We start from the raw sequence: 57,671 nt of genomic DNA, 5'->3' as shown, positions 1-57,671 counted from the left end.
CGGCCGGCCGCAGCGGCCGGTCCGGATCGGCGACGGCCTGGAACCCGACCATCAGCGACCGCGGGAACGGCCAGGCCTGGCTGCCGAGGTAGGCGACCTTCGAGACCTCGACGCCCACCTCCTCGTGGATCTCGCGCATGACGCACGCCTCCAGCGACTCCCCGGCCTCGACGAAGCCGGCGAGCACCGAGTACCGCCCCGGCGGCCAGACCGGCTGGCGGGCGAGCAGGACGCGGTCGGCGCCGTCGTGCACCAGGCAGATGACCGCCGGGTCGGTGCGCGGGTACTCCTCGTGCTGGTGGGCCTCGCAGCGCCGGGCCCAGCCGGCGTTGTGCGGGTGGGTCGGCGAGCCGTCCCGGGCGCAGAAGCGCGCGGTGTCGTGCCAGTTCAGGGCCGCGACGGCACCGGTGAACAGGCCCGCGCCGAGGGCGTCGAGCTCCGCGCCGACGGCCCGCAGGTCCGCCCAGTCCGCCGGGTCGTCCCCCGCCGCGAGGTCCGGCCGGCCGCGGGCCGCCCAGTAGGCGACCCCCTGGGCCTCGCCGAGCAGCACGGCGTCCCCCGGCGGGGCCGGCGCGATGTCCTCGGCGGGCCGGGTGCGCAGGACGGCACCCGAGCCGGCGGCCGCGTCCCAGCCCGCGGCGTCGCCCTCACGGAAGCGGGACTGCGGCGCGGCGTCCCAGGAGACCGGCGTGCGGCCCTTCTCGTCGACGACGACTACGCGCGCGGTCGGCCACGTGGCCTTCTGCCGGTCCGCGTCGAGCCGCAGCGGTTCGTCGCGCACCACCGTGCCCCGGGAGAGGACGGGCGGGGTGACCAGCTCGAACGTCATTCCACGCCTCCCAGCGCGCGCAGCCGCGGGCCGATCACCTCGGCGTCGCCCACGACGACGCCGGTGAACCGCTCCGGCGCGAAGTACTCGAGGGCCGCCTCGGCCACCTGCTCGGGCGTGACCGCCTCCAGCCGCACCGGCCGCTCGCGCAGCCAGTCGATCGACAGGCCGGCGGCGTCGAGCGCGGCGAGGGTGGACGCGAGCCCGCCCTGGCTGTCCAGCGAGATGAGCAGGGAGCCGACGGCGTACCGCCGGGCCGCCTCGATCTCGTCCGCGGTGGGCGGCACCGCGACCATGCGCCCCAGCTCGTAGCGGGTCTCGAGCAGCGCGGCCGCGGTGACGTCGCTCGCGACGTCCGTCTCCACGCCGAGCACCGCCCCGCCGGGCACGAACTCGGTGCCGGAGTGGGCGCCGTAGGTGTAGCCCTTGTCCTCGCGGACGTTCTCCATCCAGCGGGAGGAGAAGTAGCCGCCGAACACGAGGTTGGCGAGCTGGTAGGCCGCGTAGCCCTCCTCGTCCCGGCGCAGCGCCGGCGCGGTGAGCCGCAGCTGCGACTGCACGGAGCCCGGGCGGTGCACCAGCTCCAGCGGGCCGGCCGCGGTGACCGGCGGCGGCCCCAGCTCGCGGGCCTGCGCCGCGCCCGTCCAGCCGCCCAGGACCTTCCCGACGGCGGCGATCGCCTCGGCGGGGTCGAGCTCGCCGACCAGCACGAGCGTGGAGCCGCGCGGCATCACGCCCTCCGCGTGCAGCGCCCGCACCTCGCCGGGGTCGACCGCCGCGACCGCCTCGCCCGAGGGCATCTCCAGCGCGATCGGGTGGTCGCCGAACCGCTTGCGCTGCAACGCCTCACGGGCCACCGTGCGGGGCTGCGCGCGGGCCACGGAGATGCGCTCGACGAGCCGCTCCCGCTCGCGCAGCAGTTCGGGCTCGGGGTAGGTCGCGCCGGTGAGCACGTCGGCGAGGACGTCGAGCACCGTCGGCAGGCCCTCCGCCAGCCCCGAGCCGTGCACCAGCAGCCGCTCCGGGTCGACGGCCACGCCGAGCTCGGCGCCGACGCCGGCCAGCTCGTCGTCGATCCCCACCCGGTCGTGGGTGGCGGTGCCGGTGAGCATGGCCGACGACAGGAGCTCGGCGCGCGCGGTGAACGCCGGGTCCGCGACGGAGCCGGGCGCGGCGAACGGCACGCGCAGCCGCATCTCGACCATCGGCACGCCCGGCCGGTGCACGGCCAGCACGCGCAGCCCGGACGGGAGCGTCTCGGTGACCACCTCGGGCAGCGGGACCTCGCGTGTGGCACCCAGCGGGGGCAGCGGGCGCGGGCCCGCCAGGGTGCGGCCGATCTCCTCGGCGCTGCGGTGCGTGGTGGGCGCGCTCATGCGCCGGCCTCCTCGGGGTTCGCCAGTTCGGCGGGGTCCTCGCTGCCCGGCACGGCGCCCGCGGTCGGCTCGACCAGCAGCACGGCACGACCGGCCGAGCGCAGGGACTCGGCGGCGGCCCGGACCTGCTCCGGCGTGACGGCGGCGATGCGCGCGGGCAGCTCCTGCGCGATCTCGGCGCGCCCGTAGAGCAGCTCGCGGGCGCCGAGGCCGAGCATCCGGTACATCACCCGGTCGTCCTCGTGGTGCAGGGAGGCGGCCCAGCGCGCGGACTGGCGGGCCAGCTCCTCGGCGCTCGGGCCCTCGGCCGCCAGCTTGTCCAGCTCCTCGTCGATCGCGCCGAGCACCCGCTCCGGGTCGACGGCGCCCGGGTGCACGGCGGTGATCGTGAACGTGTCCGGGTCCCGCGCGTCGAGCGGGCCGCCCATCAGCCCGTTGCTGGCGCCGACGTCCGTGACCAGGCCGTCCGCGTGCACGAGGCGGCGCTGCAGCCGGGCGGCCTCGCCGTCGCCGAGGACGGAGGCGAGCAGGGCGTGACCCAGGTACGCGTCGAGCTCCGTCGACGGGTCCGGCACCCGGTAGCCGACGGCCAGCGCGGGCATCGGGGCGTGCGCGTCGGCCACCGTGCCGCGGCGCTCGGAGCCCGGGACCGGCTCGCCGAACGACGGCCGCTCGGGCGCCGGCCGGGCGGGGATGTCGCCGAAGTGCTTCTCGACCAGCGCCAGCACCTCGTCCACCCCGCCGGCGGCCGCGAAGTCGCCGTGCACGGTGACCTGCGCGTTGCCCGGGGCGTAGTAGGTGTCGAAGAAGGACGCCGCGTCGTCCAGCGTGGCCTGCTCGAGCTCGGTGAAGTCGCCGTAGCCGTTGTGCGCGTTGGGGAAGGTGTCGTAGAGGACGGGCGGCAGCAGGATCCAGGGGAACCCGCCGTAGGGCCGGTTCAGGACGTTGAGCCGGATCTCCTCCTTGACCACGTCCACCTGGTTGCGGAGGTTCTCCTCCGTGAGCTTCGGGGCCCGCAGCCGGTCCGCCTCGAGGAACAGCGCGCGTTCGAGCGCGGCGCCGGGCAGGACCTCGAAGTAGTCGGTGTAGTCCTGGTGGGTCGAGCCGTTGAACACCCCGCCCGCGCCCTGGACCTGCCGGAAGTGCTCCAGCTTCGCCAGGCTCTCGCTGCCCTGGAACATCAGGTGCTCGAAGAGGTGGGCGAAGCCGGTGCGCCCCTCGGGCTCGGACCGGAAGCCGACGTCGACGTGCACCGCGACGCCGACGACCGGGGTGGCCGGGTCGGGCGCGAGGAGCACGCGCAGGCCGTTGGGGAGCGTGGCCCGGTGGAGTTCGGGAGCTGACACGTCCCGACCCTATCCCCGCACCCCGACAATCCGCCGGACGATCGGCTCCCCGCGCCGTCCGCCCGCGTGGGGTTGTCCCCCGGCGGGAAGTGGGGTGGTGATCATCGCGAGCGGGGGCGCACACGATCGTTCCGCGGGCCGCTGACCGGCAGAGTTCCCGGCATCGGAGGAACCGCCCCGGATCCCCCGCCCGACGCCCCCCGAGGAGCTCCCGATGTCCGGCTGGAACAGCAAGTACGACGAGAAGCACCACAACGACCACGACGGCAAGTGGGACCACGACGGTCACGAGGACCGGGACCACGACAAGGACCGGGACCACGACCACGACAAGGGCCACGGCCACGACGACCACGGCGGCTGCCACGAGTGGGACATGGACCGGGACCACCACGGCCACGGCGGCGACGACTGGGACCACGACCAGGACCACGACAAGGACCACGGCAGCGACTGGGACGACCACTCGTCCCACGGCCACGAGCACGCCTGGGCGCACTGACCGCGCACTGACAGCGCACCGACCCGCCCCGCAACCCGTCTCGCGCGGCACTCCCTCAGGGGGTGTCGCGCGATCGACGTTCCCCGTGAGCGGCAACTGCCCCTCTAGCGGCAGTTGCCACTCACGACCCCTGCCGACCTGGGCGGATGTACGAACCCGCGACTTGCCGGGTGATCGGGAGATCAAGTCCGGCTACGCCGGGGGGAGCACCACGAACTGGCGGAGGGCCAGGTCGGGGTAGGTGACCGGGCCGCGGGGGCCGGGGGTGTGGTCGACGTTGATACCGGTCTCGGGGACGCCGAGCAGCTTGTAGCCGTCGAGCAGCCGGGTCGGGCTGTTCCAGAACACCCCGGTGCCGGTGTAGGCGTCGATGAAGCGGTGGGCGACGGCCTCGTCGGCAGCGCACACGCAGGCGGCCAGCCCGGACGTCTCGCGCGCGGCGGTCAGCGCGGCGTCGACCGCGCCGTCGACGGGCGCGACCGTCACGTGCGCCTCGTTGCCGGAGTCGAGCGCCCACTCGTGGCCGAGGGCGTGCGTGTGCGGCGGCAGGCTCAGCGCGATCCCGCGGTCCCGGAGCACCTTCTCCGCGACGGGCAGCAGCTTCTCGTAGGCCGGCCGATCGATGAGCAGCAGGTTCAGCCGGTTGCAGACCCCGAGGCGGTCGGTCGAGTCGTGCACCAGTCGCTCGACGACGGTCTCCTCGGCCGAAGAGTCCAGGTACAGCACGCCACCGCCGTCGGCGTGCGCGAGCACGCGGGTGCCCGCGGCCGCGCCCAGCATCGACAGCTTGCGCGTGACCTCGCCGCTCCCCCGCACCACGACGAGCGGCACCAGGTCCGGCAGCCCGACCAGCGCCTCGGCGCCGGCGTGCCCCGGCAGCGGGACGAGCTGCACCGCGTCGGCCGGGATGCCGTGCGCGGTGAGGGCGGGCGCCACGACCTTCTCGAGCAGGGCGGTCGCGCTGCCCAGCGCGGCGGAGCCGGTGCGCAGGACGGCGGCGCTGCGGGCCTTGAGGACCTGGGAGGCGACGTCGATCGTCACGTTCGGGCGGGCCTCGAACACCGCGCCGATCACGCCGACCGGGATGCTGCGCTCGAACACGCGCTCGCCTGAGGGCAGGTTCCGCACGAACCGCTCCACCGGCGGCTCCGGGGTCCCGGCCAGCACCTCGAGCTGCGTCGCCATGTCGGCGAGCCGCTCCGGGGTGAGCCGGAGCCGGTCGAGCAGCCCGCCGGCCATGCCGTTCGCGGTGGCCGCGTCGACGTCCTTGGCGTTCGCCGCCAGCAGCGCGGCGGACTCCTCGCGGAGCAGCCCGGCCGCGGTGCGCAGCGCGGCGTCGACCGCGGCACCACCCGCCGCCCGCACTCCCGGGGCGGCCGCGGCCGCGCGCTGGGCGGCGGTCCGGACGGCGGCGAACTCGGGTGCTTCGGCGGCTGCGCTCACGCGACAACCGTACGACACGGCCACCCGGGATATTCCCGGCTCCACCGGCGGGAACGGATTGCCGCCCGCGGCGTCGTCACCACACCGCTCGTGCCCGGGGGTTCGGCGGTCAGACGGGTTCGGCGTACACGACGATGTTGTCCTCGTACGACCTCGTGGCCGGGTCGAAGCGGCCGCCGCAGGTCACGAGCACCAGGCGCGGCGGACCGGTGCGGGCGAAGGTGTCGGCGGGCAGGGCGGCCTTCCCGAACTCCCGCCGCGCGGCGACCCGGTAGCGGACCGCGCGCCCGTCGTCGCCGGTCAGGACCACCGGTTCGCCGACGGCCAGTTCGGGGAGGACGGCGAGGATCCCGATCCCGGCGACCCGCGAGTCCACGTGCCCCGCGATCACGACGGTGCCGGTCCCGGAGCCGGCGAGCGCGCCGGGCTCCCACCACCCGACGGTCTGCGGCGGGTCGGGGACGACGAGGGCCCCGCCGGGCCCGGTGCCGACCGGCACGACCGGCGCAGTGGCCGTGCGGGCCGGCAGGTCGAGACGGACCGGGACGGTGCCGCCCGTGCGGAGCTTCGGCGGGGCGCCCGGCCGCAGATCGCGGGACTTCGCCGGCCCGAACGGCGCGGTACGGGCGGGCACGACGCCGACGGGCTGCGCGGTCACGGCGGGCTCCCGCTCGAGGACGAGCACCGTCGCCGCGACGAGCAGCGCCGCACCCGCCACCGCGAGCAGGACGGGCGCCCACCGCCGGCGCGGACCCGGTGCGACCCCCGAGAGTGCCCGGCCATCGGGATCCGCCGGCGCGGCGTCTTCCCCGGCAGCGGCGTCCGGGGGCGACGACACACCCCCGGCCGGTGCCCCGCTGGTCAGCGGGTCACCGGCCGTGGGGTCGGGTGCGCGCAGGCGCACGGTCAGGCGCGCGATCGCCGCGCGCGGACGCCGGCGGCACCGGCGGCGCCGAGCAGCACCAGGCCGGACCCGGCGAGGACGACCGGCAGGACGTCGTCGGAGCCGGCGGCCTGCCCGCCGCTGCCGGCGTTCACCGACCCCGGCGTGGAGGCGCCGGCGGACGACGAGGCGGCCGAGATCTTCGCGGCCAGCGCGTCGAGCTGGGCGAGCGCCTGCTGGGCCGCGGCCTTGGCGTCGGCCGACGCGTTGGGGTCGTTGAGCACTGCGTCGGCCGCGTCGCGGGCCTGCTGCAGGGCGGACTGCGCCGCCTGCAGCCACGCGGCGTCGAAGGGCTGCCCGTTCCGCGCCTGGAGGTCGGCGATCAGGGCCTGCTGCTGGGCGTCGAGCTGGTCGCCGAGGGCCACCCCCTGCGCCGACGCGGCCTGCTTGACCTGGTCGAGCAGGGCCTGGCCCTGCGACGTCAGGTCCGGCGCGAGGCCCGTGACCTGGTCGCCGACGCCCTTGTCCGTGCCGAGCCCGCCGAGCGCGACGAGGCCGAGCGCGCCCTGGTTGGCCTGACCGAAGGCCTCCCGGGTCGCATCGGACGCCTGCCCGCCCGGTGCGGGCGTCGCACCGCCCGGGGCCGGAGCAGCGCTCCCGGTAGGTGCGGGCGGTGCCTGGTCGGACCCCGACCCGCAGGCGGCGGCGCCCGTCAACGCGAGTGCCGCGAGCACGGTGCCGGCCGCCGCGCGGGTGAGCCGGGTGGTCATCACGTTTCCCCGAGATGTGCTGGTCACGCGGCCGAGTATCGGGGCGTGGCGGCCGGCCGCAACCGCGCACAGCCCGTTCGAGTGGTTCACCCGGCCGTCGTCGACTCCGCCGATTGAGGGAATCCGCCGAGGGGTACTCACCGCGGCGCCGGGGCCAGGTGGACGACGGTCGTCGTCGTCATCTCGTCGAGCAGCTCCGGCCCGTACCCGAAGCCCTGCCCGCTGGCGCCGCGCGGCTCGGCCGCCCCGCCGGGGGCTCCGCCGAACACCGCGTTCACCTTCACCGTGCCCACCGGGAGCTCCCGCCAGGCCCGCTGGGCGTGCTCCATGTCCGGGGTGAGCACGGTCGCGGCGAGGCCGTAGCGGTCCGCGGCCGCCTCACGCAGCGCGGTGTCGAGGTCCGGCACCTCGCGCACGGGCGCGACCGGCCCGAACGTCTCCTCGGCCAGCACGGCCATCCCCGGCGTGCACCCGCTCAGCACGGTCGGCGGGTAGAACGAGCCGGGCCCGGCCGGCAGCTCGCCGCCCGCGCGCAGGCGCGCGCCGTCGTCGACCGCCTCGCGGACGTGCGCGTGCACCTGCTCGCGCTGGCGCTCGTCGACCAGCGGACCGATCCGGTCGGCCCACTTCCCGGCCTCGGCGACCAGCGCCTCGAGGAAGGGCTCCGCGACCTCGGTGAGCACGTAGATCCGCTCCACCGACACGCAGATCTGCCCGGCGTTGGCGAACGAGCCCAGCGCCGCCTGCTCGGCGGCCCACAGGGGGTCGACGCCGGCGTCGACGATCAGCGGGTCGTTGCCGCCGTTCTCCAGCAGCGCCTTCGCGCCGGTGCGCGCACACGCCGCGGCGATGGCGCGCCCGGTGGCCGTGCTCCCGACGTGTGCGACGACGTCGACCTCCGGCGAGCCCGCGAGCGCCTCCCCGACCGGCCCGTCGCCGTCGAGGATCTGCAGGACGCCGTCGGGCAGGTGCGCCGCGAGCAGCTCGGCGAACCGCCGCCCGGTGCGCGGGCAGCGCTCGCTCGGCTTGTGCACCACGGTGTTCCCGGTCACGAGCGCGGCGCCGAGCAGGCCGGCGGCCACCGCCACCGGGTCGTTCCACGGGGTCAGGACGGCGACGACGCCGCGCGGCGCGTGCACCATCAGGTCCGTCGCGCCCCACCCGCCCTGCAGGCTGCGGCCGCGGTGCAGCGGCCCGAGCTGCGCGTACTGCTCCAGGGTGCCGATGCCGGCCTCGACGCCGCCGCGGGAGTCGTCCGGGGTCTTGCCGGTCTCCCGGGTGTTCAGCTCGGCGAGCTCGTCCGCGGCCGCGCGGACGGCGTCGGCGGCGGCCCGGACGGCCGCGGCCCGTTCGGCGGGGGCGGTGCGCGCCCAGCCCGGCGCGGCCGCGCGGGCGGCGGCCAGCGCGGCCCGGACCTCCTGCTCGCCGGCGACGGGCACCGGCTCGTGGGCCTCGCCGGTGCGCGGGTCGGTGAGGGTGAGCGTGCGGGTCGGTTCCAGGACAGCCGTCATGCGGGGCGGCTACCCGCGACGGGGAGAAGTACGCCGCCGTCCCGTCCTCAGTGCACGATGCGCGCTCCGCTCGGCGCGCTCCGCTCAGGGCCGATGTCCCCTCCGCACGCGCCGCTCAGCGCCGACGTCCGCTCCGCACGCGCCGCTCACGGCCGACGTCCGCTCCGCACGCGCCGCTCAGCGCCGACGTCCGCTGCGCGAGCTCCGCTCAGTGCCGACGTTCGCTCCGCGAGCTCCGCTTAGTGCCGACGTTCGCTCCGCGAGCTCCGCTCAGCGCCGACGTTCGCTCCGCGAGCTCCGCTCAGCGCCGACGTTCGCTCCGCGAGCTCCGCTCAGTGATGCTTGAGCTTCGCGGGCGTCGACGGCGGCGGCACGACCGGCCCGATGTCCCCGTCCGGCGCCTCGTCGAGGTCGACCATCACGGGGGCGTGGTCGCTGGGGCCGGAACCCTTCCGCGCCTTGCGGTCGATCCAGGCCGCCTTCGTCCGGCCCGCCGGGTCGGCGCCGCACAGCACCAGGTCGATCCGCATCCCCATGTCCTTGTGGAAGCGGCCGGCGCGGTAGTCCCAGTAGGAGAACACGCGCTCGCCGGGCCACCGGTCCCGCACGACGTCGGCCAGCCCGGCCGCCTGCAGCGCGCCGAGCGCCTCCCGCTCCGGGGGGGTCACGTGGGTGGAGCCGACGAACAGGTCGGGGTCCCAGACGTCGGCGTCCGTGGGGGCGATGTTCATGTCGCCGGCCACCACGGTGTGCGTGGTGTCGCCCGCCGCCACCATGTGCCGCAGGGCCTCCAGCCAGCGCAGCTTGTAGCCGTAGTGCGGGTCGTCCGGGGTGCGGCCGTTGGGCACGTAGACCGAGGTCACCCGCAGGCCGCCGCAGGTGGCGCTGACCGCCCGGGCGTCGGGGGCGTCCGAGTCGAAGGTCGGTTCCTCGGGCAGCCCGCGCACCACGTCCGCGAGCCCGACGCGGGACAGCAGCGCCACCCCGTTCCACCGGCCCTGTCCGTGGTGGGCGACCTCGTAGCCCCGCTCGGCCAGCGGGCCGTCGAACTCGGCGGCCCAGTCGGCGTCGGAGAGCTTGGTCTCCTGCAGGCAGACGACGTCCGGGGCCCGCTCGTCCAGCCACGGCAGCAGCCGCGGCAGCCGCGACTTCGCCGAGTTCACGTTCCAGGTCGCGAGGCGCACGGTCCGCGACCCTACGGCAGGCTCAGCCCTCGTCGGCGAGGGTGGCCTTGCGGACGTAGAGGAGCCGGTCGCCGCGCTCGAGGGCGTCGACGGCGGAGGCGTCGACCCGGTACAGCTCCTCGTTGCGCACCACGCCCAGCACGATGTCGGCGAGGTGCCGCGGCGAGCCGCCCACCTCGTCCTGCTCGACCTCGCGCTCGCTGATCGCGAACCCCGCCTCCGGCGTCAACAGGTCCTCGACGACCTCGACGACGCTGGGCGTCCGGGTCGCGACGCCCAGCAGCCGGCCCGCCGTCTCGGCGGAGACGATCACCGAGTCGGCGCCGGACTGCCGGAGCAGGTGGACGTTCTCCGACTCCCGGACCGCGACCACGATGCGCGTCTTCGGTGCCATCTCGCGTGCGGTCAGGGTGACGAGGACGGCGGTGTCGTCCCGGTTCGTGGCCACCACGATGGCCGACGCCTGGTGGGCGCCCGCGATGCGCAGCACCGCCGACCGGGTGGCGTTTCCCGTCACGGTGACGAGACCGAGGGCCGAGGCGGCGTCGAGCTGCGTGCGGTCGGTGTCGACCACCACGATGTGCTCCGGTTCGACGCCGTCGCCGAGCAGCGTCTCGACGGCGGCTCGGCCCTTCGTCCCGTACCCGATGACGACGGTGTGGTCGCGCACGCGTGACCTCCAGCGCTGGATCCGGAACGACTGCCGGGAGCGTTCGGTGAGCAGCTCGACGGTCGTTCCGACGAGGACGATCAGGAACAGCAACCGCAGCGGCGTGATCACCACGGTGGTGAGCAGCCGCGCGGTCGCGGTGTAGGGGACGATGTCGCCGTAGCCCGTCGTGGAGAGCGAGACCGTGGCGTAGTAGAGGGCGTCGTTGAACGAGATGTCGCCCTCGCCGTTGTTGTCGACGTACCCGGCGCGGCCGAAGTAGACGATCAAGGCGGCGGCGAGCAGCGCCCCGAAGGCGACGGCCACCCGCTTGAGGAGCGCGACCAGCGGACCCTCGGGGTTGTCGGGCATGCGGAGGGCGCCGATCACCTGCGGATCGACGGGCGGGCGGCGGGGCCGATCACGCATCGCGCGGAGACTAGCGCCCCCGGGCCGGGCGGTGGGCGCGGGCCACGGCTCAGCCGGCCCGCTTGCGATCATGCCGGGCATGAACCTGTCCCGGCCCTTGGCGGCGCTGCTCGGCACGGCCGCCGTGGCGCACGCCGTCGCCCCCGAGTTCTTCGACGCGATCGTCCCGCCGCAGCTGCCCGGAACCCGGCGGTTCTGGACCTACGCGTCGGGTGTGGCGGAGGGCGCGGTCGCGGCGGCGGTGGCGGTGCCACGCACCCGTCGGCTCGGCGGGTACGCCGCGGCGGCGCTGTTCGTGGCGGTGTTCCCGGCCAACGTGCAGATGGCGCTGGACCGGTCGGACGAGCCCGTGCGGCAGCGCGCGATCGCCTACGGCCGGCTCCCGCTGCAGGTGCCGCTCGTGCTCTGGGCGCTGCGGGTGGCCCGGGGCTGAGTTCGCGCAGTTCGGCGGGGGTCGTGAGTGCCGGGTGACCCTCTAGGGGCAGTAGGCGCTCACGGGGAGGTGAGACCTGCGGACGCCGCGCCTTCCCGGAGCGTGTCGAGCCCGAAGGCACCCACCGGGTCGAGTGCCCCCGTGCCGGTGACGCCGTGCGAGAGCGCGCGGGCCGCACCCCACGCGAGCAGGTCGGCGGTGAGGGCATAGGGGTCGGGCGCGGTGAGGCAGGTGCGGGCGAGGAGGGTGCCGTAGTCGTCGAACACCTCGGCGACGACGTGCGAGCGGCAGCCCGCCAGCGCCTCCGCCGAGGGGTCGCGGGGGAGCCGCCCGGCGAGCACCCCGAGGACGCCCAGCAGCGGTGCCGGCGGGGCCGGCAGCCTGCTCGTGGCGTGCACCGCGCTGCTGAGTGCACCGAACCAGCCGAGGTGGACGTCGACCGTCCGCAGGCCCGGCTGCAGCCGCGGCAGCGCGAACTGCTCGACGCCGCCGATCGACACCCCGGGCCGCGGCCGGCCGTCCACCTCGTAGGTACGCAGGCGGGCGCCGGCGTTCTCCGTCCGGACCGCGCCGTGCCGGAGCGTGTGTCCGGGCGAGCCCGCGATCCCGATCAACGACGTGACGGTGCCGCGCGAGAACCAGCGCCCGCGGCCGGACAGGAAGTAGCCGACGTCGACCCGCGCGGCCCGCTCCCCCGCCTCGCGCAGGGCGAGCGCCCCGGCCAGCACACCCGGCACGTAGTCGTGGCCGAACGCCGTGAGCAGCCGGGCGCCGGAACGCTCGGCGGCCGGCCCCTGCAGCTCGAAGACCTCGCGGACGAACGGCGGCTCGCCGGTCGAGTCCAGGTAGGTCGCCCCGGCGGACACCGCCGCGGCGAGCGCGGCCCCGCCGAGGCGGGCGAACGGGCCGACGGTCGTGACCAGCACGTCGTCCGGGCCGACGAGCCCGCCGACGGAGGCGACGTCGGTGACGTCGGCGGTCGCCGTCGGGCAGCCGAGGCGCTCGCCGAGCGCCGCCAGCCGCGCGGCGTCCCGCCCGGCCAGCACCGGCCGCACGCCCCGGCCGACCAGCGCCTCCGCGGTGCGCCCGCCCGTGTAGCCGGTGGCGCCGAACAGCACGATGCGTCCGCTCACGCCGGCACACGCTAGCGGGCGGTGATCACGGAGGTCCCGCACCCGCGACGGCCGTGCCCTGCGCAGGGCCGCACCCTAGGCTGTGCGCGTGGTGACCGAGGACGCCCCCGTCGCGCGCCGACGACGGCTGTTCCGCCGGTCCGGGGGCGGGACCACGGACGCCACGGAGGTCCTCGCGGCCGGCTCGGCCATCGCCGCGGACCTGCGCGGCGGCCTCGCCGCGCGGCCCGGCGACCTCGGTCCCGATCCGGTCGCCCGGGCGGCCCGCCGGCTGCGTGCGCTGCTCCGCGCCGACGCCGTCGGGCTGGCGGACCTGCACGGGGAGCCGGCCTGGGCCGGGCGGCCCGACCCGCAGGCCGACGAGCTGGTCGAGCAGGCGCGCCGGGACGGGCACCGGGCCGCCCGCGGGACCACCGTGGTGCTGCCGCTGCAGGTCCGCGGCGAGCCCGCCGGCGTGCTGGCGGTGTGCGGCGACGTCCCGCGCCCGGCCGCGCGGCGGGCCGCGGACTGGGTCGCGGAGGCGCTCGAACGGGGCCGGCTCGAGGCCTCGGCGACCGCCGCCGAGGAGGCCGAGCTGCGGGCGTTGCGCGCGGAGATCTCCCCGCACTTCGTCTACAACGCGCTGACCACGATCGGCTCGTTCGTCGACAGCGACCCGGACCGGGCCCGCGACCTGATCCTCGACTTCGCCGAGTACATCCGGCACTCGGTGGCCCGCCGCGGCGACTACACCACGCTCGCCGGTGAGTTCCGGGCCGTCGAGGCCTACCTGGCGCTGGCCCGCGCGGTGCTCGGTGACCGGCTGCGGGTGCAGGTGCGGATCGCACCGGAGGTGCTGCCCGTCGCGCTGCCCTTCCTCGCCCTGCAGCCGCTGGTGGAGAACGCGGTGCAGCACGGCGTCGAGCGCCGCAACGAGGGCGGGTCCGTGCAGGTCAGCGGCGAGGCCCAGGGATCGGAGTGCGTGATCGCGATCGAGGACGACGGGCCCGGCATGGACCCCGAGGTGGCCCGCGCGGTGCTCGCCGGGGCGGGCCCGGGCGACGGGCTGGCGCTGACCAACGTGGACCGCCGGCTGCGCGCGGTGTACGGGCCGCAGTACGGGCTGGTCATCGAGACCGCGCTCGGCGCGGGCACCCGGGTGGTCATGCGGGTGCCGCGCTTCCAGCCGGGTGTGGTCGCGTCATGAACGGCGGAGTGAACACCAGGGCGAACGGGGCACGTCTGCGGGTCCTGGCGGTCGACGACGTCGCCCCGGCCCTGGCCGAGCTGACCCGGCTCCTCGCGGCGTCCCGGTGCGTCGAGGAGGTCGTGCCGGCCGGCGACGCGCTCACGGCGCTGAAGCTGCTGCAGGCCCGCCGGTTCGACGCCGCCTTCCTCGACATCTCCATGCCGGGGATGGACGGGCTGGAGCTCGCCTCGCTGCTGTCCCGGATGACCGACCCGCCGGAGATCGTGTTCGTCACGGCGTTCGAGGAGCACGCCGTCTCGGCCTACGGCGTCGGCGCCCTCGACTACCTGCTCAAACCGGTCGCGGCCGAGCGGCTCGACGCCACCCTCGCCCGGGTGCTGCGGGTCGCACGGGCGACGGACCCCGCCCCGCCCGTCCCGGCCGTCGACGAGCTGGCCGCGGTGTCGGTCGAGCTCGGCGGGCGGACCCGGTACGTCCGGCGGGACGACGTCCGGTTCGCCGAGGCCCAGGGCGACTACGTCCGGCTGCACACGCGCGGCGGCTCGCACCTCGTGCGGATGCCGATCTCGCGGCTGGAGGAGCACTGGTCCGGCGTCGGGTACGTGCGGGTGCACCGCAGCTTCCTGCTCGCGGTCCACGCGGTGCAGGAGCTGCGCAGCGACGCCGGCGGCGGGCTGCTTGCCCATACGGACGCCGGCGACGTCCCGGTGAGCCGCCGGCACGCCCGTGAGCTGCGGGAACGGCTGCTCGAAGCCGCCACGCGCGGCGACTTCTCGCCGGGCCGGCCGCGGTGAGCGGGGCTGCGAGGACCCGGGCCGCAACGCTCGAGGTGTCGGGGCTGCCGTGGCTCGGGGCGGCGGGGCCGGGGGTGCGGCGGTGAGCCGGCAGCGGCGGGTCGCCGTGACCAGCCCGCAGACCCGGGTGGCGCTCGCCGCGCGCCGGGGCGTCTCGGCGGTGCCGCGCTCGCTGACCGGCGAGGAGCTGCGCGCGGCCGCCCGGATCCGGCGCCGACAGCTGCGGATCGCCGCGAGCACGCTCGCCGCCGCCGCGCTGCTGCTGGTCGGTCTGCCCGTGCTGCTCGGCGTGGTGCCGGTGGAGTTGCGGCTCGGGCCCGTCCCGGTCGTCTGGATCGCCGTCGCGCTGCTGCCCTACCCGGTGCTCGCGGGACTGGCGCACTGGCAGCTGCGCCGGGCGGAGCGCACCGAGGACGGGACCGAGCGGGGCGACGCGGGGTCGCGGGCCCGGTGACCGCGTTCGCCGTCGTCCCGGTCGTGCTGGCGACACTGCTGATCGGGGCGCGCGGCGTCGCGGCCCTGCGCTCCACCTCGGACTTCCTCGTCGCGTCCCGGCGGGTCTCCCCCACGCTGAACGCCGCCGCCGTCTCCGGGGAGTACCTGTCGGCGGCGTCGTTCCTGGGCACCGCCGGGCTCGTCGTCAAGAACGGGGTGGGGGCGCTCTGGTACCCGGTCGGGTTCACCGCCGGCTACCTGCTGATGCTGGTCCTGGTCGCGGCGCCGATGCGCCGCACCGGGGCGCTGACCGTGCCGGACTTCGCCGAGGCGCGACTCGGCTCGCCGGGCCTGCGCCGGTTCAGCGCCCTGGTGGTGCTGGTGATCGCCGGGCTCTACCTGGTGCCGCAGTTCACCGCCGCCGGCCAGGTCCTCACGCTGGTCAGCGGCGTGCCGCACTGGGTCGGGATCGTGGTCGCGGGCGCGGCGGTCAGCATCACGCTCGCCCTCGGCGGGATGCGCGCCGCGACCTACGTGCAGGCCTTCCAGTTCGTGCTCAAGCTGCTGCTGTTCATCGTCCCGGCGATCTGGCTGGTCGTGGCGGTCGGCGCCGGGACCCGCGCGGAGGCGCTGCGGCCCGCCGAGTACGCCGCCTTCCCGCGGCCCACCGAGGTGACCTTCCGGCTGGACACCCGGCTGCAGGTCCGCGAACCGGTCACGGTCCTCGCCGACGGCGTCCCGGCGCGGCTGGAGCCGGGCGAGCACGTCGCTCCGGGGGACGCGACCTGGGTGTTCCCCGAGGGCGCGGCGGTGCCGGAGATCGCGGGCGCGGCGCTGCCCGGCAGCGACACCTGGCAGCACCCCCTGCTCGACGGCGGCAACGGCCACCCGCTGCTCGCCACCTGGTCGATCCTGGTCGCCACGGCCCTGGGCACGATGGGGCTCCCGCACGTCATCGTGCGGTTCCACACCAGCCCGGACGGCCGCGCCGCCCGCCGGACCGCCGCGATCACCGTCGGGCTGCTCGGCTCCTTCTACGTCTTCACCGTGGTCTACGGGCTGCTCGGCGGGGTGCTGCTGCCGGAGCTGTACCTGTCCGGGGCGACCGACACCGCCGTCGTCGCGCTGCCCTCGCGCGTGGACGGCGGCACCACCGGCGCGGTGTTCACGGCGCTGCTCACCGCGGGCGCCTTCGCCGCGTTCCTCGCCACCTCGCTCGGCCTGCTGCTCGCGCTGGCCGGGGCGCTCGCGCACGACCTGCTGCCGGGCTCGTTGCGGCGGCTGCGGCTGACCGCGCTGCTCGCCGCGGGGGTGATCGTGCTGCTGGCCCTGCCCGCCGTGCGGATCGACGTCGGCGCCGTCGTGACCTCGGCGTTCGCGGTGGCCGCGTCGACCTTCTGCCCGATGCTGGTGCTCGGCATCTGGTGGCGGGGCCTGACGGCGCGGGGCGCGTTCGTGGGGATGGCGGTGGGGCTGGCGTCGTCGGCCGGGGTGATGGCGCTGGGGCTGCTCGCGCGGCCGGACCCCGGACTCGTGGCGCTCCTGCTCGGGCAGCCGGCGCTCTTCTCCGTGCCCCTCGCGTTCCTCACGATGGTCGCGGTGTCCCGCCGCGACCGTCCGCTGCCGGGTGCCGAGACCGCGATGCTGCGGCTGCACCTGGACGAACGAACCTGAACACCGGACCGTTCGTCGCGGATTCCGACCGTTCGTCGGCCGTTGGTCGTCCGGGCCCGCGGTGTGTCGTGCGTTACTTCCGCCCCCGTTGGGTACTCGGTTGTGCTGTGCCCGGTACGACCCGGTCCGTCCGGGTCCGACGCAGCACGACACCCCACAGTGCGAGGAGGCACCGTGAGCACCACCGAGTCCGGGCCCCCGGCCGGCGAGAGCCCGGCGGGAGGCACCACGGCCCACCCCGACTGGACAACGGTCCAGCAGAGCACCGAGTTCCAGGCCCTGCGCCACCGGCTGCGCAGCTTCGTCTTCCCGCTCACCGCGGCCTTCCTCGCCTGGTACCTGCTGTACGTGGTGCTGGCCAGCTACGCGGCCGGGTTCATGGCGATCAAGCTCGTCGGGAACATCAACGTCGGCCTGGTCTTCGGCCTGCTGCAGTTCGTCTCCACCTTCGCGATCACGACCTGGTACGTGAAGTGGGCGGACAAGAAGTTCGACCCGCACTCGCAGGCGATCCGCGAGGAGATCGAGGGGGCCGGCCGATGAGGTTCCTCGCGCAGGGCGGCGTGGAGGGCTCCAGCCCGCTGCTCAACATCAGCATCTTCGCAATCTTCGTGATCATCACGCTCGCGATCGTCATCCGCGTGAGCAAGAAGGCGTCGAGCGGGGCCAGCGACTTCTACACCGCGGGCGGCGGCTTCTCCGGCCCGCAGAACGGCATCGCGATCTCCGGCGACTACCTGTCGGCCGCGTCGTTCCTCGGCATCGCGGGCGCCATCGCCCTCTACGGCTACGACGGCTTCCTCTACTCGATCGGCTTCCTCGTCGCGTGGCTGGTGGCCCTGCTGCTCGTCGCGGAGCTGCTGCGCAACACCGGCCGGTACACGATGGGCGACGTCCTGGCCTTCCGGATGCGCCAGCGCCCGGTCCGCGCCGCGGCCGCGACCTCCACGCTCGCCGTCTCGTTCTTCTACCTGCTGGCCCAGATGGCCGGCGCCGGCGGTCTCGTCGCGCTGCTGCTGGACGTCAAGTCGAAGACCGGGCAGTCGATCGTCATCGCGATCGTCGGCGCCCTGATGATCGCCTACGTGTTGATCGGCGGCATGCGCGGCACGACCTGGGTGCAGATCATCAAGGCGGTGCTGCTGATCGTCGGCGCCGGCGTGATGACGCTGTGGGTGCTCGCGCTCTCCGGCTTCAACCTGTCCGCGCTGATGGGCGACGCCGTCGCGCACGTGGGCTCGGCAGGCGAGAAGCTGCTCGCCCCGGGCGCCCAGTACGGCAAGAGCGGCACCACGCGGCTCGACTTCATCTCGCTCGGCCTGGCGCTCGTGCTCGGCACCGCGGGCCTGCCGCACATCCTGATGCGCTTCTACACCGTGCCCACGGCCAAGGAGGCCCGCCGCTCGGTGACCTGGGCGATCTGGCTCATCGGCATCTTCTACCTGTTCACCCTGGTCCTCGGGTACGGCGCCGGCGCCATCGTCGGGCCGGACGCGATCAAGAAGGCGCCCGGTGCGGCCAACTCCGCGGCCCCGCTGCTGGCCTACGAGCTCGGCGGCACGGTTCTGCTGGGCCTGATCGCGGCCGTCGCCTTCGCGACGATCCTCGCGGTGGTCGCCGGACTCACGATCACGGCGTCGGCGTCGTTCGCGCACGACATCTACATCAACGTGATCAAGCACGGCCAGGTGCAGGACGAGCAGCACACCGAGGTCAAGATCGCCCGCCGGACGGCGGTCGTGATCGGCATCGTCGCGATCCTCGGCGGCATCCTGGCCAACGGCCAGAACATCGCCTTCCTCGTGGCACTCGCCTTCGCCGTCGCGGCCTCGGCGAACCTGCCGACGATCCTCTACTCGCTGTTCTGGAAGAGGTTCAACACCAACGGCGCGCTGTGGAGCATCTACGGCGGGCTCACCATCACCCTGGTGTTGATCATCTTCTCGCCGGTCGTGTCCGGGAAGCCGGTCGACCCGGCGACCGGGCGCAGCAACTCGATGCTGCAGGGCGTGGACTTCCACTGGTTCCCGCTCGACAACCCGGGCTTGATCTCGATCCCGGCGTCCTTCCTGCTCGGCTACCTCGGCACGGTGCTGTCGAAGGACAAGGCGAACAAGGAGAAGTACGCGGAGATGGAGGTCCGCTCGCTCACCGGTGTGGGTGTGGAGAAGGCCGTCCAGCACTAGGCACGCACTATGGAACCATAATGCGATTCCGGGGGCACCTGGATCGCATTATGGTTCCATACTGCTTTGTGGAGCCGCGTTTTCGGGCGTCATGGTTCCCTGATGCTCAGGGGCTCTCCGGAATGCCGCGGATCATGGCGTGCAGCTCCTCGGCGGTCTCGAGGTCGGCGGGGCGGAGGGTGACGCCCTCGCGCACGTAGTGGAACGCCGCCCGCACCTTCTCCGGCGGCACCTCCGCCAGCGCCGCCCAGGCCAACCGGTACACCGCGAGCTGCACCCCGACCGCGTGCCGGCGCGACTCGTCCGGCACCGCCCCCGTCTTCCAGTCGACGACCGTGAACCCGCCGTCCGGGTCGGCGAACACGGCGTCCATCCGGCCGCGGACCGCGACCCCGGCCAGCACCGTCTCGAACGACACCTCGGCCTCCACCGGCACCCGGTCCGCCCACTCCGAGGCGAGGAACGCCTCCTGGAGCTCGGTCAGCTCGGCGTCGGACGACTCGCTCGCCCCCTCGTCCGCGGCACCGGGCAGCTCGTCGATGTCGAGCAGGCGTTCCGCTCCGAACCGCTGCTCCAGCCAGGCGTGGAACGCGGTGCCGCGGCGGGCGTGCGGGTTCGGCGGCAACGGCAGCGGGCGGCGCAGCCCCGCGGCGAACGCGTCCGCATCGGCCGCGAGCTCGACGAGCTGGCTGACCGACACGTGCCCGGGGAGCGCGACCGACGGGCGGGCGATCCCGGCGGCGCGCTCGGCCAGCAGTACGTCGACGTCCGCCGCCCAGCCCTCCGGGTCCGGTTCCTCCACCGGCTCGGGCTCGATGTCGAAGCTCAGCTGGTCGGTCTCGCGGGCCCGGCGCCGCTCGGCCCGGCGCGCCCGCTCCTGCGTGCGGATCGCCTCGCGGACCAGGTCGGCGCCCTCGTGCACCGCGCCGGCCCGCGGGCCGAGCGGGTTCGCGGGCCACTCGGCGGTGACCTGCTCGGCGAGCACCGGGTTCTCGGCGCCCTCCTCCGGCGGCTCCGCCCACACCTCGGGCTCGGCGATCGCACGCAGTTCCTGCAGGAACGGCGACGGTCCGCGCGGCTTCGAGCCCGTGGCACCCCAGTGGTGGCCGGAGCAGAGCAGGACGTGCTCGGAACGGGTGAGCGCCACGTAGAACAGCCGCCGCTCCTCGGTCTTCCGGCGCTCCTCGAGGGCGGCGTCGTGCTCGTCGAGCGCCAGCTCCACCTGCTTGCGGTCCGGACCCGGCGGCAGGTACAGCCCGGGCAGGTCGTCCGCGTCCCCCCGGAGCGGGACGGGCAGCTCGGCCACGCCGGTGAGCCAGGTGCCGGACATGCGCCGCCCGGGGAACACCTGGGCGACCACGTGCGGTACCGCCACGACCTCCCACTCGAGGCCCTTCGCGGCGTGCACGGTGAGGATCTGCACGCGGTCCTCGGCCACCTCGACCTCGCCCGGGGACAGCCCGTCCTCGGCTTTTTCGGCGGTCTCGAGGTAGTCGAGCAGGGCGGGCAGGCTCGCCACCTCGGCACCGGTCGCGAAGTCGGCGACGACGTCCGCGAACGCGTCGAGGTGCGCGCGGCCGGCGGGACCGGGCCGGGCGGCGGTCTCGACATCGAGCAGCAGGACCCGCTCGACGTCGGCCACCAGGTCGGTGAGCGGCGCCGACGCCCGCGACCGCAGCCAGGACAGCTCGCGGGCGAGCCGGGTGATCCGCGCGTACCCGGCCGGGGAGTAGCGCTCGGGCTCGCCCGGGTCGTCCAGCGCGTCGACCAGGCCCGCCTGCTCGGCCTGCTCCCCCGGCAGCGCGCCCAGCGCGAGCTCGGCCGGCGGCAGCGGCCCGGGGCGCGACGGCAGCGGCGGCACCAGCTCCCGGGCCCGCGCCCACAGCGCGGCCAGGTCGCTCACGCCGAGCCGCCAACGGGCGCCGGTCAGCAGCCGGACCGCCGCGGGCCCGGCCAACGGGTCCGCGACGATCCGCAGCGCGCTGACCAGGTCGCGGACCTCCGGGGTGTCGAGCAGCCCGCCCAGCCCGACGACCTCCACCGGCAGCCCGCGGGCGCGCAGCGCGGCGGCCAGGGCGTCCATGTCGCCGCGGCGGCGGACCAGCACCGCCGAGGTCGGCGGGCCCTCCCCGGCCGCGTCGCGGGCCCGCCAGTGGGCGGCGATGCCGTCGGCCACCCAGTCGACCTCGGTGACGACGTCGGGGTGCAGGGCCACCCGCACCTCGCCGGGCACGGCCTTGGGGCCGGGCCGCAGCGCGCCGACGGCCACCGAGTCCGGTGCGGTGCGCAGCGGCTCGGACACGGCGTTGGCCAGGTCCAGCACCTCGGCGGGGTTGCGGAAGCTCGTGAGCAGCCCGTACTCGCGGGCGGGCTCGCCACCTGGCCGCGGGAAGTCGGTGCGGAACCGGGTGAGGTTCCCCGCGCTCGCCCCGCGCCAGCCGTAGATGGACTGGCAGGGGTCGCCGACCGCGGTGACCGCCAGCGGCTCCTCGCGCGCGGGCTCGCCCGGGATCCGGCCGAAGAGCGCGCGGAGCAGGACGCGCTGGGCGTGCCCGGTGTCCTGGTACTCGTCGAGCAGCACGGCCCGGTACTGCGCCCGCTCGATCGCACCGACCTCGGGCCGGGCCTCCGCGACCCGCGCGGCGATCGCGAGCTGGTCGGAGAAGTCCATGGCGCGCTCGGCGGACTTGCGCCGCGCGTACTCCTCGACCAGCGGGAGCAGCTCGGCGCGCAGCCGCTGCGCCCCCATCCGGTCCCGGTACTTCTGCGACGGCTCGGCCCGCTGACGCTTGCCCGGCGGCGCGTTCTCCATCACCGCGAGCAGGCCGGAGGTGAAGGAGCGCAACCGCTCCGGCTCGACGAGGTGCTCCCCCAGCTCCCCGGCCAGCGCCAGCAGGTAGCCCGTGACCGTGGCCGGCACCCGGTCGACCTCGAGGTCCGCCGCCCACGACGAGACGACGCGGTGCGCGAGCTGCCACGCCGCCGTCTCGCCCAGCAGCCGCGACGCCGGCTCCGCGGGCAGCCGCAGCGCGTGCTCGGCGACGAGCCGGCCGGCGTAGGCGTGATAGGTCGCGACGGTCGGCTCGCCCGCCAGCAGGGCCGCGCGCCGGCCGCCGCCCGGGTCCAGCTCGTCGAGCAGCGGGGAGCCGGCGAGGCGGCGCAGCCGCGAGCGGACGCGCGTGCCGAGCTGCTGGGCGGCCTTGCGGGTGAACGTAAGCCCGAGGACCTGCTCGGGCAGCACCTGCCCGGTGGCCACCAGCCAGACGACACGGGCCGCCATCGTCTCCGTCTTGCCCGCGCCGGCCCCGGCCACGACCAGCGCGGACTCGGGCGGCGCGGCGATCACCGCGGCCTGCTCCTCGGTGGGCGGCGGCAGCCCGAGGGCGCGCGCCAGCACCGCGGGCGCGAGGCCCGTGTCGGGGGCGGCGATCGTCACGGCACCTGTCTACCCGACGGCACCGACAGGACCGGTCAGGCGGCCTGCCCGGGCAGCGACGAGACCCGCATGTAGTCCACCTGCAGCCGGGTCTCGGCCGGGGTCGTCTCGTCCGGCGCCGCGAGCCAGTCCTTGGCCGGGCCCTGGTCGAGCTGGATGGTGGCGTGCATCGGCGTGGTCGGGATCATCGCCTTGTCGGTGGTCTCGAACGTCTTCCTGCCGTCGATGTAGGCGGTCAGCCGGTCCGGGAGCCACTCGAACGCGAACGTGTGCCACTGCGAGAAGTCGCCCTTGGTGGCGTCGCCGAACGTCTTGTTGGCCGACCCTCCGTAGTGGATGATCGTGTGCGCCAGGTCCCGGTTCTCGCCGGGGACCTCCATCATGTCCAGCTCGCCGTCGTCCGGCCACTTCTCCGAGTCCGGCCAGAGCAGGATCGCCGAGCCCCAGCCGCGCCCCTTGTCCGTCCGCGCGCGGAACTCCCAGCGCCCGTACAGCTGCCCCTTCGAGTGGCCGACGCCGCCGGAGACCCCGCCGTCGCCGGGGCGGGCGGTGATCGTGAGCGCACCGTCCACCACGGACACCGCGTCGGGGCTGCGCGTGCCGTTGCCGAACGCACCCTTGGAGGCGTAGGCGCCCCAGGTGCCCTTGTCGAGGGAACCGCCGTTGAACTCGTCGCCGCCCGCGGGCACCCAGGCGACGCCGGACGAGGCGGCCGCGGCCTGGCGGGCGGCGTTCGGGGTCGTCTTCTTCGTGGTCGGCTTCGGCGTCGCCGTGCTGGTCGGAGCGGGAGTCGGCACGGCCGAGGAGGTCGGCGGGGGCGGCGTGGTCGTGGGCGCGAGCACCGCGCCCTGCGACGTGTCGGGGGCGGCGGTCAGCTCGGGCTCGGCCGCGGAGCCGCACGCGCTGAGCACGACGGCCAGCAGGCCGGCGATGCCGACCGCACGGACGCGTTGGCGGGACACGGAGCCTCCAGGGACGGACCGCCGGGCGACGACGCGGGGAGCAACGACGCGGCGGGAGGGAACGCAAGGGGGACGCGCCCGAACCTAGCGCGAACACCCGGCCGGGTGACCCGCGACCCTCCGAGCGGGCACGGGGGCGCGGTGCACGGTCGCCGCAGGTGGGAGCGGGTGGGCGGGCAGCCCGCCCGGCTCACTCCTCGACCACCGACCGACCGGACTCGACCGCGGGGCAACTCCCCCGAACGGGGCAACGGTCGCAGTCCGGTCCGACGAGCGCGACGTACGCCGGGCCGGAGGTCTGCCGCGCCGCCTCCCGGACGACGTCCCGCCACTGTCCGGCCGCGTCGGCGTCGAGCGGGGGCTGGACGGGCTCCTTCGGCGAGCCCGTGGCCTTCCGGTCGGCCACGAACACCAGCCGCGCCCCACCCGGTTGGGCGCCCTCGCCGACCAGGTCCGAGAAGGCGCCCAGGGTCGCGGCGAGCTGGTAGACCGCGAGCTGCGGGTGCTCGGCGGCCGACGCGGCGCTGACGGCGGTCCGCCCCGTCTTGACGTCGACGACGACCGGGCGGCCCTCCGCGTCGACCTCCAGGCGGTCGACCCGGCCACGCAGCCGCACGGTGGGACGGGGCGTGCCGACCTCGACCTCGTCCGGGTCGTCGCCCTCGATGTCGAGCTGGACGGGGTGCTCGACCGCGACCAGCCGCAGGCCCTGCTCGCGGCTCTCCCGCAGCCACTGCGCGTAGCCGGCGAGCATGCCGCGGACCCGCGCCAGCTCGCGGCGGCCGAACCAGGGCGCGCCCGCGTCGAGCCGGGCCCAGGCGGTGCGCAGCGCGGCGTCGAGCTCCGCGGGCTCGGCGCCCGCAGCCTGCGCCTGCACCAGGGCGTGGACGAGCGAGCCGGTGACGGCCGACAGCGCGCCGGTCTCGTTGCCGCCGTGCCGCTCCAGCACCCAGCGCAACGGGCAGGACAGGATCCGCTCGATGTCCGACGGCGACACGGGCACGATCTCGCCCTCGGGGCGCAGCGGCGCCGCGGCCGACGGCTCGGGCAGGCCGTACCAGTCGTCCGGGTGGGCGCCGGGCACCTTCTCCGCGGCGAGCCGGGCCAGCTGGGCCGCCGCGCGCCGGCGCCGGGCCGCGCGGGCGGGGTCGCCGTGGTCCGGCTCGGTGACGGCGCGGCGCAGCTCGCCGACCAGCTCGGCCAGGACGAGCGCGCGGCCGGGCCGGAAGGTGGGCCGGCCCTCGGTGGCGTCGGCCGGGAGCGGGTCGAGCTCGTCGAGGAACCGGGAGGGCTGCTCGTCCTCCGCGTGCACCGCGCTGACCAGCAACGTGCGCCGGGCGCGGGTGCAGGCGACGTAGAACAGTCGCCGCTCCTCGGCGAGCAGCGGGGCGACCCGGGACACGACCGCCTCGGCGCCGGTCGGTTCGGCGACCCCCGCGACGACGTCGACCAACCGCTCGTTGCCCAGCAGACTGCCGCGCAGCCGCAGGTCCGGCCAGCTTCCCTCCTGCACACCCGGGACCGCGACGACCTCCCACTCGCGGCCGCGGGCGGCGTGCGCGGTGAGCAGCGCGACGGCGTCCTCCCGCGGGGCCCCGGTGGTCTGGGTGTCGCCGGGGAGGTGCTGGTCGCCGAGGTACTCCGCGAAGCCGGCGACGTCCGCACCCGGAAGCCGGTCGGTGTAGCGCGCCGCGGCGTCGAACAGCGCGAGGACGGCGTCGAGGTCCCGGTCCGCGGCCGCGCCCACGGGACCACCGCGGGCGCTGGCGGCGGCCCAGCGGCGCGCGAGCCCGCTGCGCTGCCAGACCCGCCAGAGGACCTCCTCGACCGCGCGGCCCTCGCCGGCAGCCTCGGCGGCTGCGGCGAGCAGGGTCGACACCGCGCGCAGCGGCGCGCTGTCGCCGGGTGGGAGCGCGGTCAGGGGGTCGGGACGGCCGGCCGCGGCGGTGCGCAGGGCCTCGACCAGCAGCGGGTCACTGCCGACGCGCTCGACGTCCTCCGCGGAGAGGTCGTGGGGGTCGGGGGACGGCGCGGGCTGGGAGCCCGGGACAAGGGTGGGGCCGACGAACGACCCGAGGTCGGCGGACGGGGCGGAACCGGCGCGCAGGGCGGGATCGGCGAGCGGAGCGGGATCGGCATACGGGGCGGGACCGGCGGGCAGGGCGGGATCGGCAGGGGCGGCGGGGTCGGCGGCACGGCGGCGCCGACCCTCCTCCCCCGCGGCGTGCAGGCGCAGGAGGCCGCGGCGCAGCCGGCGCATCCGCATGGGGTCGCCGGAGCCGAGCGCCGAGGTGAGCAGCGCGGTGGCGGCGTCGGCGTCGATCTCCTCGGGCCGGGTGGCGGCCCGCAGGATCAGCAGGAACGGCAGCACCGCGGGCTGCCGCGCGAGCGGCAGCTCCTCGGGCGGCGCCGCGATCGGGACCCCCGCCGCGACGAGCGCGCGCCGCAGGGCCGGGAGGGTCCGCCGCGCCGACCGCGACAGCACCGCCATCTCCGACCACGGCACGCCCTCGACGAGGTGGGCGCGCCGCAACCGGTCGGCGATCCAGGCCGCCTCCGTGGCCGCCGACGAGAACGTGCGGACCAGCACGGAACCGGGATCCGGGACCTCGTGCGACATCGATGCGGGGGCGACCCGCAGCCGGCCCTCCCCCGAGCCGGACAGCCGCGACGCCAGTCGGGCGCCCGCGGCGCGCACCGCGTCCCGCTGCCGGTGGTCGACGGTGAGCACCGCGGTGGGTGCGTCGACCGCGCGCAGCCCGTCCGGGTCGGCGCCGCGGAACCCGAGGACGGCCTGGTCCGGGTCGCCGGCGATCAACGTGCTGGTCGCGGTGCGGGCCAGCACCCGGACCAGCTCGAGCTGCTGGGGGTCGAGGTCCTGCGCGTCGTCGACCAGGAGGTGCCGGACGCGTTCGCGTTCGGTGTGGAGCAGCTCGGGGTCGAAGGCCAGCGCGTCGAGCGCCGCGGCGACCAGCTCCGCGGAGTCGAGGGCGGGTGCGGTGGCCTGCGGCGCCGCCCCGCCCGCGGCGCCGCGCAGCAGGATGACCTGCTCGTACGTGCGGAAGAAGCGGCCGGCGGCCTCCCACTCCGGCACCCCGTGGCGCTCCCCGAGCCCCAGGAGCTCCTCGGGCCCGAGCCCGCGCTCCTCCGCACGCAGCAGGAGCTCGCGCAGCTCGGCGGCGAACGCGGGGATGCCGAGCGCGGGCCGCAGCCGCTCGGGCCAGCCCGAACCGGGAACGCTGCCGTTCCAGTTCGCGATCTCGCCGGCCAGGAGGTCGCGGACCACCGCGTCCTGCTCCGCGCCCGCGAGCAGCCGGGGCGGCGGGTCGCCGGCGCGCGCGGCGTGCAGCCGCATGATCCCGAACGCGTACGAGTGCACAGTGCGCACGAGCATCTCGCGCGAGGTGCGGGCCTGGATCGCGGTGGACGCCGGGTCGTCGGGGTGGATCCTGCGGACCAGGCGTTCGCGCAGGTCCGCGGCCGCGCGCCGGCTGCCGACGAGGAACAGGATGCGGCCCGGGTCGACGCCAGCCCGCACCCGCCGCGCCACGCTCTCCAGCAGCGCGGTGGTCTTTCCCGTGCCCGGCCCGCCGATCACCCGCAGCGGCCCCGCCCTGTGCTCGACGACACGCCGCGCCGCCGCCTCCCACTCCGGCTCCGGCGCCGCCGGCCGGGGCGGGCGCACCAGCAGCGGCCCCTCGGCCGCGCTCGCACGACCGCCACCGACGGGCAGACCGTCGACCGCGGCGCGGCGGGCGGGATCGGGCGTCACGTCCGAGATTCGACCACGCCCCACCGACAGTTTCGAGCGGGGTCGGGTCGCGGGCAGCACTCCTGAGGCGCTCGCGGCGGGAGGCGCGGATCACGGCCGATCCTGTCGGGGTGGGGTGGCACGATCACCGCATGCCCGACTCCCCCCTCCACGTCCACCTCGCCGGCGACCCCGCCGGCGCGCCGGTGCTCGCCCTGCACGGCGTCACCGGGCACGGGCTGCGCTTCCGCCCGGTGACAGAGGCGCTGCCGGCGCTGCGCTGGCTCGGCGTCGACCTGCGTGGGCACGGGCGGTCGCCGTGGGCCCCGCCGTGGAACCTGGAGCAGCACGTCGCCGATGCGCTCGGGGTGCTCGACGCCCACGGGGTCGAGCGCGCGGCCGTCGTCGGGCACTCGTTCGGTGGTGCGGTCGCCACGCACCTCGCCCGTACGCGCCCGAACGCGTCACGAAGCTGGTGCTGCTCGACCCGGCGATCGGCCTGGACCCGCAGGACATGCTCGAGACGGCGGAGGAGTCCCGGGGCGACGAGTCCTACCCCGACCGGGAGGCGGCGCGCGCGGCCAAGGCGGAGAGCTGGGCCGGGGTGCCGGCGGCGCTGGTCGACGCCGAGGTCGAAGCCCACCTCGAGGAGCGGGACGGGACCTGGCGGTGGCGCTACTCGCGCGCGGCGCTGGTCGCGGCGTGGGGCGAGATGGCGCGCGAGGCCGTGGTGCCGCCGGCGGGCCATCCGACGCTGATCATGCCCGCGACCGGGGCGGACTTCGTCTCGGAGAAGTGGCTCGAGGCCTGCCGCACCGAGCTGGGCGAGCAGCTCACGGTCATTCCGTTGGACACCGGGCACATGCTGTACCTCGAGCGGAGTGCCGAGGTCGCGGGGCATCTGCGGCGCTTCCTGGAGGGCTGATGGACGAGGAGACGCTTGAGCGGGTGCGGGCCGTCGTCACCGCGATCCCGCCGGGCGCGACCAGCACGTACGGCCAGGTCGCCGCCGACGCCGGCCTCCCCGGTCGCGCCCGGCTGGTGGGCCGGATCCTGGCGGAGGACGGGCACGACCTGCCCTGGCACCGCGTCCTGCGCGCCGACGGCACCTGCGCCCCGCACATCGCGCAGGAGCAGTCCGCGCGACTGCGGGCCGAGGGCGTGCTCCTCGTCGACGGCCGCCTCCCCCGCGACCGCCGCTGATCAGCGTTCCCGTGCAGTCAGAGACGCGGCTCCTGAACAAACTCGCTGATGATCAGCAGTCGGGTGCGCCGACGGCACCCCAGCGAGCCGACACTGCACCCAGTCCGCGATCACATGCGGCGCGCTCACTCAAGATCGAAACGCGACTGCACGAAGGGCCATCAGACCAGCCCGCGACGAGCGCTCGGCGATGGCGGCGCAGAGCCTTCTCGACGAGGCCCGACCATGATCAGCGGTGGGCTGCGGCAACGGTTCCCAAAGGCCGTGCATGCACGCTCCCGACGATCACGGGCCGGCGCGTCCTAATGATCGCTGTTCCAGTGCCTACAGGGCATTCACACCAGCCCTCGACGCACTCATCCGGCGATCATGAACAAGACACTGCTTCTCAGCGACCTCGACCATGATCAGCAGTCGGGTGCAGCGACGGCCTCTTGGCGAGCCCCGGGTGCACGCCCTCAGCGATCACAGGCGGCGCGTCCCGTGATGATCGCAGTTCGACTGCGCGGACGGTCCTTTCGCCAGCCCTCGGTGCACCCGCTTGATGATGATGGACGTGACGCGGCTTCTCGTTCGGCTGACACCGTGATCAGCAGTCGGGTGCAGTGGCGGTATCCCGGCGAGCCGTCGAAGCACGTACTCCGCGATCACTCGCGACGCGCTCCCTGATGATCGCGATTCGAGTGCGCACAGGGCATTCAGGCCAGCCCTCGACGCACGCAGCCAGCGATCATGAACGGGGTGCGGCTCCTCGACGAACCCAACCATGATCACCAGCTGCGTGCAACCACGGTCCCTCAGCAAGCCGTGGGTGCACGCACCCGGCGATCATCTGCGGCGCCCCTGACGATCCGCCCCACCCCCTTGGTCGTGAGTGGGGATAGTCGCCATAGCGACTATCGCCACTCACAGGGGCTGTCAGGCCGCGACCGTCCCGGTCCCGACGCCCGCGTGGTACCGCGCCACCACGGCGTTGACCACGTCGGGGTGCGCGCCCAGCGGGTCGCCCACCACGTCCGCACCGGAGTCCCGGATGCGGGTGTGGAAGACCCCCGGCGCGAGCAGCCAGGACACCACGGAGATCCGCTCGGACCCGGCCCGGCGCAGGCCGTCGACCAGCGCGTCGATCCGGGGGGCGGCGGTGGCGGCGAACCCGACCCGCACGCCCCGGCCCAGGGCGTCGGCGAGCATCTTGCCCGCGGCACGGACCTCGGCGATCGCCGCGGCATCGGAGGACCCGGCCGCCGCCAGGACGACCGTGTCGCCGACCCGGTGCCCGGCGTCGGCCAGCCGGGCCAGCGCGGCGCGGACGAGCAGCGGGTCGGGGCCGAGCGCGGGGGTGACCACGAAGCGGTCCGGGTCCGCGCCGGCCTCGGCGAGCTGGGCGGGGAGGTCGGTGCGCACGTGGTAGCCCGAGGCCAGGAAGGCGGGCAGGACCACGGCGCCGTCGAGCCCCCGGAGCGCGTCGGCGACGGCCGGGTGCCGGACGTCGACGTACCCGACCCGTACCTCGACGCCGGACAGCGCGGCGCGCGCGCCGGCCGCGATCTCCTGGACGACGGCGTCGGCGGCGTCGGATCGACTCCCGTGCGCGACGAGGACCAGCGGCGACCGCGCCCCGGCCCACTCCTCCGACGGCGACGACGCCTGCACCGCGACGGACAGGTCGCCCGGCGGAACGGCCCTCACCGCTCGTCCCCGGAGACGCAGTGCCCGCCGACGGGCGAGGGGCCGGCGTTGGGGTCGAGCGCGAGCCGGTACCCCCGCTTCACCACGGTCTGGATCAGCTTCGGCACCCCCAGCGCCGACCGGAGCCGGGCCATCGCCGTCTCGACCGCGTGCTCGTCGTCGCCCCCGCCGGGCAGCGCGCGCAGCAGCTCGGCGCGTGAGACCACCCGACCCGGACGCCGGGCGAGCACCCGGAGCAGGGCCATCCCGGTGGGCGGCACCGCCTTCAGCTCGCCGTCGACCAGGGCGGCGTGCCCGCGCAGCTCCAGCCGGTGCCCGGCCACGGGCAGCCGCCGGGCTCGGGCCGGGGCCTCGGCCTCTAGCGCACGGACCATCGCGCCGAGGCGCGAGCGCTGCGGCTGCAGCGTCGGGACGTCGACGGCCTCCAGCGGGGCGGCCGTGACCGGCCCGACGCACACGACCAGCACCGGACCGCGCAGCGCCGCGATCAGCTCGTCCCGCAGCCTGCGCTCGGCCGCCCGGGCCAGCAGGCTCGCGGCCGCGGGCGCGCTGGTGAACGTCAGCATGTCGACGCCCCCGGCCAGCACGAGATCGGTCAGCCGATCCATCGGGGCGAGGTCGGCGGGCGGCACCCACCGGTAGACCGGTACCTCGACGACCTCGGCGCCGGCCATCTCCAGGGCCTCGACGACGTCGGGCAGGGGTTCGCCGTGCAGCTGGACCGCGATGCGCCGGCCGTCGACCCCCTCCTCGAGCAGGTGGTCGAGCACCTCGGCGGACGACTCCGACGGCGGCGACCACACCTCCGTCAGCCCGGACGCGCGGATCTGCCCGCGCGCCTTCGGGCCGCGGGCGAGCAGCTCGCCGCGGGCCAGGGCGGCCAGCAGGTCCTCACCCATCCCCCAGCCGTCGGCGGCCTCGATCCAGCCGCGGAAGCCGATGCCGGTGGTGGCGACGGTGACGTCCGGCGGCCGCGCGATCAGGTCGCGCGTGCGGGCCTCGAGCTCGGCGTCGTCGGCCAGCGGGACGATGCGCAGCGCCGGGCCGTGCTGCACGCACGCCCCCCGGCGCTCGAGCATCGTGCCCAGCTCCTCGGCCCGGCGGGCCGCCGTGACACCGACGGTGAAGCCCGCCAGCGGAGGGACCTGCGCCTCGGTGGTGGTGGGGGCGCTCATCGGGGCATTCTCCGCTACGTCGGGGTCGATGCTGAACGCCGGAGTGGTCACCGTAACCCGATCTGCACGAGACCGTCGTGCAGCCGGACCGGGTAGACCGGCACGGAGACCCCGCGGGCGTCGAGGCACCGGCCGTCGACCAGGCTGAACGACTCCTTGTAGACGGGCGAGGCGACGGTCGGCTCGCCGCCCCGGTCGCCGACGATGCCGCGGGACAGCACCGCCGCCCCGGACCTCGGGTCGACGTTGCCCAGGGCGTACAGCTCGCCGCCGTGGGTGCGGAAGATCGCGACCTGCTCCTCGCCGAAGAGGGCGGCGACGCCGCGCTCGGGCTGCAGCCGCTCCAGCGGGCAGGCCGTCTCCCAGCGCCGGGCCGTCGGCGTGGTGTCCGTGGCCGGACGCTCGTCGGTCGTGGTCATCACTGAACCTCCTGGCGGCCGAACGCGGGCACCCCGATGAGGACGGGCTCGGGGTCACCCGCGCGCGGCGTCGGGACGGGCTGGCCCCGCTCGGTCACGAACGAGATGGTCGGGTCGGGCGTCCCCGGCTCGTTGACGAAGGAGACGTAGCGCTCCAGCTTCTTCGGGTCCTCGAGGACCCCGCGCCACTCGTCGGCGTAGTTCTCGACGTGGAGGGCCATCGCCGCGTCGAGCTCGGCGCAGATGCCCAGCTTGTCGTCGACGATCACCTCGCGCAGGTGGTCGAGGCCGCCCTCGAGCTCTTCGAGCCACGGCGCCGTGCGCTGCAGCCGGTCCGCGGTGCGGATGTAGAACATGAGGAAGCGGTCGATGGTGCGGATCAGGGTCTCCTGGTCCACGTCCTGCACGATGAGCTGCGCGTGCCGGGGGGTCGCGCCGCCGTTGCCGCCGACGTAGAGGTTCCAGCCCTTCTCCGTGGCGATCACGCCGAAGTCCTTGGACCGGGCCTCGGCGCACTCGCGCGCGCAGCCCGACACGCCGGACTTGAGCTTGTGCGGGCTGCGCAGCCCGCGGTAGCGCAGCTCCAGCAGCACGGCCATGCCGACCGAGTCCTGCACGCCGTAGCGGCACCAGCTCGACCCGACGCAGGACTTCACCGTGCGCAGCGACTTGCCGTACGCGTGCCCGGACTCGAACCCGGCGTCGACCAGGCGCCTCCAGATCGCGGGCAGCTGCTCGACGCGCGCGCCGAACATGTCGATCCGCTGGCCGCCGGTGATCTTCGTGTAGAGCCCGAAGTCCCGCGCCACCTCGCCGATCACGATCAGGCCCTCGGGCGTGATCTCGCCGCCCGCGATGCGCGGCACGACCGAGTAGGTGCCGTTGCGCTGCATGTTCGCGAGGAAGTGGTCGTTGGTGTCCTGCAGGGCGGCCTGCTCGCCCTCGTGGATGTGGCCGTTGCCGAGCGAGGCGAGGATCGAGGCGACGGCGGGCTTGCAGAGGTCGCAGCCGCGGCCGCGGCCGTGCTTCTCGACGACCTCGGTGAACGTCCGCAGCCCCGTGCTCGCGATGATCTGGAACAGCTCGGCGCGCGAGAAGCCGAAGTGCTCGCAGAGCGCCTTCGACACCTCGACACCCTCGTCGACCAGCAGCTTCTTGAGCAGCGGGACGCAGGAGCCGCAGCTCGTGCCGGCCTTGGTGCAGGCCTTGAGGTCCGGGACCGTGCACGCACCGCCCCCGATGGCCTCCTTGAGCGCCCCCTTGGTCACGGCGTTGCAGGAGCAGATCTGCGCGGAGTCCGGCAGCGCGTCCGCGCCCAGCTCGACGCCGCCGGGCGCGATCATCGCGACCGGGTCGGCCGGGAGCTTCATGCCGACCATGGGGCGGAGCGTGGAGTACTTCGACGCGTCGCCGACCAGCACCCCGCCGAGGAGGGTCTGGGCGTCGTCGGACACCACGAGCTTCGAGTAGGTCCCCGCCACCGGGTCGTTGACGACGACCTCGAGCGCGCCCTCGGTGGCCGCGTGCGCGTCGCCGAAGCTCGCCACCTCGACGCCCAGCAGCTTGAGCTTGGTGGACATGTCGAGCTCTTCGGGGGTCATCCGGGCCTGGCCGCCGAGCAGCCGGTCCGCGACGACCTCGGCCATCGCGTACCCCGGCGCGACCAGGCCGTAGGTGCGGCCCTCGAGGGCCGCGACCTCGCCGATGGCCCAGACGTTCTCGTCGTCGGTGCGGCAGGTCGCGTCCACCCAGACGCCGCCGCGCTCGCCGAGGCGCAGCCCGGACTCGCGGGCCAGCGAGTCCGCCGCCCGGATGCCCGCCGAGAAGACGACGACGTCGGCGTCGAGCTCGACCTCGTCGGACAGCGTGGCGACCAGCCGGTCCTTCTCCTCGCGGATGCCGCTCACGGCGACCCCGGTCCGCACGGCGATGTCCTGGCTGGTCACGAGGTCCTTCAGGAGGGCGCCGCCGCCGTCGTCGACCTGCACCGGCATGAGCCGCGGCGCGATCTCGACGACCTGCGGGGAGAGCCCGAGCAGGCGCATGGCCCGGGCCGCCTCCAGCCCGAGCAGGCCGCCGCCGACGACGACCGCGGAGCGCCGCCCGGGGCCGGGCCGGGCGACGGCGGCCGCGGCGGCCGCCTTGATCGCGTCGAGGTCGTCGAGCGTGCGGTAGACGAAGCAGTTCGGCAGGTCGCGGCCGGGGACCGGCGGCACGAACGGCACGGACCCGGTGGCGAGGACCAGGGCGTCGTAGGTGAGCTCGGCGCCGGAGGCGGTGCGGACGGTGCGGCGCTCCCGGTCGACCGTGACGGCCGGGTCGCCGAGCCGCAGGTCCACCAGCGGGTCGGCGAGCTCGGCGAGCCGCAGCTCCTCCTCGCTCTTCCCGTCGACGTACGACGACAGGGCGACCCGGTCGTACGCCTGCCGGGTCTCCTCGCCGAGGACGGTGATCCGCCAGTCGCCGCGCCCGTCGCGGTCGCGCAGCGCCGAGACGAGCCGGTGCCCGACCATCCCGTTGCCGACCACGACGAGATGCCGTGTGTCCGTCACGTCGTACCTCCTGTGCCGCATCGGGTGCGGCGTTCGTGCTGCTCGTCCGGGTGGATCGGGGTGCGGTCAGACGCGGGCGAGGGCGAGCTGGCCGTCGCCGGTGCGGACCGAGGACGTCTGCCGCTGGTAGACGGCCCAGGTGATGCCGGCGCAGACGACGTAGAAGGCCAGGAAGGCCCAGAACGCCGGGACACCGGACTTCGTCGCCGCGAAGGACTGCCGGAACGCGAGGTTGATCAGCAGGCCGCCGAGCGCGCCGACCGCCGAGATCAGGCCGATCGCGGCACCGGAGACGCGGCGGGCGTGCAGCATCGCCGCGGCACGGTCCGCACCCTCACCGATCCGCTCCAGCGCCTGCCGGCGGAAGATCGCCGGGATCATCTTGTAGGTCGAGCCGTTGCCGATGCCGGAGAAGACGAACAGCAGGATGAACCCGAGCGTGAACAGGGCCAGCGAGCCGGTGCCCGACGCCAGGATGCAGACCAGTGCCGACACCGCCATCAGCCCGAAGTTGACCGCGCTGACCTTGGCGCCACCCAGCTTGTCGGCCATCCAGCCGCCGATGGGCCGGATGAACGAGCCGAGCAGCGGGCCGATGAAGGTGACGGTCGCGGCCTGCAGCGGGGTGCGGCCGAACTGGGTCTGCAGGACCAGGCCGAAGGCGAAGCTGTACCCGATGAAGGACCCGAAGGTGCCGATGTAGAGCACCGACATGATCCCGGTGTCGCGCTCCTTCAGGGCCAGCGAGAAGGCGCCCTTGTCGTTGCTGACCGACGCGAGGTTGTCCATCGAGAAGGCCGCGACGACCGAGCAGACCACGATCAGCGGGATGTAGACCGCGAGCAGGATCTTCGGGTGGCCGGCGCCCGAGGTGGCGATGACCAGCAGCGCGATGAGCTGGATCACCGCGACGCCCAGGTTCCCGCCGCCCGCGTTGAGGCCCAGGGCGGTGCCCTTACGACCCTCCGGGAAGAAGGCGTTGATGTTCGTCATCGACGAGGCGAAGTTGCCGCCGCCGAAGCCGGCCAGGGCCGCCATCAGCACGAACACCGAGTACGGGGTGCCCGGCTGGAGCACGAACGCCGCGGCGATCGTCGGGATCAGCAGCATCGCGCCGCTGATCACCGTCCAGTTGCGGCCGCCGAAGCGGGCGACGGCGAAGGTGTAGGGCACCCGCAGGATCGCGCCGACGAGCGTGGCGGTCGCGCCGAGGAAGAACTTCCCGGCCGCGTCGACGCCGTACTCAGGGCCCATGAACAGGACGAAGACCGACCACAGGGTCCAGACGGAGAACCCGACGTGCTCGACGAAGATCGACGCCCAGAGGTTCCGGTTCGCGACCGCCCTGCCCGTGCGCTCCCAGAAGCCGGCGTCCTCCGGCTCCCAGTGCTGGATCCACCGCCCCCCGACGATGCCCCGGGACACGGTCCCGGTCTCGGTGTCGGTCGGTCCTTCTGCGGTGGCTGTCACGCCGGCCCTCCTGGTCGCATCCGTGGTCGTGTCTCTCGGATGCGCAGGACGGTAGGCAGCCGGGATTACCCCGGAGTGGCCGCGTGTGACACGGGCGCAAAGCCCCGCTCACGTGCGTTCAGCTGCGGTGTGAGGTCACAACGCGCTGGTCAGGGAAGTGAGGGTGGGTCAGAGGCGGGCGCTGACGAGCCCGGCGACCCGCTCCAGCCCGGCCACGCTGCGGGCCGACGCGTCGGGGTGCTGGGCGTGCAGGGCCAGCCGGTACAGCGCGGCGCGCAGCAGCGCCTGGGGCCATTCGTCGAGGTGCGCCCACCGGTCCATGAGGCCCTCGTCGGCCCCGCCCCAGGCGATCGCGTCGACGACGACGACCGCCGCCGCCCACTCCGGCGGCCGCCAGAACGGGACCAGGTCGAGGACCACGGGGACGCCGTCGCCGTCGAACAGCACGGCGCCGAACAGCTCGCCGTGCACGACCTGCGGCGGCGACTTCATCGGCCGCCGGTGGGCCGCCAGCTCGGCGAACAGCCGGCCGCCCGAGGCCTCGTCGAGGGCGAAGCGGCGCTCGCCGAACGCCGCGGCGGCGGAGCGGGCCAGCAGGTCGTCGCGGTTGTCGAGCAGCCGGGGGCGCTGGACGGTGGCGGTCGCGGCGTGCAGGCGCAGGCTGGCCGAGACGACGTCGTCGTGTCGGGGCTCGGAGGCGCCGGCGAGGAAGCGGGACGCGGCCCAGCCCGCGACGACCCAGCGGCCGTCGGACGAGCGGACGGGGCGGGCCAGCCGGACCGCCTCCACGTCCAGGGTCTCGAGGACGCCCGCGGACCACGCGGCCATCGCGTTGTCGGCGACCGGGCGGAGCAGGACCTCGCCGCAGTGCCAGGCGCGCTGCCCGGCCCAGACCACGGGCCGGGGCGTCGCGTCCTTCACGCCGAAGGCGACGCGGACGTGCTCGGGGAGCGCGCTCGCCTGCGGGACCGTCGGTGCTGCCGTCACGGGGCGCCACGCTACCTGCGCCGACCCGTGGATCAGGTGTGCCACGCGGAAAATCGTGCGCAGGGCGGGTCGTGGGCCGGGGCCGCGTCCGGGGTGCGGGGCTCGTGCCAGGGCAAGGAATCTGGTGCGAGCTAGTCGTGGTCGATGGGGTCGCGGTGGTCGTGGGAGCTCCGGTCGTGGGGGTGCGAGTGGTCCTCGTATGAGCGGGACGAGCGGTGCGACCTGCTGTCGTGGTCGTCGCCGGAGCTCCGGGATGCGCTGCCCCGGTCCGACCGGTCCGAGCGGTCCGAGCGCTCGCGGTGTGTGCGTTCGCGGTCGGAGTGGGCGTCGGGAGCCGCGTCGGTCCGGCGTGCGGCGCGGGCTCGTTCGGGGGCGCTCTCGCGGTCCGACCGGGACGTGTGGGAGGCCCAGCTGCTCCGGGCCCGAGCGGCCGGGTCGGAGGTGCGGGTCCGTGAGGAGGGCGAGGCGGAGCGCTCGGAGCCGTCGTGCCCCGCGCGCTCGGCGGCCGAACGCAGGGCCACGTCGCGAGCGCGCGAGTCGACCGAGGACGAGCGAGCAGACTCCGGCTGCCGCTCGCCCCCGCCGTGGGCCCGGGTGAACTCGCGCGCGACGGCCTCGCGAGCGGCAGCCTCCGACGAGCCGCCGGTGGACCGCGAGGCACGAGCCTGCTGCTCCTCGGCGGCCCACGTGGCACGGCGCTGCTCCGGGGTGCTGCGGTCGGCCTGCGACGCGGCCGGAGCCCGACCACCGGACGCGGCCGATCGCTCGACCGCCTCGCGCATCGCGGCGGTGGACGGGGCGGCCGTGTCGGGCGCGCCGGAGGACAAGGCCCGCCCGCTCGGCGCCGGGGCCGCCTCGGCCGCGGCGCGACGATCGACCTCGTGCAGCGCGTCCTCCACGTACGGTGCGCCGGTCCCGCCGGTCGTCGACCGGGCCGCAGGTCCTGCCGCCGCGGACGCGATGCTCGACCCCTCCGCCGACATGGCCGGCGTTGCAGGTGCCGCTCCCGCCGCGGGACGTGCCGCAGCCAGGCCGCCCGTCACCGCGGGCCCGGCCGGAGCGGAGCCGCCCTCCTCGCTCGCGGATCGGCCGACGCCGGCGACCGGCACACCACCCAGCCCCGCGAGCCCTGCGGCCGCGGGAGCCGAGCCGAAGGCCGAGCCGCCCTCGCCACCGGCAGGTTCGCCCACGCCCTCGACCGGCACGCCGGCCGCCGCGAGGCCTGCCGGGACCGAGCCGTCCGCACCGACGATCCCCATCGGTACAGCGGCGGCTGCCGCCCCGACCGCAGGACCCTCGGGCAAGGCCAGCACGTGGGCGGGCGAGCCGGCCGGCGAGACCCCTCCGGGCCCGGCCGGCGCAGCAGCAACAGCCGCATCGACCGCCGCCGCCAGCAGCCGAGCGGGCGAACCGGCCGGCGAGACATCTTCAGGCCCGGCGGGCGCAGCAACAGGGGCCGCACTGAGCGCCGCCGCGAGCACCTGAGCGGGCGAGTCCGCCAGGGAGGCTGCTCCAGGCTCGGCGGGTGCAGCAGCAGCCGCCGCTTCGACCGCTGCCGCCACCACCTGCGCAGGCGAGTCCGCCGGGGAGACCGCTCCGGCCGGGGCAGCCGCGGCGGCTGCGTCGACCGCCGCCGCGAGCACCCGAGCGGGGGCGTCGGCCACGTCGGACGTCACAGCTTCTGCGGCAGGCCTGCCCTCGGCCGGGCGAGGCGAGAGGGCGGGTCTCCCAGTGCCCTCGGCAGGCGCGGGTGACACGAGGGGTGCACCGGCCGCAGCCAGGAGGGGCGACGCAGCCGGTGCGTCGGCGGAGGTGGCGGGACGCTCGGCCGAGGCGGGTGCGTCGGCGGCCGGCGCAGAACCCGCCTTCGTCCCCGCCCCCGCGACCCCACCCAGCTCGCGGACCACGTCGCTCCCGCCGCTGCCGAGCGCGCCCACGCCCCGCCCGGCGGCCGATCCGACGGCGTCGACCCCGTCCGAGGCGCCCGGCCCCACCGACCCGACGCCCTCAGCGGCGCCCTCGGACAGCGCGCCGGCCGCTCCGCCGACCCGACCCCGTCCGGCCTGGTCGAGGGCGTTGCCGGCGCCGGTCGCCGTCGCGCCGGCACCATCGCCGACGCCCTCGGCCGTCGACCCGACCGCCTCGCCGCCGCCCTCACCGACTGCGCCGACGGCCTCCCCGGCCCCGCGCGACCCGGATTCGACCGCACGCCCGGCACCCTCACCCGCCGGTCCGGCCCCGGCGGCCCGGCCGACCGACCCGACCGCCCGGCCGGCGTCCTCCCCGGTCCGGCCCACACCCTCACCCGCGGCCCGCCCGGCCCGGCCGACCCCGTCGCCGGCGCCGCGCCCCGCGGAGCCGACAGCCCGTCCGGCCCCGCGCCCGCCGGATCCGACCGCGTCGCCCGCCTCCCGGCCGACGGAGCGCACGGCCCCACCGGACCGGGCCCCGCGCCCGCGGTCCCGCTCCGCGGTCTCGTCGACCGGGCCGCGCGGATCCGGCGGCCCGCTCGTGCCGACGACGGCGGCCGGCCGGTCCTCCTCCTCGTCCCGGGCCTGCGCGACCGGGGGCTGGGTGTGCAGCCCGGGTGTGGGGCCCGGTGCGGGCCGTCCTTCGGCGGCGTCGAGCACCTCCGCGGAGACGCGGTCGGTGCGGGCCTCCTCCACCGCGGGATCGGGCAGCGGCGTGCGGGAGGCGGTGTCGACGCCGGTGCGCAGCGCCTCGACCTGCTGCCGGAGGCCGTCGCGCTGCCGGATCCGCAGGTCGCGTTGCGCCGCGAGGGCGGTCGACCACGCCTGGTCCCCGGCCGGGTCCGCGGCCAGCAGCTTCTCGATCGCCGCGAGCTGCGCCTCGGCTCGCTCCAGCTCGTCCGCGCTGCGCTCCAGCTCCCGGTAGCTCTCGAGCTGGGCCTGCAGCGTGGCGCGCTGCCGTTCGAGGAGCTGGCGCCGCTGCTGCAGCCGGCGCACCGCGGAGGGCGGGGTGCCGGTGCGGGCCGCCTCGCTGGCGTTCCACCTCTGCTCGGTCCGCGCGAGCACGTCGAGCTGCCGGTTCACCCCGACCAGCAACAACTCCGCCCGGCTCGCCCACTGCTCGGCCGACGTCGGCCCCGCGACGACGCCCTGCGGCGCCTGCCCGGCCGACGACGCCACGGTCAGCGCGTACCCGCCGACCAGCACCGCCGTGGCCGCGAGCACCGCGACCGCACGACGGCGCCGGGCGAGCACCCGCGTCCACCGCGACCGGCCGGCCGCGGCCGGTGGCCGGGGCCGCGGGACGACGACCGCCGCCGACGGGCCCGGGAGCGCCGGCTCCGGAGCAGTAGGCTCGCGCAACCACGGCAACGTCTCCATCACACGGGGGTCCTGCGCGGCATGGGCGGCCGCCCGGCGCAGCCGCCGCATCGCCGCCCGGTGCGCCGTCGAGCAGTACTTCCGCTCCGGGCGGCCGACGACGGGTTCGATCGCCGCACCGCAGCCGGGCAGCGCGCAGACCACATCGGACGGCTCTCGACCTGCGTCACCATCCGCCCGCGGACCCACCACCCGGCACCCCCTCGCCCCGGCGGATGATCACCTGCCGCCGGGGAACGAGATGCTACGGCGCGGGATCCTACGACCGTCCTCATCGGAGCGGAGCCGCTCACGGGGGGTCAGCGACGCGGCCGCGACGCTGCTCCGTTCCGCGCGCCACCGACACCCGGTCGCCTCGAGTTGATCACGGTCCGCGACGCCCGCGGGAGCACCGAGAAGCCCCGGAAATACGGCACCGCCCGGTCCGGTGAAAACCGGGCCGGGCGGTGTGAGCCGAATGCGGCGGGTGGGATCAGTAGGTCGGCTTGTCCGGCTCGACCTGCTTCACCCAGGCCAGGACGCCGCCGCCGACGTGCACGGCGTCGGCGAAGCCGGCCTTGTGCAGCACCGCGAGGGCCTCGGCGGAACGGGCGCCGGACTTGCAGTGCAGCACGATCGGCTTGTCCTGCGGCAGCTCGGACAGCACCTCACCCGACAGGATCCTGTCCTTCGGGATCAGGGTGGCGCCGGGGATGTTGACGATGTCCCACTCGTTCTGCTCGCGGACGTCGATCAGCGCGAAGTCCTTGCCCGCGTCGATCATCTCCTTGAGCTCGAGCGCGGTGATCGTGTTGCCGGCCGCGGCCTGCTGCGCGTCGTCGGACACGGTCCCGCAGAACGCCTCGTAGTCGATCAGCTCGGTGATCTTCGGAGTGTCCGGGTCCTTGCGCACCTTGACCTGGCGGTAGGTCATCTCGAGGGCGTCGTAGATGACCAGCCGGCCGAGGATCGGCTCGCCGATGCCGGTGATCAGCTTGATGGCCTCGTTGACCATGATCGAGCCGATCGACGCGCACAGCACGCCCAGCACGCCACCCTCGGCGCACGACGGCACCATGCCGGGGGGCGGTGGCTCCGGGTAGAGGTCGCGGTAGTTGAGGCCCTGCCCGTTGGGGGCGTCCTCCCAGAACACCGACGCCTGGCCCTCGAACCGGAAGATCGAGCCCCACACGTACGGCTTGCCGGACAGCACCGCGGCGTCGTTCACCAGGTACCGGGTGGCGAAGTTGTCCGTGCCGTCCAGGATCAGGTCGTAGTCGGCGAAGATCTCCAGCACGTTGGACGAGTCCAGCCGCGTCTGGTGCAGGCGCACCTCGACGTACGGGTTGACCTCCTTGATGGAGTCCCGCGCCGACTCGGCCTTCGAGCGCCCGACGTCCGACTGGCCGTGGATGATCTGGCGCTGCAGGTTCGACGCGTCGACCTCGTCGAACTCGACGATCCCGAGCGTGCCCACACCCGCGGCCGCCAGGTACAGCAGCGCGGGCGAACCCAGCCCGCCGGCGCCCACGACCAGCACCTTCGCGTTCTTCAGTCGCTTCTGACCGGCCATCCCGACGTCCGGGATGATCAGGTGGCGGCTGTACCGCTCCACCTCGTCCTTGGTCAGTTCGGCGGCCGGCTCCACGAGCGGCGGTAGCGCCATGTCCACAACTCCCTGCGCATCTTCAGCGGTCCCTTGCCGCAACACGTCCGTCGCCGGACATGTTCCCATCCCCGAGCGAGTCCCAGAACGCCCCGACGGCGGCGGCGACCCGGTCCGGGGTCTCGATCTGTGCGATGTGCCCCACGCCGTCGAGCATCACGAGGCGTCCGTCGGGGAACGTGCGGGCCGTCCGCACCGCGAGCCGGGGCGCGACGAGCCGGTCCCGGTCGCCCCACAGCACCAGCGTGGGAACCGGGACACGCGCGGCGGCGCGCCACAGCCCTGGCCCCATCCAGCTGCGGAACATCCCGAACGCGGTCCGGTCGATCGCCCGCCCGGCCCACGGCTGGCGACCCCGGGCGCGGATCTCCTCGGCCGTCTCCTCCAGCCGTACGTCCGTGGCCCGGGTGGGGTCGCCGAAGCAGAGCCGCATCGTCGCCTCGGCACGGGCCCGCGGGGTCATCGCGGCGAGCTGGGCACGGGCCCTGCTGCCCAGGCCGGGGATCCAGGCCAGGGCCATCCGCGGGTCGGACATCCGCCGGGGGTCCGGCCGCCGGTCCGGCATCGCGGGCGAGACGAGCGTGAGCGTGCGCACCAGCTCCGGCCGCCGGGCGGCGACGAGCATCGCGACGACGCCGCCGAGCGAGTTCCCCAGCAGGTGCACCGGACGGCCCCGGCCGGCGAGCCAGCACAGCAGCGCGTCCGCGTGCCCGGCGGGACTGTAGTCGCAGGACGGAACCGGCTCCGTGTAGCCGAACCCCGGCAGGTCGACGGCGGTGCCCGCGACCCGCGGCGCGAGCAGGCCCGCGATGTCCGTCCAGTTGGTGGCCGAGCCGGAGAGTCCGTGCACGTAGACGGCGTCCGCCCCGACGGTCGCAGGCCCTCCCTCCGGCCCGCCCCTCGGCGTCTCCCGCACGTGCAGCGTCACGCCGCCCGCCGTGACGTGCCGTCCCGGCCAGGCCGGCAGGTGCGCCGGCAGCGGGGGCAGCGTGCCGGGGTCACCGGGGTCGCCCATCGGCGCCCGCGACGACGCCGGGGCGAACCGCGGGTGAACGAGCGGCAGCGAGAGAGAGACCACGTGTCGAGGATGGCAAGAACGGCGGGCCTCCGGCCACTCCCGACCGTCGCACCGCCGTCGAGGCTGGTCAGCGGGCCCGTGACGCACCCCACCCCGGCCCCCGGGTCCGGCGACGCATACCCCCCGCTGGTATCTTCGACCTGCCGGGCGGAAGGTCGGCGGAAGGAAGAGGGCATGCTCACGGCGGTACGTCTCGGGACCTACGTCGGGGTTCTCGGCGTGGTCTTCGGTGCGGCGTGGGGCGCGGGCTCGCTCGCCCGGCCCTCCGTCGCCCCCACCACGCCGGCCGCCGTCACGGCCGAGAGTCCCGCGGGCGCCCACACCGGCATGGACATGGGCTCCGGCACCACGGAGGCCCGCGCGGGCACGGACGGCCTGGCCGCCACCGCGGGCGGGTACACGCTCGTTCCCGCGACCACGGCGCTCGCCGCCGAGCGCTCGTCCGACCTCGCCTTCGCCGTCACCGGGCCGGACGGGCGGGCGGTCACCGCCTTCACCCCGCGGGAAGACGGCTCGGCGCTGCGGCTGCTCGTCGTCCGGCGGGACGGCGCGGGCCTGCAGGTCGCCCACCCCGAGATGACGGCGGACGGCACGTGGCGCGCTCCCGTCCGGCTGCCCACCGCCGGGACCTGGCGGATCCTCGCCGAGTTCACCCCGGAGGGCGGCACGCCGACCGTGCTGGGCACGGACGTCTTCGCGCCGGGGGACTTCGCTCCGCTGGAGTTCCCGGTCGCGCGGGCCGCCCAGGTCGGCGGCTACCAGGTGCGCATCGACGGCGACCTGCGCGCCGGTGCGGAGTCGGCCGTCTTCGCGACGGTGAGCCTCGACGGGCGGGCCGTCACCGACCTCGAACCGGAGCGCGGAGCCTTCGGCGACCTCGTCGCGCTGCGCGCCGGCGACCTGGCCTACACCCCGGTCACCGCGCAGACCCGCGCGGAACCCGGCGACCGGTCCGGCCCGGGCATCGCGTTCACGACCACTGTTCCGACGGAGGGGACCTACCGCCTCTTCCTCCGGTTCCGGCACGCGGGTGAGATCCACACGGTGGACTTCACCGTCCCGACGACCGGCGCCGCCACGACCACGACGGGAGGTGCCCGATGAGCGCGCCGACCACCCCGGGGGCCGGCACGGGCAGCGCTCCCGACCTGCGGATCGAGCTCGCGATCGGCGGCATGACGTGCGCGTCCTGCGCCAACCGGGTCGAGCGCAAGCTCAACAAGATGGACGGCGTCACGGCGTCGGTGAACTATGCGACCGAGAAGGCGACGGTCAGCTACGCCGAGGGCGTCACGCCGGAGGAGCTGGTCGCCACCGTCGAGGCCGCCGGGTACACCGCCGAGCTGCCCGCGCCGCCCGCCGCGGCGGAGGAGCGCGAGGACCCGGCCGCGCGGCACGCCCGCGACCTGCGGAACCGGCTGACGGTCAGCGCCGTGCTGGCGATCCCGGTGATCGTGCTCGCGATGGTCCCGGCCCTGCAGTTCACCTACTGGCAGTGGATCTCGCTGACGCTGGCGGCGCCCGTCGTCGTGTGGGGGGCGCTGCCCTTCCACCGGGCGACCTGGACGAACCTGCGGCACGGCGCCGCGACCATGGACACGCTCGTCTCGCTGGGCACGCTCGCCGCGCTGGCCTGGTCGTTGTACGCGCTGCTGTGGGGCGGGGCGGGTGTGCCGGGCATGCGGCACCCGTTCGAGCTCACCGTCGCCCCCGGCGGCGGCGCCGACGCGATCTACCTCGAGGTCGCGGCCGGCGTCACGATGTTCATCCTGGCGGGCCGATACTTCGAGGCCCGTTCCAAGCGCACCGCCGGGGCCGCGCTGCGCGCCCTGCTCGAGCTCGGCGCCCGCGAGGTGTCCGTGCTCCGCGGCGACACGGAGATCCGGGTCCCGGTCGAGCAGCTGAAGGTCGGGGACCGGTTCGTGGTCCGGCCCGGCGAGAAGGTCGCCACGGACGGCGAGGTCGAGGAGGGGACGTCGGCCGTCGACGTCTCGATGATCACCGGCGAGTCCGTGCCGGCCGAGGTCTCCCCCGGTTCCGGCGTGGTCGGCGGGTGCGTGAACTCAGGCGGCCGGCTGGTCGTGCGGGCGACCCGGGTCGGCGCCGACACCCAGCTCGCCCGGATGGCCGCGCTCGTCGAGGAGGCCCAGAACGGCAAGGCGGCCGTCCAGCGGCTGGCCGATCGGATCTCCGGCGTCTTCGTGCCGATCGTGATCGCGCTGGCCGTCGGCACCCTGGGGTTCTGGCTGGGCACCGGGGCCGGCGCCACGGCCGCGTTCACCGCCGCCGTCGCGGTGCTGATCATCGCCTGCCCCTGTGCGCTCGGCCTGGCCACGCCCACGGCGCTGCTGGTCGGGACCGGGCGGGGCGCCCAGCTCGGCGTGCTCATCAAGGGCCCGGAGGTCCTCGAGTCCACCCGCCGCGTCGACACCGTGGTCCTGGACAAGACCGGCACGGTGACGAGCGGGCGGATGCGCCTGCTGGAGGTGCACCCCGCCGGGCGGGAGACCGTGGAGCAGGTGCTGCGGCTGGCCGCGGCGGTCGAGGACGGCTCCGAGCACCCCGTCGCGCACGCGGTCGCCGCGGCCGGGCGCGAACGGTTCGGCGGGCTGCCCGGCGTCTCGGACTTCGAGAACCGGCCCGGGCTCGGTGTGCAGGGCGTGGTGGCGGAGCTCGCGCAGCTCCCCGGCCTGCCCGCCCCACTCCGGGCCGCCACCGGCACGTCCCCGATCACGCCGGCGGGCGGCGCCGGCCGGGTCGTGGCACACGCGGTCCTGGTCGGGCGGCCCGCGCTGCTCGCCGAGTACGGCATCGAGCTGCCGCCCGAGCTGGTCGAGGCCCGCGAGCGGGCCGAGGCGGCCGGACGGACCGCGGTGTGCGTGAGCTGGGACGGCCGGGCGCGCGGCGTGCTCGTGGTGGCGGACTCGCTCAAGCCGACCAGCGCCGAGGCCGTCCGGCGGCTGCGCGACCTCGGGCTGACTCCGATCCTGCTCACCGGCGACAACGAGGCCGCGGCCCGCTCCGTGGCCGCGGAGGCCGGGATCGACCCGGCGGACGTGATCGCCGACGTGCTGCCCGAGGAGAAGGTCGCCGCCGTGCGCCGGCTGCAGGCCGAGGGCCGCTCGGTCGCGATGGTCGGCGACGGCGTGAACGACGCCGCCGCCCTCGCCACCGCCGACCTCGGGCTCGCGATGGGCACCGGGACGGACGTGGCGATCGAGGCGAGCGACCTGACCCTCGTGCGCGGCGACCTGCTCGCGGCGGTCGACGCGATCCGGCTGGCCCGCCGCACCCTCGGCACCATCCGCGGCAACCTGTTCTGGGCGTTCGCCTACAACGTCGCGGCCCTCCCCCTGGCCGCGCTCGGGCTGCTCAACCCGATGATCGCGGGGGCCGCGATGGCGTTCAGCTCGGTGTTCGTGGTCGCCAACAGCTTGCGGTTGCGCGGTTTCCGCAGCGTCGTCGCGGGGCACGGCCAGGGGTAGGTCGGCGCCCGCCGGTGACGCGCCGCACGTTTCGCGGCACGCGTCGTCCCACGTACGTGGCTACCGGCGGGTAAGGTGACCCGGCACGACAGCGGTACCGAAGGGGAGCACGATGAGCGAGGCGGCAACGGCGGCGTCCGGACCGACCCACATGCCCGCGCGCGGGACCCGGCTCTCGCGGAGCGCCCGCCGGGCCCAGCTCCTGGTGGCGGCGCGGGACGTGTTCGCGGCCCAGGGCTACCACGCGGCGGCGATGGACGACATCGCCGAGAAGGCCGGGGTCAGCAAGCCGGTCCTCTACCAGCACTTCCCCGGCAAGCTCGAGCTCTACCGGGCCCTGCTCACGACGTACGCGGACGAGCTGGTCAACCGGGTGCGGGAGGCCATCAACCACACCCAGGACAACCGCGAGCGCGTGCACGCCGCGGTGGCGGCCTACTTCGACTTCGTGGCCGGCGAGGGCCACGCCTACCGGCTGGTCTTCGAGTCGGACCTGCGCGGCGAGCCCGAGGCCGCGGCATTGGTCGACGGCGCCCTCACCAAGTGCATCGACGCCGTCGCGGCCGTCGTCACCGAGGACGCGGGGATCGACGGCGAGCGGGCCCGGCTGCTGGCCGTCGGCCTCGTCGGGCTGAGCCAGGTCACCGCGCAGTACTGGCTCGACTCCGAGCAGACGATCCCGCGGGACGAGGCGGTCGCGCTGATGTCCGCCCTGGCGTGGAAGGGACTGGCGGGCTTCCCGCTGGTCCACGAGCAGGCCGCGCAGTAGTCCTGCGCCGCAGCCCTGCGCAGTAGGTCTGCGCAGTAGCTCTGCGCGCCGGCCGGCCCCGGGGACCGGCCGCCCTGAGAGCCCCGGGGCGGCCGGTCGGCCGGGCCGCCCGACCGGCGCGACGCCGGCGGGGGCACGCCAGGCGCCGCGACGATCGGACGACGTTCAGGCGGCCCGGGTCCCGGCCGCGGTCCGCGCCAGCGCGGCGATCCGGCCCGCCACGCCCGCGGTGCGCTCGACGGGCAGCATGTGCCCGGCGTCGGGGAAGACCGTCAGCTGGGCCGCGGGCAGGCCCTCCCGGATCCGCCGGGAGTAGCGCGGCGGGGTGAGCCGGTCCCGCGTCCCGACCATGACGTGCGCCGGGACCCGCGAGTACAGGGCCAGGGCGGCGTCGCGCTCGTGCGCCTCCAGCGTGGGCCGGAAGCCGGAGACGGTCAACGGCCGGCACTCGGAGACCGAGGCCGTGGTGATCCGCAGCGCCTGCCTGCCGGCGTCGGGCCCGAGGAGCAGCCAGCGCATGGCCGGCGACAGCAGCTTCGGGTGCCGGCTCAGCGCCCGGCGGGTGGACCAGCCCTTCGACGCGTACAGCTTCTTCTCCGCCGCCCGCACCAGCTCGAACGCCGCCGACGGCATGCCGAAGGTCTGCCCGCCCAGTCCACCGCTCGCCGTCGCGACCAGGGCCAGGCCCGCCACCCGGTCCTCGACCAGGTCGGGATGGCGGTCGGCGAGGGCCATCGTGGTCATGCCGCCCATCGAGTGCCCGGCCAGCACCAGTGGGCCGCGGGGCGCGACCTGCCCGATCAGCGCGGCCAGGTCGTCGGCCAGCTGGTCGAGCGTCATCGTCGCGGGGTCGACGGCGCCGGAGCGGCCGTGCCCGCGATGGTCGTAGCGGACGACGCGGACGTCGCCGGCCGCCAGCGACTCGGCGACGGGTGCCCAGCACCGCTCGTCGAGGGTCCAGCCGTGCGCGAGCACCACCGTGACCGGGGCGTCGGCCCGGCCGGACTCGACGACGTGCAGCGGCGTGCCGTCGGCGCCCTGAACGGTCGTCATACGAGGTACGCCTTCTTCCACAGCAGCTCGGTCGGGCCGCCGATCAGGCCCTGGTCGCGCAGGAACTCGACGCACTTGGCCGCCGACCAGCGCAGCGACTCCTGCCAGTGCGGGTTCGCCAGCGCGGCCTTCCGGCCGATCTCGGGGTCGATCCCGACGGACGCGTAGACGTCCGGGTGGATCAGGTTCCGCGCCACGACGAACGCGATGCGGGCCAGCAGGTAGCGGCCGATCTCGCGCTGTGCCCGGGTGGTCCTCGGCATGATCCGCTGCAGCTCCTCGCGGGCGTAGCGGACGTGCCGGGCCTCCTCGGTCACGTGGATCCGGTTGACCATCCGGGTCAGCGGCTGCACCGTCTCGTCGCGCATCGACTCGCGCTGGAAGCGGTCCAGGATCTCCTCGACGAACAGGGTGCCGCCGAACATCGCCGGGCCGTAGCCGACCGTCTTGAACAGGCGACCCAGGTTGTGGGTCAGCCCCGACGGCGCGTAGTCCGGCACGCCGTACCGCTCGGTCATCTTCGCGAACATGATCGAGTGCCGGCACTCGTCGGCGATCTCGGTGAGCGCGTACTGGATGTGCGCACGGCGCGGGTCGCGGTCGTAGGCGTAGCGCAGCAGCATCTGCATCAGGATGATCTCGAACCACAGCCCGATGCGGGCCACGCTGCAGACCTCGTGGATCGTCAGCGTGCGGCGCTGCTCCTCGGTCAGCCCGTCCCACAGCGCGGTGCCGTGGAGCGACGACCGGTGCGGCGGGATGCCCCACAGCCCGTCGACCAGCGGGGCGTCCCAGTCGATGTCCAGGTGCGGCTCGTAGGACTTCTCTACCGAGGACCTCAGCAGCCGCTCGGCCGTGGCCTCGCGGTCCTGCACCGGCTTGCGCACGGCGGGGGCGGTCATGACGCGCTCCTCTCGGGGGTGCGGTCGGCGGTGGTCACGGCGGGGACGGCCCGCCCGGTGAACCGGCGGATCAGGCCCGCGGCGACCGGGGAGGAGTCGAAGCGGCCCGCGGCGGCCTGCTGCCGGATCCGCCGGACGACGCCGCGGCCCAGCAGTCCGGGCGCGTGCCGGCCGACCCACAGCTCGGCCTGGCCGGCGAGGGTGCCGGCGGTGTCGCGCGGCGGCCGCGGCGCGGCGAGCGCCCCGACGACGGTGCGCACGATGTCCTCGACCTCCTCGCGGCGGACCTGGCCCTCGAGCGACAGCCCGACCTCCCGGCCGGCCTCGTGGATCGGGGTCCGCACGTAGCCGGGGTAGACGGTCGTGACGTGCAGGCCGGTGCCGTCCTGCGCGTAGCCGTACTCGAGGCGCAGCGCGTCGGCGTAGGCGGACATCCCCCGCTTCGCCACGCTGTAGGCCGACAGGAAGGGCAGGGTGACGTAGGCCAGCTCGCTGGCCACGAACACCACGCGGCCCTTGCCCGGCCCGTCGAGCAGCGCGGGCAGCGCCGCGCTGGTGACCCGCCAGGCGCCGAGCAGGTTCGTGTCGATGACCTTCAGCGCGTCGGGCTCGAGGGGGCCGCCGGCGTCGTTCGGGATGCCGATGCCCGCGTAGTGGACGACGGCGTCGAGGCCGCCGAGGGTGCGGACCGCCTCCGCCACGGTCCGCTCCACCGCCTGCGGGTCGGTGATGTCGCAGGCGAGCACGCCGTCACCCGCACTCCGGTCGAGGCCGACCACCCGCGCGCCCTGCTCGCGCAGCCGCGCGACCGTGGGGGCGCCGAACCCGCCCGCGGCACCGGTGACCAGCACCCGTGTTCCCGCCGGGACCGTGCCCCGGGTCCTCCTGAGCGACACCCGCCCGCTCCTCTCCGTCGAGACGCTTGCTGTTACCGCCGGTAACTGTTACCACTGGTAACGTGCCGCAGAACGACGGACCTGTCAAGAGGAACGCCCGCGACCGCCGCGCCGCGCGCCGCGCGGAGATGGTCGAGGCGGCCATGGCGGCCGTCCGCGAGCACGGCGCGGCCGTGTCGGTGGCCGAGATGGCGGCGAGCGCCGGGATCACCAAGCCCGTGCTCTACCGCTACTTCGACGATCGCGCCGACCTGCAGCGCGCCGTCGGCCTGCGCGCGGCGGAGTGGCTCATGGAGCGGATGGCCCCCGCGCTCGCCGCGGACACCGGGCCGCAGCACCAGATCGCCGCCGTGATCGACGCGTTCCTCGCCGGCATCGAGGAGGAGCCCGAGCTCTGGCGGTTCGTGGTGCACAACCCGGCCGAACGCCAACCGGGCACGGAGATCGTCGAGGACGTCCGCGAGCAGATCGCGCGGCTGCTCGCCCAGCTGATCGGTGCGAAGCTGCGCTCCGCCGGGAGGGACTCGGGCGCGGCGGAGGCCTGGGCGCACGGCCTGGTCGGGATGGTGCAGAGCGCCGGCGACTGGTGGCTCGAGCGCCGCACGATGAGCCGCGAGGACCTGACCCGCTACCTCACCGCGCTGATCTGGGACGGGGCCGCCGGGATCCTCGGCGACGCGCCCGCGGAGGCCGCGGCGGAGAGCCGCGACGAGACGGGCGAGGAGACCGCGCCCGTGCTGCACATCTTCCCGAAGGAGGCCGGCGATGGCGCGTGAGCAGGTGCTCACCACCGAGACCCACTCCCCCGAGCACGAGCACGAGCACGAGCACGAGCACGAGCACGAGCACGAGCACGACGAGGGCTACTCCGGCCCCGCCACGCTCACCGTCGCCGGCACACCCGTCGAGGTCCGGGTCCGGGTCGAGGCCCACACCGAGCCGCACGACGGGCAGCTCCACTGGTTCGGGCGTGTCGACCGGAACGAGGAGCTCTCGGCCCTGCTGGGCGGCAAGGCCGCGGACGTCCTGGTCGTCACCCCGAGGGGGCGGGCGGAGGGGCGGATCGGCGACGTCGACCTGTGGGACCGCTACCGGCTCACCGGCGTCGGCACCCCGCCGTTCCCGCTCGACGAGCCGCCCGCGCCGGACACGGACTGAATCCCCCGGACACACCAACGGCACTGACACACGAACGGCACTCCCGCGCCGCGGCGCGGGAGTGCCGTCCGGGAGCTGCGGGTGCCCGTCAGGCGCCGAAGCCGACCCGGGTCGCCGAGGACGGCGCGATCTCGACGTAGGAGATCCGGGCGGAGGGAACGACGTACTTGCGCCCCTTGTCGTCGACGAGCGTCAGCGTGCCGTCGCCGGCCTTGAGCGCCTCGCCGACGAGCTTCTCGACCTCGTCCGACGTCTGGTCGCTGGACACCACGAGCTCCCGCGGGCTCTCCGCGATGCCGATCTTGACCTCCACCGGGGACCTCCAGGTGACGTGCGGGTGGATGACTCTCTCTGCCTTCCCGGCGGGCGTGCGGGCCAACCGGCGCGGCCCAGGCTAGTCGAGCGCCGTGCCGCGGCCCGGCCGAGTCCGCCAGGGGCGAACGGCGATCACGACAGGCCGAGGGCGGACATGCGCTTGCCGTGGTTGCTCTGCAGGCGCTTGATCAGGGCGCCGATGCCCGCGATGTCGCCGGAGCCGCGGACGATGAAGTCCGCCAGCTCGTCCCGCTCGGCCACGATGTGCTGCGCCTGGGTGACCGCCTCGCCGAGCAGCCGGCGGCCCCACAGCGCCAGCCGGTCCCGGACCTGGCGGTTCGCCGCGCAGGCCGCGTGCACCTCGCGCTCGGCGAAGGCGCTGTGCCCGGTGTCGGCCAGCACCGTGCGGACCAGATCCGCGGTCGCCGGGTCGACCCAGCCGGCGACCTCGCGGTAGAAGTCCGCGGCCAGCCCGTCGCCCACGTAGGCCTTGACCAGCGACTCCAGCCAGGTCCGCGGGCGGGTGGTGGCGTGGTAGGCGTCCACCCCCGCGACGAACGGCGCCATGGCCTCCTCGACGGCCACGTCGAGCCCGCGCAGGTGGTCCTCGAGCAGCCGGAAGTGCCCCATCTCGGCGGCGGCCATCGCGGACAGCGCGGCGCGCCCGGTCAGCGTGGGGGCGGTGCGGGCGTCCTCCGCGAGGCGGTCGAAGGCCGAGAGCTCGCCGTAGGCCAGCGCCCCCAGCAGGTCGACGACGGCCGCGCGCGAGGTGGCGTCGAGAGGGGTGCGACCAGCGTTCTCGCCGGTCCCGACCGTGCTGCCGGCGCCGTCCGCGGCCTCGCCCGTCATGGTCGTCGAGCCTAGTCGTCCGGTCGGGTCGCCCGCCCGTCGGCGGTGCACGTCACCCCGGCGTGACGGCGGCGACGCTGACCCGGGCGGCACCCCCGGGGTATGATGCACGTGCGCGCAGCAGATCGGTCCGTGACCACAGGGGTCGTCGGGAACCGATGCGCAGCGCGGACCGACTGCGACACCCGCCGGGTAACGGGTCGGCGCCACCGGGCGCCCGACTCACCGGCGCGCAACACGACCTGGTGCGTACAGCGCCTCGACGGCTCTCCCACGCGGCTCCCCGAGCGCGTGGTCGACGAGCCGGTGCAGGGCTCCTGTACGCGGAGAGAGGCGATTTCACTGTCCGTCCAGAACGAGACCCCCGAGACCACCGAACCGAACACCGCGCCGGCGCCGGCCGAGACGGTCGACGCCGACGCCACCGAGGAGGCGCACCCGCTGCAGGCGGGCGCCCCGGTCAAGCCCGAGGCCCCCACCTTCGCCGAGCTGGGCGTCCGCCCCGAGATCGTGCGGGCGCTGGCCGAGGCCGGCATCGAGCGCACCTTCGCGATCCAGGAGCTCACCCTCCCGCTGGCCCTGGCCGGCGAGGACGTGATCGGCCAGGCCCGCACCGGCATGGGCAAGACGCTGGGCTTCGGCGTCCCGCTGCTGCAGCGCGTCACGCCGCCGTCCGAGCAGCCGGCCGCGACCGCCGAGGGCGAGGCCGCGGACCGGGAGAAGGACGTCCCGCAGGCCCTCGTCGTCGTCCCGACGCGCGAGCTGTGCGTGCAGGTCGCGCAGGACCTGGCCGACGCCGGCAAGCACCTCGGCATCCGGGTCACCGCCATCTACGGCGGCCGGGCCTACGAGCCGCAGCTCGCCGCGCTGCGCAAGGGCGTCGACGTGGTCGTCGGCACGCCCGGCCGGCTGCTCGACCTCGCCGAGCAGCGGCACCTCGTCCTCGGCCGGGTCACGGCCCTGGTCCTCGACGAGGCCGACGAGATGCTCGACCTGGGCTTCCTGCCCGACGTCGAGCGGATCATGCGGATGCTGCCGGACGAGCGGCACACGATGCTCTTCTCGGCGACCATGCCGGGCCCGATCATCCAGCTCTCCCGCACCTTCCTCACGCGTCCCACGCACATCCGGGCGGAGGAGGCGGACCAGGGCTCGGTCCACGAGCGCACCAAGCAGTTCGTCTACCGCGCGCACGCGATGGACAAGGTCGAGCTGGTCACCCGGGTGCTGCAGGCCCGCGAGCGCGGCCTCACGATGATCTTCGCCCGGACCAAGCGCACCGTGCAGCGCGTCGCGGACGACCTGGCCGAGCGCGGGTTCGCCGCCGCGGCCGTGCACGGCGACCTGGGCCAGGGCGCCCGCGAGCAGGCGCTGCGCGCGTTCCGCTCGGGCAAGGTGGACGTGCTGGTCGCCACGGACGTCGCGGCCCGCGGCATCGACGTCACGGACGTCACGCACGTCATCAACTACCAGTGCCCCGAGGACACCAAGACCTACGTCCACCGGATCGGCCGCACCGGCCGCGCCGGCAAGGAGGGCGTGGCGGTCACCCTCGTCGACTGGGACGAGATCCCGCGCTGGAAGCTCGTCTCCGAGGAGCTGGACCTGGGGATCGACGAGCCGGTCGAGACCTACTCCACCTCGGACCACCTGTACTCCGACCTCGACGTCCCCACGGACGTGACCGGCCGGCTGCCGCTGAGCAAGCGCACCCGCGCGGGCCTCGACGCGGAGTACGTCGACACCGAGGGCGACCACGGCGGCCGCAAGCGCAAGGGCCGCGAGGAGCGGACCGCCAAGCCGCGTCGCGAGCGTCAGCGCACCCGGCGCCGCAACGGCGTCCCGGTCGCGGGTCCCGCCGGGGCCCGCCCGGCGGCCGAGGAGGGCGCCGAGCCCGCCGACGCGCCCGCCGAGGTCGACGAGGCGGCCACCGGCACGGACGGCGAGGACCCGGCCAAGCCGCGCCGCCGCCGTCGTCGCGGTGGTCGCCGCCGCTCCGGGGGCGAGGGCGGCACCGCCACCACCACCGAGGGCGGCGCCGAGCGCGCCGAGCCGGACGCCGCGGCCAGCTGAGCCGCCGGTAGGTTCGGCCGGGTGCTGCGCGCCCGACGAGACGTTCCGGTACGCCGCCGCCGCGGGGATCTCGCGGCGGCGGCGTTCCTCGTTCTCGTGCTGGTCGTGGTCGCCGTCGTCTACGGGACGCGCAGCCCGGCGGCCGAGACCGGGTCCGTCCCGGCCACGGCACCGGGCGCGGCCCCCGCGGCGGCCACCGCCGTGCCCGCCGGGTTCGCGGAGGCCTGGCGCGCGGCGAGCGGCGCCGCGCCCGTCCCCGTCGTCGTCGGTCCGGGGGTCGTGACGGCGGACGGCGGGACCGTCGTCGGGCGGGACGCGACCACGGGTGCCGAACGCTGGCGGTACACCCGGGACCGCCCGCTGTGTACGGTCGCCGAGGGCTTCGGCCGGGCCCTCGCCCTCTACCAGGACGACTCCGGCGAGTGGTGCAGCGAGCTGACCGCGCTAGACGCGGACCTCGGCACCCGCGGGCCGGCCGCGAACCTCGACGTCCGGCCCGGCGCGCGCCTGCTCGCCGCCGGCAGTGTGGTGTCGGCCAACAGCCGGGACTACATCGAGACGATGCGGTCGGACCTGGTCACGACCGCCCAGTACGGCGCCGTCGTCGCGCCCGCCCAGCCGGGCCGACAGCCGCGGCCGGGGTGCAGCTACACCTCGCTCGCCCTGGGCAGCGGGCGGCTCGGCGTGATCGAGAACTGCGCCGCCGACAGCGGAGACCGGCTCACCGTGCTGCGCCCGGACGGCTCCGGCGACGCCGACACCCCGAACGTCGAGTTCTCGACGCAGCTCTCCGCCCGCGGTGCGCAGCTGCTCGCGGTGTCGGTGGACCGGGAGGCCGTGCTGCTGCCGGGGCCGCCGGAACTGCAGATCCTCGACCGCAGCGGCAACCAGGTGGGCCTGATCGGGCTGGACGTCCCCGAGTCGGAGATCGCCCCGCCCGCGGACGGGATCGGCGCCACCGCGAGCGACACCGCCCGCACCTACTGGTGGAGCGGCTCGCGGACGATCGCGCTGGACCGGACCGGCCTCGCGCCCGTCTGGACGTTGCGCGGCACACTCGGTCCCGGCACGGCCTACGCGGGCGGCTGGCTGGTCCCCGTGCCGGCGGGGATCGCCGTCGTCGACCCGCTGCGCGGCACGGTCGAGCGGACGATCCCGGTGGACCGAGCCGGGTACACCGGGAAGGTCCTGCTCGCCGCGCAGGGCGGGATGCTCTACGAGCAGCGCGGCGGTGAGCTCGTGGCCCTGCGGCCGCTCTAGAACTCCTCGTAGGTCTCCGGGTCCTGGTCCCAGATCCGGCCGCGCTCGAGCGCGGACAGGGCCGCCATCTCGTCGTCGGAGAGCTCGAAGCCGAACAGGTCGAGGTTGGTGCGCTGCCGCTCCGGGTCCGCGGACTTCGGGATCGGCACCGCGCCGAGCTGCACGTGCCAGCGCAGGATCGCCTGCGCCGGGGTGACGCCGTGGGCCTCGGCAATGCGCACGACGGTCGGTTCGGCCAGCAGCTCGCCGCGGCCCATCGGGCTCCAGCTCTCGGTGACGACGCCGAGCTCGGCGTGCACCTCGCGCAGCGCGGCCTGCGGGAAGTACGGGTGCATCTCGACCTGGTTCATCGCCGGCACCACGCCGGTCTCGTCGACCAGCCGGCGCAGGTGGGCCTCGGTGAAGTTCGAGACGCCGATCGACCGGACCAGCCCCTCCTCGCGCAGCCGGATCATCGCCTTCCAGCTGTCCACGTACTTGTCCAGGCGCGGCAGCGGCCAGTGGACGAGGTAGAGGTCGACGTAGTCCAGGCCGAGGTTGTCGAGGGACTCCTGGAAGCCCTTGAGGGTCTCTTCGTAGCCGTGGTGGCGGCCGGCGAGCTTCGTCGCGACGAGGATCTCCTCACGCGGCAGGTCGTACTCGCGGACGGCGCGCCCGACCCCCTGCTCGTTCTCGTACCGCAGCGCGGTGTCGAGGAGCCGGTAGCCGGCGTCGAGGGCGGAGCTCGCGGTGGTCCGGGAGTCGTCGCCGGCGTGCGGGTAGGTGCCGAAGCCGACCGCCGGGACCTCGCGGCCGTCGAGCATCGTGAGCGAGGGGATCGTCATGGAACGACAGTATGTCAGGACAAAGATGGTCGCGAGACCTCGCGCGTCGTCAAGACTGACGATGCCCGCACAGTGGGCGAAACGGAGCAGCGCAGACGCCCGATGAGGGCAGCGTGACCACCTCGTTCCCGCGCTCCGCCACCCGCTCCGGCCGGCACGCCGCCCCCTCCCGCCCGGCCGCGTCGACCGGTGCCTGGGTCACCGGCCGGCACGCCCGGCCCACCACGCCGGCTGGTCTTCCGGAGATGCCGCCCGCCGCCCCCGCGCAGCCCGGCACGCCGCTGCGCTCGCGGACGCCGTACCCCCCTCGCCCCGCCGTCCCGACGCAGCGCACCAACGGGCAGTACCCGCTGCCGTCGCAGGCGGGTGGTGGGCGGATGCCGCGGCCGGTCGAGCCGGCCATGGCGCAGTACGGCCCCCACACCACCTCCGCGGCAATGGTCGCGGCCATGCCCGTCGCGCCCGCGGGTGCGTCGGCGGTGCACGCGGTCGGGTCGGGGGTGCACGCCGTCGGGTCGGCGGTGCATGCGGCCGGGTCGGCGAAGCCGGCGCCGGGGATGCCCGCGTCCGCGCCGGCGATGCTCGCCCCGAACCCGGCATGGATGTCCGCTCCGGTGCCCGCTCCGATGGTCGCGACGCCCGCCCGGGAGGCCCGCAACGGCCTCGGCCTGGCGGCCGTGGTCCTCGGTCCGATCGCGATCCTGTTCGGCCTGATCCCGCTGACCGGGTTCGTCGCGATCATCCTGGGGATCGTGGGCCTGGCCCTCGGGCTCGCCGGGGTCGGCCGGCTCCGCAAGGGCCGGGCCACCAACAAGATCGGCACGACGATCGGCGTCGCCCTGTCCGCGATCGGCCTGGCGATGGGGATCTACGGCATGGTCGTGCTCTTCCAGGCCACGAACCAGCTGGTCGACGACCTGAACAGCATTCCCGCACCGCCCTCGGTCTCCGTCCCGGCCACCTGATCCACCCCCTCCCTGCGCCACACCGGGCCGCAGGTGGTCGTGACCCCCGGCCGCAAGGGATGTGCGAGGCCCGCGACCGTGTGCGAGGTCCGCCCCGGGTGGGTCGAGTACCGAAGCAGGCGGCGCGACGGACCAACGAGCGGCACGAGCCGCTCAGAACAACCAGTACCCCCCGAGCACCGCGGCGGCGATCGCGATCGCCAGCCAGGCGGCGAGGGCGCCGCTGCGCCCGTCCCGCCGGTCCGCCACCACCTGCGCGACGACGGCGGCGGCCGCAGCCAGGCCGTGCCCGACGAGCATCCCCGTGCCCGGCCCCGCGGAGCCGGTCCGGGTGGTGAATGCCCAGCCCGCCAGGAGGACCACGAACAGCCCGACCAGCCCGGCGGCCAGGACCCCGGAGGTGCCGCGCAGCACGCGTCCGGGCAGGCCCCGGCCCCGGCGCGCCCGGGTCCGCGCGGCCGTCACGGGACCAGGTCGTCCCACGGCGCCGCCGCCGGCCCGGCGGCCTGCCCCTCGGGGCAGTGCCGGCGGACGTCGCACGCGGCGCACCGGGAGCCCGGGCGCGGCGGGAAGAGGGTGTCGGGGTCGCCGCCGGCGGCGAGCGCGTCGGCGGGGTGGGGGGGCTCGGGGGGGCCGCGC

General features: G+C 75.5%; 48 protein-coding genes (1 of these 48 running past the window's edge). 19 read left to right on the top strand and 29 right to left on the bottom strand.

Annotated features, from left to right (window positions below):
• The 3 genes in view from nudC to PKE99_RS20000 are tightly spaced (each overlapping or abutting the next) and all read right to left on the bottom strand, a layout consistent with a single transcriptional unit that may run on beyond the window.
• On the bottom strand, positions 1 to 829 hold the 5' portion of the coding sequence (nudC, locus tag PKE99_RS20010) for an NAD(+) diphosphatase (protein WP_037042786.1). The gene continues 167 nt to the left of window position 1, outside the view; the window shows 829 of its 996 coding nt (coding positions 1-829); it begins with the start codon at positions 827 to 829; its stop codon lies beyond the left edge, outside the window.
• Positions 826 to 2,205 carry a M16 family metallopeptidase gene (locus tag PKE99_RS20005; protein ID WP_037042788.1) on the bottom strand — a complete coding sequence of 460 codons (1,380 nt, stop codon included), beginning with the start codon at positions 2,203 to 2,205 and terminating at the stop codon, positions 826 to 828. Before PKE99_RS20005 ends, nudC begins: the two co-directional genes overlap by 4 nt.
• The gene (locus PKE99_RS20000; protein ID WP_037042791.1) at positions 2,202 to 3,551 is read right to left on the bottom strand and encodes a M16 family metallopeptidase; all 1,350 of its coding nucleotides are present in this window, start codon (positions 3,549 to 3,551) and stop codon (positions 2,202 to 2,204) included. The genes PKE99_RS20005 and PKE99_RS20000 overlap by 4 nt, the downstream gene beginning before the upstream one ends.
• 214 nt (positions 3,552 to 3,765) lie before the next feature.
• Here PKE99_RS20000 and PKE99_RS19995 point away from each other — a divergent pair, with 214 nt between their 5' ends.
• Positions 3,766 to 4,053, top strand: coding sequence for a hypothetical protein (locus tag PKE99_RS19995; protein WP_051737043.1), 288 nt, complete (start codon positions 3,766 to 3,768; stop codon positions 4,051 to 4,053).
• A 192-nt stretch (positions 4,054 to 4,245) separates the two neighbouring features.
• Here the strand turns inward: PKE99_RS19995 and PKE99_RS19990 are convergent, their stop codons facing one another.
• From PKE99_RS19990 to PKE99_RS19965, 6 genes are all read right to left on the bottom strand, one after another.
• Positions 4,246 to 5,496 (bottom strand): aldehyde dehydrogenase family protein, encoded by a 1,251-nt coding sequence (locus tag PKE99_RS19990; protein ID WP_037042793.1) that lies wholly within the window; start codon positions 5,494 to 5,496, stop codon positions 4,246 to 4,248.
• A 109-nt stretch (positions 5,497 to 5,605) separates the two neighbouring features.
• Complete coding sequence (locus PKE99_RS19985; RefSeq protein WP_197040524.1) at positions 5,606 to 6,214, bottom strand: class F sortase; 609 nt, start codon at positions 6,212 to 6,214, stop codon at positions 5,606 to 5,608.
• A gap of 188 nt (positions 6,215 to 6,402) precedes the next feature.
• Entirely contained in the window at positions 6,403 to 7,149 is a 747-nt protein-coding gene (locus tag PKE99_RS19980) for a DUF4142 domain-containing protein (protein WP_037042795.1), read from the bottom strand.
• A gap of 137 nt (positions 7,150 to 7,286) precedes the next feature.
• Complete coding sequence (locus PKE99_RS19975; RefSeq protein ID WP_037042798.1) at positions 7,287 to 8,660, bottom strand: aldehyde dehydrogenase family protein; 1,374 nt, start codon at positions 8,658 to 8,660, stop codon at positions 7,287 to 7,289.
• A gap of 332 nt (positions 8,661 to 8,992) precedes the next feature.
• Positions 8,993 to 9,844 (bottom strand): exodeoxyribonuclease III, encoded by an 852-nt coding sequence (locus tag PKE99_RS19970; protein WP_037042801.1) that lies wholly within the window; start codon positions 9,842 to 9,844, stop codon positions 8,993 to 8,995.
• A 22-nt stretch (positions 9,845 to 9,866) separates the two neighbouring features.
• Positions 9,867 to 10,922, bottom strand: coding sequence for a potassium channel family protein (locus tag PKE99_RS19965; protein ID WP_037042804.1), 1,056 nt, complete (start codon positions 10,920 to 10,922; stop codon positions 9,867 to 9,869).
• A gap of 79 nt (positions 10,923 to 11,001) precedes the next feature.
• On the opposite strand from PKE99_RS19965, the gene PKE99_RS19960 reads away from it, so the two are divergent.
• Positions 11,002 to 11,355 (top strand): DoxX family protein, encoded by a 354-nt coding sequence (locus PKE99_RS19960; RefSeq protein WP_037043103.1) that lies wholly within the window; start codon positions 11,002 to 11,004, stop codon positions 11,353 to 11,355.
• A gap of 59 nt (positions 11,356 to 11,414) precedes the next feature.
• Here PKE99_RS19960 and PKE99_RS19955 read toward each other — a convergent pair whose 3' ends face one another.
• A complete protein-coding gene (locus PKE99_RS19955; RefSeq protein WP_037042806.1) occupies positions 11,415 to 12,488 on the bottom strand; it encodes a saccharopine dehydrogenase family protein in 1,074 nt (357 codons plus the stop codon).
• Positions 12,489 to 12,579: 91 nt separating this feature from the next.
• On the opposite strand from PKE99_RS19955, the gene PKE99_RS19950 reads away from it, so the two are divergent.
• From PKE99_RS19950 to PKE99_RS19925, 6 genes are all read left to right on the top strand, one after another.
• Positions 12,580 to 13,674, top strand: a complete 1,095-nt coding sequence (locus PKE99_RS19950; RefSeq protein WP_425566441.1) for a sensor histidine kinase — start codon at positions 12,580 to 12,582, stop codon at positions 13,672 to 13,674.
• On the top strand, positions 13,671 to 14,471 hold the full coding sequence (locus PKE99_RS19945) for a LytR/AlgR family response regulator transcription factor (protein ID WP_051737045.1): 801 nt from the start codon (positions 13,671 to 13,673) through the stop codon (positions 14,469 to 14,471). The genes PKE99_RS19950 and PKE99_RS19945 overlap by 4 nt, the downstream gene beginning before the upstream one ends.
• An 82-nt stretch (positions 14,472 to 14,553) precedes the next feature.
• Positions 14,554 to 14,925, top strand: coding sequence for a hypothetical protein (locus PKE99_RS19940; RefSeq protein ID WP_037043107.1), 372 nt, complete (start codon positions 14,554 to 14,556; stop codon positions 14,923 to 14,925).
• Positions 14,922 to 16,580, top strand: coding sequence for a sodium/solute symporter (locus PKE99_RS19935; RefSeq protein WP_037042808.1), 1,659 nt, complete (start codon positions 14,922 to 14,924; stop codon positions 16,578 to 16,580). Before PKE99_RS19940 ends, PKE99_RS19935 begins: the two co-directional genes overlap by 4 nt.
• Positions 16,581 to 16,754: 174 nt before the next feature.
• Positions 16,755 to 17,123: a DUF485 domain-containing protein gene (locus tag PKE99_RS19930; protein WP_037042811.1), complete on the top strand. Its 369-nt coding sequence runs from the start codon at positions 16,755 to 16,757 to the stop codon at positions 17,121 to 17,123.
• Complete coding sequence (locus tag PKE99_RS19925; RefSeq protein ID WP_037042813.1) at positions 17,120 to 18,766, top strand: monocarboxylic acid transporter; 1,647 nt, start codon at positions 17,120 to 17,122, stop codon at positions 18,764 to 18,766. The genes PKE99_RS19930 and PKE99_RS19925 overlap by 4 nt, the downstream gene beginning before the upstream one ends.
• 106 nt (positions 18,767 to 18,872) lie before the next feature.
• Here PKE99_RS19925 and PKE99_RS19920 read toward each other — a convergent pair whose 3' ends face one another.
• From PKE99_RS19920 to PKE99_RS19910, 3 genes are all read right to left on the bottom strand, one after another.
• Positions 18,873 to 22,202, bottom strand: coding sequence for an ATP-dependent helicase (locus PKE99_RS19920; RefSeq protein WP_231498113.1), 3,330 nt, complete (start codon positions 22,200 to 22,202; stop codon positions 18,873 to 18,875).
• A 35-nt stretch (positions 22,203 to 22,237) separates the two neighbouring features.
• Positions 22,238 to 23,164: a glycoside hydrolase family 16 protein gene (locus PKE99_RS19915; RefSeq protein WP_051737046.1), complete on the bottom strand. Its 927-nt coding sequence runs from the start codon at positions 23,162 to 23,164 to the stop codon at positions 22,238 to 22,240.
• A gap of 190 nt (positions 23,165 to 23,354) precedes the next feature.
• A complete protein-coding gene (locus PKE99_RS19910) occupies positions 23,355 to 26,936 on the bottom strand; it encodes an ATP-dependent helicase (RefSeq protein WP_231498114.1) in 3,582 nt (1,193 codons plus the stop codon).
• A 131-nt stretch (positions 26,937 to 27,067) separates the two neighbouring features.
• On the opposite strand from PKE99_RS19910, the gene PKE99_RS39040 reads away from it, so the two are divergent.
• From PKE99_RS39040 to PKE99_RS19895, 3 genes are read left to right on the top strand one after another with little or no spacing between them, the layout of a single operon-like run.
• A complete protein-coding gene (locus PKE99_RS39040) occupies positions 27,068 to 27,673 on the top strand; it encodes an alpha/beta fold hydrolase (protein ID WP_369075876.1) in 606 nt (201 codons plus the stop codon).
• Between the two features lie 2 nt (positions 27,674 to 27,675).
• Positions 27,676 to 27,840 (top strand): hypothetical protein, encoded by a 165-nt coding sequence (locus tag PKE99_RS39035; protein WP_369075875.1) that lies wholly within the window; start codon positions 27,676 to 27,678, stop codon positions 27,838 to 27,840.
• Positions 27,840 to 28,118 carry an MGMT family protein gene (locus tag PKE99_RS19895; RefSeq protein ID WP_037042814.1) on the top strand — a complete coding sequence of 93 codons (279 nt, stop codon included), beginning with the start codon at positions 27,840 to 27,842 and terminating at the stop codon, positions 28,116 to 28,118. The genes PKE99_RS39035 and PKE99_RS19895 overlap by 1 nt, the downstream gene beginning before the upstream one ends.
• Positions 28,119 to 29,036: 918 nt before the next feature.
• Here the strand turns inward: PKE99_RS19895 and PKE99_RS19890 are convergent.
• The 9 genes from PKE99_RS19890 to PKE99_RS19850 all read right to left on the bottom strand — a co-directional run bounded on the left by PKE99_RS19890 (position 29,037) and on the right by PKE99_RS19850 (position 42,483).
• A complete protein-coding gene (locus PKE99_RS19890; protein ID WP_231498115.1) occupies positions 29,037 to 29,807 on the bottom strand; it encodes a sirohydrochlorin chelatase in 771 nt (256 codons plus the stop codon).
• Positions 29,804 to 30,982 (bottom strand): uroporphyrinogen-III synthase, encoded by a 1,179-nt coding sequence (locus PKE99_RS19885; RefSeq protein WP_037043116.1) that lies wholly within the window; start codon positions 30,980 to 30,982, stop codon positions 29,804 to 29,806. The genes PKE99_RS19890 and PKE99_RS19885 overlap by 4 nt, the downstream gene beginning before the upstream one ends.
• Before the next feature lie 47 nt (positions 30,983 to 31,029).
• Positions 31,030 to 31,401: a nitrite reductase small subunit NirD gene (gene nirD / locus PKE99_RS19880; RefSeq protein ID WP_051737047.1), complete on the bottom strand. Its 372-nt coding sequence runs from the start codon at positions 31,399 to 31,401 to the stop codon at positions 31,030 to 31,032.
• Positions 31,401 to 33,953 carry a nitrite reductase large subunit NirB gene (nirB, locus tag PKE99_RS19875; RefSeq protein WP_269322947.1) on the bottom strand — a complete coding sequence of 851 codons (2,553 nt, stop codon included), beginning with the start codon at positions 33,951 to 33,953 and terminating at the stop codon, positions 31,401 to 31,403. The genes nirD and nirB overlap by 1 nt, the downstream gene beginning before the upstream one ends.
• A gap of 66 nt (positions 33,954 to 34,019) precedes the next feature.
• Positions 34,020 to 35,378 carry an MFS transporter gene (locus PKE99_RS19870; RefSeq protein WP_037043121.1) on the bottom strand — a complete coding sequence of 453 codons (1,359 nt, stop codon included), beginning with the start codon at positions 35,376 to 35,378 and terminating at the stop codon, positions 34,020 to 34,022.
• A 213-nt stretch (positions 35,379 to 35,591) separates the two neighbouring features.
• Positions 35,592 to 36,410, bottom strand: coding sequence for a TIGR02569 family protein (locus PKE99_RS19865; RefSeq protein ID WP_051737102.1), 819 nt, complete (start codon positions 36,408 to 36,410; stop codon positions 35,592 to 35,594).
• Between the two features lie 131 nt (positions 36,411 to 36,541).
• Positions 36,542 to 39,904: a hypothetical protein gene (locus PKE99_RS19860; RefSeq protein ID WP_037042816.1), complete on the bottom strand. Its 3,363-nt coding sequence runs from the start codon at positions 39,902 to 39,904 to the stop codon at positions 36,542 to 36,544.
• A gap of 328 nt (positions 39,905 to 40,232) precedes the next feature.
• Entirely contained in the window at positions 40,233 to 41,405 is a 1,173-nt protein-coding gene (gene moeZ / locus PKE99_RS19855) for an adenylyltransferase/sulfurtransferase MoeZ (RefSeq protein WP_037042818.1), read from the bottom strand.
• A gap of 22 nt (positions 41,406 to 41,427) precedes the next feature.
• The gene (locus PKE99_RS19850; protein ID WP_231498116.1) at positions 41,428 to 42,483 is read right to left on the bottom strand and encodes an alpha/beta fold hydrolase; all 1,056 of its coding nucleotides are present in this window, start codon (positions 42,481 to 42,483) and stop codon (positions 41,428 to 41,430) included.
• A 174-nt stretch (positions 42,484 to 42,657) separates the two neighbouring features.
• Here PKE99_RS19850 and PKE99_RS19845 point away from each other — a divergent pair, with 174 nt between their 5' ends.
• From PKE99_RS19845 to PKE99_RS19835, 3 genes are all read left to right on the top strand, one after another.
• Positions 42,658 to 43,587: a DUF8832 domain-containing protein gene (locus PKE99_RS19845; protein WP_037042820.1), complete on the top strand. Its 930-nt coding sequence runs from the start codon at positions 42,658 to 42,660 to the stop codon at positions 43,585 to 43,587.
• Positions 43,584 to 45,968, top strand: coding sequence for a heavy metal translocating P-type ATPase (locus PKE99_RS19840; protein ID WP_051737049.1), 2,385 nt, complete (start codon positions 43,584 to 43,586; stop codon positions 45,966 to 45,968). The genes PKE99_RS19845 and PKE99_RS19840 overlap by 4 nt, the downstream gene beginning before the upstream one ends.
• 112 nt (positions 45,969 to 46,080) lie before the next feature.
• Entirely contained in the window at positions 46,081 to 46,737 is a 657-nt protein-coding gene (locus PKE99_RS19835; protein ID WP_051737050.1) for a TetR/AcrR family transcriptional regulator, read from the top strand.
• Positions 46,738 to 46,902: 165 nt separating this feature from the next.
• Here the strand turns inward: PKE99_RS19835 and PKE99_RS19830 are convergent, their stop codons facing one another.
• Genes PKE99_RS19830 through PKE99_RS19820 form a run of 3 tightly spaced genes read right to left on the bottom strand, consistent with a single transcriptional unit; the run spans position 46,903 to position 49,588 of the window.
• Positions 46,903 to 47,790 carry an alpha/beta fold hydrolase gene (locus tag PKE99_RS19830; protein WP_037042824.1) on the bottom strand — a complete coding sequence of 296 codons (888 nt, stop codon included), beginning with the start codon at positions 47,788 to 47,790 and terminating at the stop codon, positions 46,903 to 46,905.
• Positions 47,787 to 48,692: an AurF N-oxygenase family protein gene (locus PKE99_RS19825; protein WP_037042826.1), complete on the bottom strand. Its 906-nt coding sequence runs from the start codon at positions 48,690 to 48,692 to the stop codon at positions 47,787 to 47,789. Before PKE99_RS19825 ends, PKE99_RS19830 begins: the two co-directional genes overlap by 4 nt.
• On the bottom strand, positions 48,689 to 49,588 hold the full coding sequence (locus PKE99_RS19820; protein ID WP_063739691.1) for an SDR family NAD(P)-dependent oxidoreductase: 900 nt from the start codon (positions 49,586 to 49,588) through the stop codon (positions 48,689 to 48,691). The genes PKE99_RS19825 and PKE99_RS19820 overlap by 4 nt, the downstream gene beginning before the upstream one ends.
• A gap of 62 nt (positions 49,589 to 49,650) precedes the next feature.
• Here PKE99_RS19820 and PKE99_RS19815 point away from each other — a divergent pair, with 62 nt between their 5' ends.
• The gene (locus PKE99_RS19815; protein ID WP_231498117.1) at positions 49,651 to 50,364 is read left to right on the top strand and encodes a TetR family transcriptional regulator; all 714 of its coding nucleotides are present in this window, start codon (positions 49,651 to 49,653) and stop codon (positions 50,362 to 50,364) included.
• Entirely contained in the window at positions 50,354 to 50,746 is a 393-nt protein-coding gene (locus tag PKE99_RS19810; protein ID WP_081923918.1) for a DUF4873 domain-containing protein, read from the top strand. The genes PKE99_RS19815 and PKE99_RS19810 overlap by 11 nt, the downstream gene beginning before the upstream one ends.
• Before the next feature lie 88 nt (positions 50,747 to 50,834).
• Here PKE99_RS19810 and PKE99_RS19805 read toward each other — a convergent pair whose 3' ends face one another.
• Entirely contained in the window at positions 50,835 to 51,059 is a 225-nt protein-coding gene (locus tag PKE99_RS19805) for a DUF3107 domain-containing protein (protein WP_037042828.1), read from the bottom strand.
• A gap of 134 nt (positions 51,060 to 51,193) precedes the next feature.
• On the bottom strand, positions 51,194 to 51,910 hold the full coding sequence (locus tag PKE99_RS19800) for a ferritin-like fold-containing protein (protein WP_081923919.1): 717 nt from the start codon (positions 51,908 to 51,910) through the stop codon (positions 51,194 to 51,196).
• A 291-nt stretch (positions 51,911 to 52,201) separates the two neighbouring features.
• On the opposite strand from PKE99_RS19800, the gene PKE99_RS19795 reads away from it, so the two are divergent.
• Together PKE99_RS19795 and PKE99_RS19790 are read left to right on the top strand one after the other, a co-directional pair.
• Positions 52,202 to 53,983, top strand: a complete 1,782-nt coding sequence (locus PKE99_RS19795) for a DEAD/DEAH box helicase (protein ID WP_271214898.1) — start codon at positions 52,202 to 52,204, stop codon at positions 53,981 to 53,983.
• A gap of 21 nt (positions 53,984 to 54,004) precedes the next feature.
• Positions 54,005 to 55,243: an Rv3212 family protein gene (locus PKE99_RS19790; protein WP_156067340.1), complete on the top strand. Its 1,239-nt coding sequence runs from the start codon at positions 54,005 to 54,007 to the stop codon at positions 55,241 to 55,243.
• Here PKE99_RS19790 and PKE99_RS19785 read toward each other — a convergent pair.
• The gene (locus PKE99_RS19785; protein WP_037042832.1) at positions 55,240 to 56,067 is read right to left on the bottom strand and encodes an aldo/keto reductase; all 828 of its coding nucleotides are present in this window, start codon (positions 56,065 to 56,067) and stop codon (positions 55,240 to 55,242) included. The two genes, PKE99_RS19790 and PKE99_RS19785, sit on opposite strands and share 4 nt — an antisense overlap.
• Positions 56,068 to 56,180: 113 nt before the next feature.
• On the opposite strand from PKE99_RS19785, the gene PKE99_RS19780 reads away from it, so the two are divergent.
• Positions 56,181 to 57,032, top strand: a complete 852-nt coding sequence (locus PKE99_RS19780; protein WP_051737051.1) for an ABC transporter permease — start codon at positions 56,181 to 56,183, stop codon at positions 57,030 to 57,032.
• A gap of 153 nt (positions 57,033 to 57,185) precedes the next feature.
• Here PKE99_RS19780 and PKE99_RS19775 read toward each other — a convergent pair whose 3' ends face one another.
• Positions 57,186 to 57,497: a hypothetical protein gene (locus PKE99_RS19775; protein ID WP_051737052.1), complete on the bottom strand. Its 312-nt coding sequence runs from the start codon at positions 57,495 to 57,497 to the stop codon at positions 57,186 to 57,188.
• Positions 57,498 to 57,671: the final 174 nt, after the last annotated feature.

Source organism: Pseudonocardia halophobica, from assembly GCF_027922425.1.
Classification (GTDB): domain Bacteria; phylum Actinomycetota; class Actinomycetes; order Mycobacteriales; family Pseudonocardiaceae; genus Pseudonocardia; species Pseudonocardia halophobica.
Note: the sequence above shows the minus strand (reverse complement) of the source record. Positions and strands in the feature narration are given on the sequence as shown.

Coding starts and splice junctions, on each gene's coding strand:
- PKE99_RS20005 (WP_037042788.1), bottom strand. CDS start 2,205: ATGAGCGCGCCCACCACGCACCGCAGCGCCGAGGAGATCGGCCGCACC.
- PKE99_RS19995 (WP_051737043.1), top strand. CDS start 3,766: ATGTCCGGCTGGAACAGCAAGTACGACGAGAAGCACCACAACGACCAC.
- PKE99_RS19980 (WP_037042795.1), bottom strand. CDS start 7,149: ATGACCACCCGGCTCACCCGCGCGGCGGCCGGCACCGTGCTCGCGGCA.
- PKE99_RS19975 (WP_037042798.1), bottom strand. CDS start 8,660: ATGACGGCTGTCCTGGAACCGACCCGCACGCTCACCCTCACCGACCCG.
- PKE99_RS19965 (WP_037042804.1), bottom strand. CDS start 10,922: ATGCGTGATCGGCCCCGCCGCCCGCCCGTCGATCCGCAGGTGATCGGC.
- PKE99_RS19960 (WP_037043103.1), top strand. CDS start 11,002: ATGAACCTGTCCCGGCCCTTGGCGGCGCTGCTCGGCACGGCCGCCGTG.
- PKE99_RS19945 (WP_051737045.1), top strand. CDS start 13,671: ATGAACGGCGGAGTGAACACCAGGGCGAACGGGGCACGTCTGCGGGTC.
- PKE99_RS19925 (WP_037042813.1), top strand. CDS start 17,120: ATGAGGTTCCTCGCGCAGGGCGGCGTGGAGGGCTCCAGCCCGCTGCTC.
- PKE99_RS39040 (WP_369075876.1), top strand. CDS start 27,068: ATGCCCGACTCCCCCCTCCACGTCCACCTCGCCGGCGACCCCGCCGGC.
- PKE99_RS39035 (WP_369075875.1), top strand. CDS start 27,676: ATGCCCGCGACCGGGGCGGACTTCGTCTCGGAGAAGTGGCTCGAGGCC.
- PKE99_RS19895 (WP_037042814.1), top strand. CDS start 27,840: ATGGACGAGGAGACGCTTGAGCGGGTGCGGGCCGTCGTCACCGCGATC.
- PKE99_RS19885 (WP_037043116.1), bottom strand. CDS start 30,982: ATGAGCGCCCCCACCACCACCGAGGCGCAGGTCCCTCCGCTGGCGGGC.
- nirD (WP_051737047.1), bottom strand. CDS start 31,401: ATGACCACGACCGACGAGCGTCCGGCCACGGACACCACGCCGACGGCC.
- moeZ (WP_037042818.1), bottom strand. CDS start 41,405: ATGGCGCTACCGCCGCTCGTGGAGCCGGCCGCCGAACTGACCAAGGAC.
- PKE99_RS19845 (WP_037042820.1), top strand. CDS start 42,658: ATGCTCACGGCGGTACGTCTCGGGACCTACGTCGGGGTTCTCGGCGTG.
- PKE99_RS19840 (WP_051737049.1), top strand. CDS start 43,584: ATGAGCGCGCCGACCACCCCGGGGGCCGGCACGGGCAGCGCTCCCGAC.
- PKE99_RS19835 (WP_051737050.1), top strand. CDS start 46,081: ATGAGCGAGGCGGCAACGGCGGCGTCCGGACCGACCCACATGCCCGCG.
- PKE99_RS19830 (WP_037042824.1), bottom strand. CDS start 47,790: ATGACGACCGTTCAGGGCGCCGACGGCACGCCGCTGCACGTCGTCGAG.
- PKE99_RS19825 (WP_037042826.1), bottom strand. CDS start 48,692: ATGACCGCCCCCGCCGTGCGCAAGCCGGTGCAGGACCGCGAGGCCACG.
- PKE99_RS19810 (WP_081923918.1), top strand. CDS start 50,354: ATGGCGCGTGAGCAGGTGCTCACCACCGAGACCCACTCCCCCGAGCAC.
- PKE99_RS19800 (WP_081923919.1), bottom strand. CDS start 51,910: ATGACGGGCGAGGCCGCGGACGGCGCCGGCAGCACGGTCGGGACCGGC.
- PKE99_RS19785 (WP_037042832.1), bottom strand. CDS start 56,067: ATGACGATCCCCTCGCTCACGATGCTCGACGGCCGCGAGGTCCCGGCG.